Raw genomic sequence first — 56,720 nt, 5'->3', positions numbered from 1 at the left:
CGGGAGAGGGTTGGGCAGGGCGGGGTCGGTGTGCAGTTCGTCCAGCGGGAAGGGGGCGGGGCGTACCGGCCGCTTCGCCGAGACGATCGTGAGCGGCACGATGGTCTGCCGGGCCCAGCAGCCGAAGTCGTAGATGTTGAGCGGTACCCAGGTGGGGAAGTAGATGAGTTCCGGCGGGAGCTCCGGCAGGTCGTCCCACTTCCACCAGCCGAACAGGGCGAGCCAGATCCGGGTGAAGACGCGGGAGGCCGCGATGCCGCCGCGGCCGCGGACCCACTCCGACGCCTTAGCCATGTGCGGCGCGTCGGGGGCGTCGCCGGCCAGGCGGAGGGCGACGTAGGCCTCGATGGTGGCGGACAGGTCGCCGGGGCCGCCGTAGAAGGTGGCCCACGCGCCGTCCTCGCGCTGCTCGCCGCGGACGAACAGGGCGGCGGCGCGGGTGGTCTCCTCGTCCTGGATGCCGAGGAACTGACGCAGCAGCAGGTCCTCGGCGTCCATCGTGACGTTGGTTTCGAGGTCGCCCTTCCACCAGCCCTGGGCGTCCTGCCGGGAGAGCAGGAAGTCCGTGGCGCGCCGGACGGCGCGGGCGGCGGCTTCTGGTACCCCGGCCGCCGCGGCGGGGACGGTGATGTCGGTTTCGCTGGCCGAGGGCGCGAGGGGCTTCAGGGCCGCCCCGGTGCTTCCGTCGGTCGTCGCTGTCATGGCTTCCCCTTCGTGCAGTGTGCATACGGTGCTCTGCTTGGGTCCGCCGTCGGCCGGTGCCTGTCCGTCGAGGACACCGGCCGGCGACTACGCGAGGGCTATTCGACCGATAGTGATCATCTCTTTCGTACGACGACGAAGTCGGCGAGCGCCGCGAACCTGTCCCGCACCCGCTCGGGCATGTCGACGGCGTCGAGGGCTTCGATGGCGATGGTGTGCTGGCGGCGCGCCTCGTCGGCGGTCCACTCGCGCCCGCCCGCCTCCTCGATGAGGGCGGCGCGGGCCGCGAACTCCTCCTCGGAGAAGTTCGCGAAGTCACTGGCCTCGGCGTCGGCCGCGAGGATCTCGCCGAGCCGTTCGGAGGCCGGGCCGCCCGCGGCGAGGGCGGCGACGACCGGGAGGGACTTCTTGCGCTGGCGCAGGTCGCTCCAGGTCTGCTTGCCGGTCGCCCCCGGGTCGCCCCAGATGCCGAGCAGGTCGTCGACGGCCTGGAAGGCGAGGCCCAGGTGGTAGCCGTACTTCTCCAGGGTGTCGGCGGTGCGCTCGTCGGCGCCGCCGAGCACCGCGCCGATGGAGCTGGCGGAGGCGAGCAGGGCCCCGGTCTTGTTGCCCTCCATCTCCAGGCACTCCTCGACGCTGACGCGGTCGCGGTGCTCGTAGGAGATGTCCTGGGCCTGGCCGTCGATCAGGGCGCGGGTGGCGCTGGTGAGGCGGCGGGTGGCGCGGCCGGCCTCGACGGTGCCCAGTTCGAGCAGCACCTCGTTGGCGAGGGCGAAGAGGGCGTCGCCGACCAGGATGGCCTGGGCGGGGCCGTGCACCTTCCAGACGGTGTCGCGGTGGCGGCGCTGCTCGTCGCCGTCCATCAGGTCGTCGTGCAGCAGGGAGAAGTTGTGCACCAGCTCCACGGCCACCGCGCCCGGCACGCCGACCTCGGGCGCGGCGCCGGTGACCTCGGCGGAGAGCACGGCGAGCGCGGGGCGTACGGCCTTGCCGCCGTCGCCGTCCGCGGGGTTGCCCTGGGCGTCGATCCAGCCGAAGTGGTAGGCGGCGACGGTGTCCATGGGAGGCGCGAGGCGGTCGACGGCCGCCCGCAGGACCGGCGTGGCCAGGGTCCGGCCGCGCTCCAGCAGCGCGGTCACGTCCACCGTGGTCCTCGGAGCGGCCTTCGGGCCGGGGGGCGCGGTGGGCACAGTCTTTCCTCCAGTTGCGGTACCGGGAGTGCGGGAGTCGGCCCCGCGCGGGTCGGCTCTCATGCCGCCTCCTCGAAGAAGTCGGGAAGGAGTCCGCGGGACCGGCCCAGGGCGCCGAGAGCGGCGCCCGCCGCTCCGACACCGCTGCGAACCGCACTCTCCATGGTCGCGGGCCACCCGGTGGCGGTCCACGCTCCGGCCAGGTAGAGGCCGGGTGCCTTGGTGCGGGCGCCGGGCCGGAGGCGGCCGACGCCGGGGGCGGGGGCGAACGTGGCGGTGCGCTCCCTGGTCACGAAGAAGTCCTTCACCTCGGCACCGCGGCTGCGCGGCAGCAGCCGCTCCAGTTCGGGCAGGTACCGCCCGCGCAACGTGGCCACGGGCTCGTCGATCTCGTCCTGCGCCGTCGACTGCGACAGCGCCAGGTACTGACCCTCCTTCAGCCCGGAGGCCTCGGTACGGTCGAACACCCACTGCACCGGGGTGCCGAGCGCCGTGAGGAACGGCGTGGCGAGCACCTTGCGGTCGTAGATCACGTGGATGTTGAGGATCGGCGCGGTGCCGATCTCCAGCAGGTTCTCCGGGGCGTCGAGGGCGCCGTCCGGCAGCAGGTCGTGCGCCTCGCGCTGCGGCACGGCGAGGACGACCGCGTCGGCGTCGAGCGTCTCGTCGGGAACCTGAACGCTCCAGCCGCCGTTCTCCATCGCCCGGAGGGAGGTGACGCGGGTACGGACCTCGGTGCGCACGCCCGCGGCGTCGAGCGCCCTGCGGGCCAGCCGGTCGTGCAGTTCACCCAGCGGGACGCGGGCCCAGCCGATGTCGGCCGCGCCCGGGTCGGACAGCAGACCGGTCTTGAACACCATCGCGGCGAGCCCCAGCGAGGCGTCGCCCGCGACCGCGTTGAGGGTGGCGACCCCGACCAGGTCCCACAGGGCCTCGACGGCCCGCGCCGACTGACCGTGCGCGGCCAGCCAGCTGCCGAAGTCCTGGGCGTCCAGGGCAGGATCGGCGAGGTCGAGCCCCTTGAGCGCGAGCGCGGCCCGCCCGACCGCGGCGCGCTCGGCGAGCGAGAGATGGGGGTACGTGGCGAGGCTGCGCCCCAGGTGCAGGGGGACGGGCAGCCCGTCGCGGCGCAGTCTGCCGAGCCGGCGCCCCTCCGGCCGCGCCACGTCGAGGACGGGCACGTCGAGGCGGTCCTGCACCGGAGCGAGCGCGGAGCCGCCGATGCGGTCGAGGAACCAGCGGTAGGCGGTGCAGCAGCGCAGGTAGACGTGCTGGCCGTTGTCGACGGTGAGGTCGCCGCGCCGGAAGGAGAAGGCGAGCCCGCCCAGGCGGGGCCGGCCTTCGAGCAGGGTGACGCGCACGCCGGCGTCGGCGAGAGCGAGCGCGGAGGTCACCCCGGCGAGGCCGCCGCCGACCACCACGGCGTGCGCGCCGGGACGGAGGGCGGTGACGTCCGCGACCTGCCCCCCGTCACGCGTGCCGTTGGCGTGCGTCATCGTGCGCCCTTCCGTGTCCGGTCGCCGTGGTGTTTGAACGGCGTACGGCCGACCGTCTCAGTCAGGGACGCCGACCGCCACCGGAGGGTTGCCCACCGGTACGCCGCGGTGGTCCGGTCCGGGGCCGGCGTGTCGCGTGTGCCGGGTGTGTCCATCAGGCGCGCCTCCTGACGGTCCGGCGGGTGACGTGCCGGGTGTCCAGTCCGGACAGGCCGCGCACGGCGACGTACGCCTTCTCGCGGCCGGGCAGCGAGACGCGTCCGCGCAGCACGGCCTCCGGGTCGCGCTCGATGCGGTCGAGGAGCCGGCGGTAGATGCCGGCCATGGCGGCCACGCAGGCCCCGCTGCGCCGGTCGAGCATGGGGAGCAGCCGGTAGCCCTCGGCGAACAGGGCGCGGGCCCGGCGCACCTCGAAGTGCACGAGGCCCGTGAAGTCGGAGCCCGCGGGGGGCGTCGGCCCGTTGAACCCGGCCGAGCAGCCGAACTTGGCGAGGTCGTCGGCGGGCAGGTAGGTGCGTCCGCCCTCGGCGTCCTCGCGGACGTCCCGCAGGATGTTGGTGAGCTGGAGCGCGAGGCCGAGCGTGTCGGCGTACTCGGGCGCGCGGTCGGCTCCGTGCGCCCCCGGTTCGGTGCCGAACACGCCCAGGGAGAGGCGTCCGATGGCGCCCGCGACACAGCGGCAGTAGGTCCGCAGGTCGTCCCAGGTCTCGTAGGTCTCGCCGCGTACGTCCATCTGGACGCCGTCGATCAGTTCGTCGAGGCCGCCGAGCGGGATCGGGAAGTCCCGCGCGGCGTGGGCGAGGGCGACGGCGACCGGGTCGGTGTCGTCCTCGTCGACCGCGCCGTCGTGGATCCGGGCGAGCACCGACCGGGTCTCGTCCAGCCGGGCGACCTTGACGTCGTCCGCCAGCGCGCCGTCGCCGATGTCGTCGACGCGGCGCGAGAACGCGTACAGCGCCGACATGGCCCGTCGCTTCGGCGTGGGCAGCAGCCGGATGCCGTAGGCGAAGTTGCGTGCCTGCTGACCGGTGACGGCCTCGCAGTAGCTGTAGGCGGCGAGCACCGGCGCCGGCATGTTCGGTGACGGGTCCACGGTCCCGATCACCCCTCTCCTCGCAGGGCCAGGCCCGCCTCGCGCAGCAACCGGAGCTTGCCGGGCTTGGGCGGGCCGGGAAGTACGTCGTGATCCGCGTCGGCGATCGCCCGCAGGGCGGCCCTGCCCCCCGCCACGAATCCCGCGAGCAGCAGACGCAGCCTGCCGTGGACGCTGCCGACCAGGGGGGCGCCCTCGTCCAGCAGGTCGTGGGCGCGCCGGGCCTCGTACGCGAGCAGGGCGCGCACCGACGCGTTGGCGGTGGGCGCGGCGAGGTCCGCCTCCTGGACGCGGAAGCGCTTCATGTCCTCGGCGGGCAGGTAGATCCGGTCCCGGCCGAGGTCCTCGGCGACGTCCTGGAGGTGCTCGACGATCTGCAGGGCGGTGCAGACGGCGTCGGAGCGGCGGATCCGCTCGGGCGTGGCGGTGCCGGTGACGGCGAGGACGAGGTGGCCGACCGGGTTGGCGGACAGCTCGCAGTAGGCGAGGAGGTCGTCGTAGGTCTCGTACCGCCGTACGAGCTGGTCCTGACGGTTGGCGGCGATCAGGCCGAGGAAGGGCGCGGGGGTCAGCGAGCGGCGGCGGACGGTGGGCCGCAGGCGGCGCAGCAGCGGGTGGCGGGGGGTGCCGTCGAAGACCCGGTGCAGGTCCTCCTCGAAGGCGTCCAGCATCAGCACGCGGTCGTCGGCGCGGTCGTCGGGGACGCCGAGGAGACGGGCGTCGGCGCCGCCCGGCGCGAGGTCGCCGTCGCCGATGTCGTCGACGAGGCGGGCGAAGCCGTACACGGCCATGAGGTCGGTGCGCCAGTCGCGCGGCAGGAAGAAGGGGGCCACGGGGAAGTTCTCGCCGGCGGCCTTGGCCAGGGTGCCGCGCTCCGCGTCGACGGCGCACGCTTCGGGGAGCCGGGGAGTTTCCGTAGCCATTGCCGTCACATCTCCCGTTCTACACTGCCGACCCAATACACACTATTTCGGACACGCCGCCCGGCCGCCCGCGGGCAGGCCCGGTGGAGGGTGTCGGGCATTATCGCCCCATGTGCCGCGATTCAGGACCGGTCCAGCTTACGTTGTACAACTCACGGACTCCCCCCGGGGTGCTCGGCGCATCACAACAACACACCGATTCACTTCAAGATTCCCGAGAACACCAGGAGTTGACGGTTCCTTTGCACGCGCGCGGGCCCCGCCGGAACACGGCGGGGCCCGGCGTGTCGGCCTACTTGCCCGTGAACTTCTCGTACTCCTTGAGCACCTCGTCCGTCGGGCCGTCCATGCGCAGTTCGCCGCGCTCCAGCCACAGGACACGGTTGCAGGTGTCCCGGATGGACTTGTTGTTGTGGCTGACGAGGAAGACGGTGCCCGCCTCCTTCTTCAGCTCCCGGATCCGCTCCTCGGAGCGGGTCTGGAACTTGCGGTCCCCGGTCGCCAGCGCCTCGTCGATCATCAGGACGTCGTGGTCCTTGGCGGCGGCGATGGAGAAGCGCAGCCGGGCGGACATGCCGGACGAGTAGGTGCGCATCGGCAGGGTGATGAAATCGCCCTTCTCGTTGATCCCGGAGAAGTCGACGATGTCCTGGTAGCGCTCCTTGATCTGCTCGCGGGTCATGCCCATGGCCAGGCCGCCCAGGATGACGTTCCGCTCGCCGGTCAGGTCGTTCATCAGGGCCGCGTTCACGCCGAGCAGCGAGGGCTGGCCGTCGGTGTAGACCTTGCCGCGCTCGGCGGGCAGCAGGCCGGCGATGGCCCGCAGCAGCGTCGACTTGCCGGAGCCGTTGGAACCGATGAGACCGATGGCCTCGCCCCGGTAGGCGGTGAAGGAGACGCCCCGCACGGCGTGCACCTTGCGCACACCCCGCGCCGCGTCGTCGGAGCCCCGCTTGATGATCCTGCTCAGGGCGGCCGTGGCGCTGCCCTTGCCGGTCTTGGCGCCGTTGACCCGGTAGACGATGTGCAGCTCGTCCGCGATGACCGTCGGCACCCGCTCGCCCTGCTGCTGCTCAGCCACGGCCGTACCTCTCCTCCGCCTTCCAGAAGTACACGAAGCCGCCCACGGCGAGGATCACGGCCCAGCCGAGCCCGACCGCCCAGACGTGCGACGGCAGGTTCTCGGAGCCGTACCCGTCGATGAGCGCGAAGCGCATCAGGTCCATGTAGATCGCGGCCGGATTCCACTGGAGGACGTCCGAGATCCAGGCCGGGTGCTCCTCCAGCATGATCGGGATGGAGAACATGACGCCCGAGGCGTACATCCAGGTCCGCATGATGAACGGCATCAGCTGGGCGAGGTCCGGGGTCTTGGCCCCCATGCGCGCCACGATCAGCGCCAGGCCCACGTTGAAGAGGAACTGCAGGACGAGCGTCGGCACCACCAGCAGCCAGGACAGCTTCGGGTAGCTGCCGAACCCGATCACCACGGCGAACAGCACGATCATCGAGGCAAGCAGCTGCTGGAGCTGCTGGAGCGCGAACGAGATCGGCAGCGAGGCGCGCGGGAAGTGCAGCGCGCGCACCAGGCCGAGGTTGCCGGAGATCGCGCGGACGCCCGCCATGGCCGAGGACTGGGTGAAGGTGAAGACGAACACACCCGTCACCAGGAACGGGATGTACACGTCCTTCGGCATGCCCCTGCCCGCGTCCAGGATCAGGCCGAAGATCAGGAAGTAGACGAGCGCGTTGAGCAGCGGAGTGGCCACCTGCCACAGCTGGCCGAGCTTGGCCTGGCTGTACTGGGCGGTCAGCTTCGCCTGGGAGAAGGCGAGGATGAAGTGCCGCCGGCCCCAGAGCTGACGGACGTACTCCACGAGGGACGGCCGGGCACCGCTCACGGACAGCCCGTACTTGGCGGCGAGCCGGGCCGGTGGGAGGCCCTCGTCGGGCGCCACGGGCTTGGTCATGGCGACCGTGCCGTCGTGCGTTGTCTCACTCACTGGTGGATACTTTCGTCTTCGGAATGCTCGGCCGCGCGGGCCTGGCACGGACCTGTTGGCCCCGGTCGGAGCCGGAACGCTCTCGGGTACGAGCTTGTCAGATCACCGGAGGGCGGCCCAGCCGGGTCAGGCGCCACACCGTACGCCACCGCATGGGCCGACGGGGACCGCACGGGGTCGCCCAGCCCTCCCGGAAACCGCCGAACCAGGCCTTCAGCGCAGGTCGCGAGGGGCGGCGCAGCAGCGTGAGCAGCATCCAGACGCCCAGGTAGACCGGGACCAGGAGCGCGGGCAGGTTGCGGCGGGCGAGCCACACGCGATTGCGGGCGACCATGCGGTGGTAGACCGCGTGCCGGGAGGGGGCGGTCGTGGGGTGGTTGAGCACCATGTCGGACCGGTAGTCGATCATCCAGCCCGCGTCGAGCGCCCGCCAGGCCAGGTCGGTCTCCTCGTGGGCGTAGAAGAACGCGTCCGGGAGGCCGCCGACCTGGGTGAGGACACGGGTGCGCACGGCGTTGGCGCCGCCGAGGAAGGTGGTCACCCGGGAGGAGCGCATCGGGTCGGAGGCGCGCAGCCGGGGGACGTGCCGCCGCTGGGTCTCACCGGTGTCCGGGTCGGCGATGCGGAAGCTGATGATGCCCAGCTTGTCGTCGGCCGCGAAGGCCTCACGGCACAGCTCGGCGGTGTCGGTGCGGGCGAGCAGGCCGTCGTCGTCGAGGAAGAGCAGGACGTCGACATCGCTCCCGCCCGGTCCGAAGGCCTCGATGCCGACGTTGCGGCCGCCGGGGATGCCCAGGTTCTCGGGCAGCTCGACGGTGCGCACGCCGTCCGGCACCTCCGGGACGGGCGAGCCGTTGCCGACGACGACGACCTGGACCGGGTCGCCGTCCTGCTTGGCGACCGAGTCGATCAGGGCCCGCAGTTCCTCGGGACGGTTGCCCATCGTGATGATCACGGCACCGACCTTCATGGGCGCGCTCACTTCAGCCTGCTGGAGGCGAGGATGGACACCAGGTGCAGCAGGGTCTGCAGCAGCGCGATGCCGGCGAGTACGGCGGTGCCGAGGCGGGTGAAGAAGAGGTCGCCGCGGCTCTGGTCGACGATCGCGAGGACGAGGATCAGCAGGGACGCCTCGATGCCGAGGATCAGCCGGTGGAACTTGAGCGCCCCGGCGGCCCGTCGGGCCAGCGCCATGCCGGATGAGCGCGGCTCGGAGGCGGCCTCCGCCACCGGCGCCTTGCCGGTCTGGTGCCGTGCCACGCCGACGAGGTCGGTCTCTGCCTTGATCAGGATGGCGCCGAGCGCGGCCAGGGTGCCGAGGAAGGCCCACAGCCAGTCGATCCGCCCGGTGCCGAAGACGTCGGCGGCGCGCAGGCCGAGGCCGACCAGGACCGCGGCGTCGGTCAGGTAGGCGCCGACCCGGTCCAGGTAGACGCCGGCGAGCGAGTACTGCTTGCGCCAGCGGGCGATCTCGCCGTCGACGCAGTCCAGCAGCAGGTAGAGCTGGACCGCGACGACGCCGAGCACGGCGCCCGTGATCCCCGGCACCAGCAGGGCCGGGGCCGCGAGCACGCCGCAGACGGTCATCAGGTACGTGAGCTGGTTGGGCGTGATCCTGGTGTTCACCAGGTAGCGGTCGATCCGCAGCGAGACCTCGCGCATGTAGAGGCGTCCCGCCCAGTGCTCACCGCTGCGCCGGTCCTTGACCCCCGCGGGATGGACGACCGGACGTAGTTCAGCTACCGATGGCCTTGACATAGTCGGCGTACAGGTCCTTGATCTGGTCGGTTTTCAGGTCGAGGTGCTCGAGGATCGTGTAGCGGCCGGGCCGGGTATGGGGTGCGTACTCCACGGCCCGGAAGAACTCCTGGGGTGTGAAGCCGATCTCCTCCGGGAGCACCGGCAGCCCGTGCCGGCGCAGCACCTCGGCCATGTGGGCGGACTCCTCGTGGGCCCCGCGCAGGTACATCGCGAAGGCCGCGCCCAGTCCGCACTGCTCGCCGTGGGCGGCCGCGCGGGTGGGGAAGAGCAGGTCGAGGGCGTGGTTGATCTCGTGGCAGGCGCCCGAGGACGGCCGCGAGTCGCCCGACACCGACATGGCGATGCCGCTGAGCACCAGCGCCTCGGCCAGCACCTGGAGGAACTCGTTGTCCCCGATGCCGCCCGGGTGCCGGAGCACGGCCTCGCCCGCCTGGCGGGCCATGGCGGCGGCCAGGCCGTCGATCCGCTCGCCCTTGACCCGGTTCGCCAGCTCCCAGTCCGCGATCGCGGAGACGTTGGAGACGGCGTCACCGATGCCGGCGCGCACGAAGCGGGCCGGCGCCGCGCGGATGACGTCCAGGTCGATGACGACCGCGATCGGGTTCGGCACGCCGTAGGAGCCGCGGCCGGCGTCGTTGTCCAGGGTGGCGACCGGCGAGCACAGACCGTCGTGCGCGAGGTTCGTGGGCACGGCGACCAGCGGGAGGCCGATGCGCGCCGCGGCGAACTTGGCACAGTCGATGATCTTGCCGCCGCCGAGGCCCACGACCGCGTCGTAGTGGCCGCCCTTCATGGCGCCGGCCAGGTTGATCGCGTCGTCCAGGGTGCCGCCGCCGACCTCGAACCAGTCGGCGCCGGGCAGGGAGGGAGTGACGCGCTCACGCAGCCGGGCGCCGGAACCGCCGCTGACGGCGACGGCGAGCTTGCCCGAGTGGGAGATGCGCTCGTCGGCGAGCACGGCTCCCAGGTCGTCGAGGGCACCCGCGCGGATGTCCACGACGACCGGCGACGGGATGAGCCTCGTCAGTACTGGCACGCGATCTCCCGACCCTTGGCGAGGTCGTCGTGATTGTCGATCTCGACCCACTTGAGGTCGCCGATCGGCGCCACGTCGATCTTGAAACCGCGGTTGACCAGCTCCTGGTAGCCGTCCTCGTAGTACAGCTGCGGGTCGCGCTCGAAGGTGGTCTTCAGCGCGTCGGCCAGGTCGCCGGCGGCATCGCCCTCGATGAGGGTGACGCCGATGTACTCGCCGGTCGCCTCGGCCGGGTCCATCAGCTTGGTGATGCGCTGGACGCCCTTGTCGGGGTCGACGACGACCTTCATCTCCTCCTCGGCGAGGTTCTTCACCGTGTCGAGGGCGAGGATGATCTTCTTGCCGTCGCCGCGGGCGGCGAGCAGCGTCTTCTCGACGGAGACCGGGTGCACGGTGTCGCCGTTGGCGAGGATCACGCCGTCCTTGAGGGCGTCACGGCCGCACCACAGGGAGTAGGCGTTGTTCCACTCCTCGGCCTTGTCGTTGTCGATGAGGGTGAGCTTGACGCCGTACTTCTGCTCCAGCGCCTCCTTGCGGTCGTACACGGCTTCCTTGCGGTAGCCGACGATGATCCCGACCTCGGTCAGGCCGACCTCGGCGAAGTTCGCCAGCGTCAGGTCCAGCACCGTGATGCTGTCCTCCGCACCCTCGGGGCCGACCGGGACCAGTGCCTTGGGCAGGGTGTCGGTGTAGGGGCGCAGACGGCGTCCGGCGCCGGCCGCCAGCACGAGGCCGATCATGCGGGTTCTCCTTCGTCGTGTACGGCGGGTGCGCCGACCTTGTGGGCGGCGACCCAGAAGCGGATGCTCTCCACGAGCACCACGAGTGCCACGGCCACGGCGAGGGCCGTGAGCGCGACCTTGAACTGTGTGGCGGTGAGCAGCACGGCCAGCGCGGTGATCACCAGCGTGCGGCCCTCGTGCCCCCCGACCGTCCGCACCAGCCACTGCGGCGGCGCACCCGCGTCGCCACGGATGCGGTAGACCGTGTCGTAGTGATGGTAGGCGACCGCGGCCACCAGCCCGAAAGCCGCCGGAAGCGCCCCGTTCACGCCGGCTTTCGCCGCCAGTGCCAGGACGGTGCCGTACTCGGCGGCCCTGAAGAACGGCGGGACGAGCCAGTCGAGGGCGCCCTTGAGGGGGCGGGCGACGGCCACGGCGGAGGTCAGCACGTAGACGATCGCGCCGAGGAGCGGCCAGGGGCCGCCGAAGTCGGTGAAGGCGGCCGTCGCGACGACGGCGAGGCCGCCGAGCAGGGCGAGCGCGGGGGCGGCGAAGCCGGGGAGTCGGCGGGCGGTCCTCGCGAGGCCCTTGGCGCCGGCCTCGGCCAGCGGGCCGGAGTCGGCGAGGTCGGACAGCGCCTTGGCGGCCCGGTCGGTCCGCGTCGCCTTCCTGGTCAGCGAGCGCAGGACCCGGCCCGCCGTGGTGTACGTCGCGGCGAAGGCGCAGCCGATCAGCAGTACGTAGAAGGTGATCCGGGGGGTGGTGACCGCGGTCAGGACGGCGATCATGGCCCAGCGCTCGCCGATGGGCAGGACGATCATGCGGCGGAGCCAGACCGTCCAGCCGACGCTGTCGAGCCGGTCGGAGAGGGCGGCGGTGGGGCTGGTGTTGGCGGCCGCGTCGTGGTTGGCCTCGTTGAACGAGAAGTCGACGACGTGCCGGCAGGTCTGGAGGACCATCGCGCCGAGCGCGAGGGCCCACACGTCGTCGCCGCCGCGGGCGGCTCCGAGGGCGAGGCCCGCGTAGTAGGCGTACTCCTTGGCGCGGTCGAAAGTGGCGTCCAGCCAGGCGCCGAGCGTGGAGTACTGCAGGGAGTAGCGGGCCAGCTGCCCGTCGGTGCAGTCGAGGACGAAGGACGCGATCAGCAGGACGCCTGCGGCGACGAAGCCGCCGCGGGTGCCGGTGGCCGCGCAGCCGGCCGCTATCAGCGCGGTGAGCAGTGAGGCGGTGGTGACCTGGTTGGGGGTCAGTCCGCGCCGGGCGCACCAGCGGGCGATGTAGCGGGAGTAGGGGCTGATGGCGAAGGTGGTGACGAAGCCGTCGCGGGCCTTGACCGCCGACTTCAGGCGTACGGCCTCGTCGTCGACGGCGGCGACCGCCTGCCGGGCCTCGTTGCGGGCCTGCGGGTCGGCGGGGACGGCGGCGACGAGGCTGCCCAGTTCGGGGCGGTGCACGGCGGCGCCGTCGGCGTCGAGGGCGGCGGTGATCCGGTCGGCGAGGCTGTCGACGGCGAGGGCCGTACCGCCGCCCGCGGAGTTCTCGCGGGCCATCGCCCGGGTCAGCGCCTGGCGTCCGTCGGCGCGGGCGGTCACCGCGCCCGGGACGGCGGCCAGCGGGAAGCGCGGGTCGGTGAGGCCGAGGCGCAGGGCATGCGGGTGGCCCACGAAGCGGGCGTCGACGACGGCGACCCGTTCCGCGGCCGGGACGCCGGCCAGCAGCGTCTCGGTGTCGGCGGCGCCGGAGGCGTGCTGCACGTCGAAGCCCAGGGACCGCAGTTCGCTCTCGATCGACGAACCGGGGACCGGCTGACCGGTGAGGATGGCGGTCGGCAACCGAACTCACTCCCTGGTGCCCGTGCCTGGAACGCCGGGCCTGTGCATGGTGGGACGCCCGTGCCGGTGGCACCCGGGCGGCGTGTCGGCAGAGGCTATCGGATGCCGGGAACGCCGTGTTCACCGCCCGTTTCACAGTCGGTCGGCGCCGCTTGCACCCGCCTTTGCCGCGATCATCATCGTGGATCCGGGGGCCCGCCCACAAACCGCGCCCCCAGACCGGGCATCACGGACATCGCTCAGTGTCCGCGGATGTTCGCGCAGGGTCAGACCGGCCCGCGCGCCGACCGTTCGGCCAACTGGCGCAGACGGGACTCCCGGGCGTCGCCCACCCTCTGACCTGCGCAACGTTTACGCAGGTCAGAGCACATGACAACGGTGTTCAGTGCCGCGTTGCCGGATACCCCCTACCCGTAGTTGACTGTGATCCGGAGGCCGGGCGCCGGACGACGGACAGACAGGGAGGCGGCTTTCTCATGGGGGCTGGGCACGATCACGGGCACGCGCACGGGGCGCCGGCCGGCGGGACGGCGACGGCCGCGTACCGCGGCAGGCTGCGGGTGGCGCTGGGGATCACCCTGACCGTCATGGTCGTCGAGATCGCGGGCGGGGTGCTGGCCGACTCGCTGGCCCTGATCGCCGACGCGGCGCACATGGCGACGGACGCCCTGGGCCTGGGCATGGCGCTGCTGGCCGTGCACTTCGCGAGCCGGCCGGCCAGCGACCGGCGTACCTTCGGCTACGCCCGTGCCGAGATCCTCGCCGCCCTGGCCAACTGCGTGCTGCTGCTCGGCGTGGGCGGGTACGTGCTGTACGAGGCGATCGAGCGGTTCGTCACACCCGCCGGCACCCAGGGCGGGCTGACCGTCGTCTTCGGTGCGATCGGCCTGGTGGCGAACGTGGTGTCGCTGTCGCTGCTGATGCGCGGCCAGAAGGACAGCCTCAACGTGCGCGGCGCCTTCCTGGAGGTGGCGGCCGACGCGCTGGGGTCCCTCGCGGTGATCGTCTCGGCGCTGGTGATCCTTGCCACGGGCTGGCAGCCGGCCGACCCGATCGCGTCGCTCGTCATCGGTCTGATGATCGTGCCGCGCACGCTGCGGCTGCTGCGCGAGACCCTGGACGTGCTCCTGGAGGCGGCCCCCAAGGGCGTGGACATCGGCGAGGTGCGCGCCCACATACTGGCGCTGGACGGCGTCGAGGACGTGCACGACCTGCACGCCTGGACGATCACCTCGGGCCTGCCGGTGCTGTCGGCGCACGTGGTGGTGAGCGGTGAGACGCTGAGCGCGATCGGCCACGAGAAGATGCTGCACGAGTTGCAGGGCTGCCTCGGCGACCACTTCGACGTGGAGCACTGCACCTTCCAGCTGGAGCCCGGCGGGCACGCCGAGCACGAGGCGCGCCTGTGCCACTGAGGACGCGGCGCCGAGGGCCCGGGGGCGCGTACGCGCGCAAACGCGCCGTCGAGGGCCCCGGTCCGCCGTGCGGTCGCTCCCGGTGCCACCGTGCCACCCGCGTGGTCACGCCGCGGAGGTTCTCGAACGCCGCCGCCGGGCACGATCATCCATCGGGCCCCTCCCGCGGCGGCGCGTGGGACATGCGGGTGCGCCGGCAAGTCCCGGGAGTGCCGGATTCGTACGGCACACTTGGGACGCGAGGACCGATGTGAAGGATGGGTATGCCGATCACTCCTGCCACCGCGACGCACAGTTCGTCGAACGGCACCGCAGACGCGATTTTGCTGGAACTGGTCGACGAGAACGGCGTGACGATCGGTACGGCGGAGAAGCTCTCCGCGCACCAGCCACCTGGGCAGCTGCACCGCGCCTTCTCCGTGTTCCTCTTCGACGAGCGGGGCCGGCTGCTGATCCAGCAGCGAGCGCTCGGCAAGTACCACTCCCCCGGTGTGTGGTCCAACACGTGCTGCGGTCATCCCTATCCCGGAGAGGCGCCGTTCGCGGCGGCGGCCCGGCGGACGTACGAGGAGCTGGGCGTCTCGCCTTCCCTGCTCGCGGAGGCCGGCACGGTGCGCTACAACCACCCCGACCCGGCCTCCGGGCTGGTCGAGCAGGAGTACAACCACCTCTTCGTCGGCCTGGTCCAGGCGGAGCCGCGGCCCGACCCCGAGGAGGTCGCGGGTACGGCCTTCGTCTCGCCGGCCGAGCTGTCCGAGCGGCACGGGCGGGACACCTTCTCGGCGTGGTTCATGACCGTGCTGGACGCCGCCCGTCCGGCCGTCCGCGAGCTGACAGGCCCGTCGGCCGGCTGGTGAGCCCTACGGCAGGGCGTGCTTGAGCGGCAGCGCGGCCCAGATCACCTTGCCGCCGGTCGCCGTGTGAACCACGTCGCAGGCTCCGCCCGACTCCCGGGTCAGCTCGCGGACCAGCAGCAGCCCGCGCCCGCCCGTCCGCCCGTAGTCGTTCTCCAGGGCGGTCGGGCGGTAGGGGTGGTCGTCCTCCACCGCCACCCGCACCCACTCGGGCCCGACGGCGACCTCGACGGCGAGCACCGGGGACAGCACCGCCGCGTGCCGGACCGCGTTCGTGACCAGTTCCGAGACGATCAGCAGCAGCGCCTGGGTCACGTCGTCGGAGACCGGTACGCCCTGGCGCACCAGAAGGTCCCGCACGGCGTGCCGGGCCTGCGGCACGGAGGCGTCCACCGCGGGGGCGGTGAAGCGCCAGACCCCTTCGTACGGCAGCGGCCCGGCGGGCCCGGTCTCGTCCATCGTCCGGTCGCCACCCTTGGGCTCGATAGTCACCACACCCCTGAGTGTTGGCAACGCGTCGCTCCGCACCGGAGGACTGAACACAAGTCAGCAGGTATCGAGCGGTTCTGACCGCCTGCGGAAGACACGGTCGCTCCTTGGACCGTTCCTGTCCCCGCTTGGCCGCCCGCTCGGACCGGGAGGGTCGCCGGATAGCATCCGGCCCATGGAGCCGCAGCTGCTGCACGGGGTCGCCGACTCGGTCGCCACCGTCGTCGTCCACCACCCGGCCAAACGCAACGCCATGACGGCCGCGATGTGGCGCGCGCTGCCGCCGCTGCTGGACGGCTTGGCCGCGGACCCGGCGGTACGGGTGCTGGTGCTCACCGGTGAGGGCGGGACGTTCTGCGCGGGCGCCGACATCTCGACGCTGCGGGAGTCGCCGGAGCGGGCGCAGCAGCTGGCGGTGCTCGCCGAGGAGGCGCTCGCCGCGTTCCCCAAGCCGACGCTCGCGGCGGTCCGCGGTCACTGCGTCGGCGGCGGGGCCCAGTTGGCGGCCGCCTGCGACCTGCGCTTCGCCGAGGAGTCGGCACTGTTCGGCGTGACCCCGGCCAAGCTCGGCGTGGTGTATCCGGCGTCGGCGACCCGGCGGCTGGTCGCGCTGACGGGTCCGGCGGCCGCGAAGTACCTGCTGTTCAGCGGGGAGTTGATCGACGCGGCGCGGGCCCTGCGCACCGGCCTGGTCGACGAGGTGCTGCCGGAGGGCGAGCTGGACAAGCGGGTCGCGGAGTTCACCCGCGTTCTGGCGTCCCGCTCGCCGCTGACGCAGGCCGCGGCGAAGGAGTTCGCGAACGGGCGCACGGACCGGGACGCCCACTGGGCCGAGCAGGCACGCGGCAGCGGCGACACCGCCGAGGGGGTCGCCGCCTTCCTGGAGCGCAGGCAGCCGCGGTTCGGCCGGCGCGGGCCTACGTCAGGATGAACCGGCTCCGGCCCCGGAACTCCTCGACGAGGTGCGCGGGCGCCTTCTCCGGGGACCCGGCGTCGTAGGGCGGCTGCGGGTCGTACTCGGTCAGCAGCTGGACCGCACGGGCGTGCTCGTCGCCGGCGATCCGGCCGAGCAGCGTCAGGCCCATGTCGATGCCGGAGGACACGCCGGCCGCGGTGACGTACTTGCCGTCGGTGACCACCCGCTCGCCGGTCGGTTCGGCGCCGAAGTGCGTGAGGTGGTCCAGGGCCAACCAGTGCGAGGTGGCGCGGCGCCCGCGCAGCAGGCCGGCGGCGGCCAGCAGCAGGGAGCCGGTGCACACGGACGTGGTCCAGGTGCTGGTGGCGTCGGCGGTGCGCAGCCAGTCCAGGAGGGTCTCGTTCTCCATCTGCGGGGTCTGTCCGGGGCCGCCGGGGACGACGACGATGTCGGGGCTTGGTACGTCGGCGAGGGTGCGGTCGGCGGTGAGCGCGAGGTTGCCGCTCTCGTTGCGCACGGGGCCGGTCCGTTCGGCGACGAAGACGGTCTCCGCGTCGGGGAGGCGGCCCAGGGTCTCGTACGGGCCCACGGCGTCCAGGGCGGTGAAGCGGTCGAAGAGGACGATGGCGATCTGCACGGGGTTCCTTTCGGGGTCGGTCGGCGGGTGCCGGTGTGCGCGCGGGTGGGCCTCAGTGGGCCGGCGCGGGACGGAAGCGGCGGCGGTACTCCGCCGGTGAGGTGCCGAGAGCCTTGACGAAGGCGCGGCGCATGCCCTCCGGGGTGCCGTAGCCGCTGGCCCGGGAGACCTGCTCGACTCCGTCGCCGGTGTCCTCCAGCAGCCGGCGGGCGTGTTCCAGCCGGATGCGGTCGACGTAGCGGCCGGGCGTCGTGCCGGTCTCCGCCCGGAAGGCGCGGGCGAAGTGGCGCGGCGAGAGGCCGGCCCGGGCGGCGAGGGTCTCCACGCCCAGATCGGCGCCGGGGTGCTCGGTGATCCACCGCTGGAGTTCCCGCAGCGGCTCCCGGCGCGCGGTCTGGGCGGCGAGCTGGGCGCTGAACTGGGCCTGGTTGCCGGGGCGGCGCAGGAACACCACCAGGTGGCGGGCGATGGTCAGGGCGGTGTCCCGGCCCAGGTCCTCCTCCACCAGGGCGAGGGCGAGGTCGATGCCGGAGGTGACGCCGGCGGACGTGGCGACGTGGCCGTCGCGGACGTAGATCGGGTCGGGATCGACGTCCACCGCCGGGTACTCGCGGGCGAGCCGGTCGCAGTAGGCCCAGTGGGTGGTGGCGCGGCGGCCGTCCAGGAGGCCCGCCCCGGCGAGCAGAGCCGCCCCGGTGCAGACGGAGACCAGGCGCCGGACGTGCGGTCCGTGTGCGCGCAGCCAGTCGGTCAGACGGGGGTCGGGACTCCGGGTGCCCTGTCCGCCCGGCACGACCAGGGTGTCCGGGTCCGGCACGTCGGCGAGCGACCGGTCCGGTACGACGGTCAGACCGCTGGACGTGCGCACGGGAGCGCCGTCCAGTGAGGCGGTGCCGATGCGGTACGTCCCCGGGGTGTGCCGCTCGGCGCCCGCGAAGACCTCCACGGGGCCGGTGACATCGAGGCTCTGGACCTGGTCGAAGAGGACGAAGAGGACGGTTCGCTGCGCCATGGCCCCGATTCTTCGCCCACCCCGGCGATGGCCGCAATGACGTGTATCCCACCTTTCCTGCCATGCGCGCTCACCCGTGGAGAACGTACTGAGCGGTTGGTAACGTGCGTGGCATGACAACCGCCGCCATCGACACCCGCGCCGCACGCCGCTGCCACAACACGCTCAACTCGCTGCACTCGACGCTCTACTTCTCGCCCGACACCGGCCGGGAACTGGCCGCCCTCGGGGTCACCGACCCCCGGGCCGTCAACTTCGCTGTGCGCGCCGCCGCGCTGGGCGCGGCCGGGGCCGGCGCGGTGACGGCCGCCTTCTACAACTACAAGTACGAGATGGTCGCCCGGCACGTGCCCGCCGTCTGGGAGACGGTCACGCCGGAGCAGGCCCTGGCGGCACGCTCGCGTGCCGTCGACGCGACGCTGCGCCGCCTGCTGGGCGAGCCGGTCCTGGCCTCGGCGGAGATGGCGGAGGCGGCCGAGCTGGCCCTGCGTGCCGCCGAGGGCTGCACGCGCGGCGGCCGCCCGCTCTACTCGGCGCACGCGGACCTGCCGGTGCCCGACGCGCCGCACCTGGCGTTCTGGCACGCGGCGACCCTGCTGCGCGAGTACCGGGGCGACGGCCACCTCGCCGCGCTGCTGGCCGCGGATCTGGACGGCCTGGAGGCGCTGGTGACGCACACCGCGACCGGCCGCGGCATGGCCCCGAAGTGGGTCCTGTCCACCCGCGGCTGGACCCAGGACGAGTGGGAGGCGGCGAGGGAACGGCTGCGCGGGCGTGGGCTGATCGACGACGCCGGCGAGCTGACCGGGCGCGGGGCGGAGCTGCGCGACGAGATCGAGCGTGAGACGGACCGGCTCGACACCGCGCCCTACGCGCACCTCGGCGCGGGGGGCGTGGCACGTCTGACGGAACTCGCAACGCCCTTCGCGCGCGCGGCACTCGGCGCGGGTGCCTATCCCGCGGACCTCTTCGGCAAGGGCTGAGGACACGCCCGGGCGCGCGCACAGGCATGGCGGGCCGGTCCGGAGGTACCCGTACCTCCCGGCCGCAGGGGCCGGGAGACGAAAGGGGCTTCTCGTGCTCCGTGCCATCGCAGACGTGCTGCGCCAGATCGGTGGCGCCATCGCCACCGTGGTGACGCTTCCCTTCCGGGCCCTGGCCCGGCTCTTCGGCGGGGCGTCGTCCTCGGCCCGCGGCCACAAGGCCTGATCCCCGGCCCGGCGCGGGGGCGGTTCCGACCGGCCGGGACGACGCCCTGATCCCCGATGGTCGGTGTCACCTGCCACAATTGCCGCGCAACCTCAGTGAGAAGGCGGTACGGGATCGTGACGACACCCGGGTCCAGCGGGTCCATGGCAGTAGGGTCCATCGAGAGCAGGATCGCCGAGGAGCTCGGCGTGCGGGAGCGGCAGGTGAAGGCCGCGGTGGAGCTGCTCGACGGCGGCTCGACGGTGCCCTTCATCGCCCGCTACCGCAAGGAAGCGACCGAGATGCTCGACGACGCGCAGCTGCGCACGCTCGAGGAGCGGCTGCGCTACCTGCGGGAGCTGGAGGAGCGGCGGACCGCGATCCTCGACTCGGTGCGCGAGCAGGGCAAGCTCACCGAGGAGCTGGAGGCCCGCATCCGCACGGCGGAGACCAAGGCCCGCCTGGAGGACGTCTACCTGCCGTTCAAGCCGAAGCGGCGCACCAAGGCGCAGATCGCGCGGGAGGCGGGACTGGAGCCGCTGGCCGAGGGCCTGCTGGGTGACCCGACCGTCGACCCGCACGCCGCGGCGGGCGCGTTCGTCGACGCCGGCAAGGGCGTGGCGGACACCCAGGCCGCGCTCGACGGCGCCCGGTCGATCCTCACCGAGAAGTTCTCGGAGGACGCCGACCTGATCGGTGAGCTGCGCGAGCGGATGTGGGGGCGCGGACGGCTCGCCGCCAAGGTCAAGGAGGGCAAGGAGGAGGCCGGCGCCAAGTTCGCCGACTACTTCGACTTCGCCGAGCCGTTCACCGCGCTGCCCTCGCACCGCGTCCTCGCCATGCTGCGCGGCGAGAAGGAGGACGTGCTCGACCTCGTCCTGGAACCCGAGGAGGCCTCCGACGGGCCGTCCTCGTACGAGGGCATCGTGGCGAGCCGGTTCGGGATCGCCGACCGCGGCAGGCCCGCCGACAAGTGGCTCTCCGACACCGTCCGCTGGGCCTGGCGCACCCGCATCCTGGTGCACCTCGGCATCGACCTCAGGCTGCGGCTGCGCACGGCCGCCGAGGACGAGGCGGTGAACGTCTTCGCGGCGAACCTGCGCGACCTGCTGCTGGCCGCCCCGGCGGGCACCCGCGCGACGCTGGGCCTGGACCCCGGCTTCCGTACGGGCGTGAAGGTCGCCGTGGTCGACGCCACCGGCAAGGTCGTGGCCACCGACGTGATCCACCCGCACGTCCCCGCCAACCGGTGGGACGAGGCGATCGCCAAGCTGGCCCGGCTCGCCAAGGAGCACTCCGTCGACCTGGTCGCCATCGGCAACGGCACGGCGTCCCGCGAGACCGACAAGCTCGCCGGGGAGCTGATCACCAGGCACCCCGAGCTGAAGCTCACCAAGGTGATGGTCTCCGAGGCCGGCGCCTCCGTGTACTCGGCCTCCGCCTTCGCCTCGCAGGAGCTGCCGGACATGGACGTCTCGCTGCGCGGCGCCGTCTCGATCGCCCGGCGGCTCCAGGACCCGCTGGCCGAGCTGGTGAAGATCGACCCGAAGTCCATCGGCGTCGGCCAGTACCAGCACGACCTGTCCGAGGTGAAGTTGTCGCGTTCCCTGGACGCGGTGGTCGAGGACTGCGTGAACGGCGTGGGCGTGGACGTGAACACGGCGTCCGCCCCGCTGCTCTCCCGCGTCTCCGGCATCACCTCGGGCCTCGCCGAGAACATCGTCTCGCACCGGGACGCGAACGGACCGTTCACCTCCCGGACCGAGCTGAAGAAGGTCTCCCGGCTCGGGCCCAAGGCGTACGAGCAGTGCGCGGGCTTCCTGCGGATCCGCGGCGGCAGCGACCCCCTGGACGCGTCCAGCGTGCACCCCGAGGCGTACCCGGTGGTGCGCCGGATGGTGAAGACCGCCGGGCAGGAGGTGGCCGGCCTGGTCGGCAACACGTCGGTGCTGCGGTCGCTGCGGCCGGCGGACTTCGTGGACGAGACGTTCGGTCTGCCGACGGTCACCGACATCCTGCGGGAGCTGGAGAAGCCCGGGCGCGACCCGCGGCCCGCCTTCAAGACGGCCACCTTCAGGGAGGGCGTGGAGAAGCTGTCCGACCTGTCGTCCGGGATGGTGCTGGAGGGCGTCGTCACCAACGTCGCCGCGTTCGGGGCGTTCGTGGACGTCGGTGTGCACCAGGACGGCCTGGTCCACGTGTCCGCGATGTCGAAGACGTTCGTGAAGGACCCGCGGGACGTGGCCAAGCCCGGCGACATCGTCAAGGTCAAGGTGCTGGACGTCGACATTCCGCGCAAGCGGATCTCGTTGACGATGCGGCTCGACGACGAGGCCGCCCCGCAGGGCGAGCAGAAGAAGGAGCGCGGGGGCGGCAGGCCGCCCAGGCAGCGGCAGCAGCGGCAGGGCTCCGGCGGCGGCGGAAAGGGCCGGTCCTCGGCCGCGCCCGCTCCGTCCAACGGGGCGATGGCCGACGCGCTGCGGCGGGCCGGACTGGCGTAGGCCCCCGGCGCGGTGGCGGGGGCGGGCCGCTCAGGCCGACGTCTCCGTCACCTTGCCGTCCGCCACCTCCAGGCGGCGCGTCACCCGTACCGCGTCCAGCATGCGGCGGTCGTGGGTGATCAGCAGGAGCGTGCCCTCGTAGGCGTCGAGGGCCGACTCCAGCTGCTCGATGGCCGGCAGGTCGAGGTGGTTGGTCGGCTCGTCCAGGACCAGGAGGTTGACGCCCCGGCCCTGGAGCAGGGCGAGGGCCGCCCTGGTGCGCTCGCCGGGTGACAGGGTCGACGCGGCGCGCATGACGTGGTCCGCCTTGAGGCCGAACTTGGCCAGGAGGGTGCGGATGTCCGCCGGTTCGGTCTCGGGGACGCCGGCGCGGAAGGCGTCCAGCAGGGTCTCGGGCCCGTGGAACAGCTCGCGGGCCTGGTCGACCTCGCCCAGCAGGACGCCGGAGCCGAGCGCCGCGTGTCCGGCGTCGAGCGGGACCCGGCCCAGGAGGGCACCGAGCAGCGTGGACTTGCCCGCGCCGTTCGCCCCGGTCACCGCCACCCGGTCCGCCCAGTCGACCTGGAGGGAGACCGGGCCGAGGACGAAGTCGCCGCGCCGCACCTCGGCGTCGCGCAGGGTGGCCACGACCGCGCCCGAGCGGGGCGCCGAGGCGATCTCCATGCGCAGGTCCCACTCCTTGCGCGGCTCCTCCACGGCCTCCAGGCGTTCGATCATGCGCTGGGTCTGGCGGGCCTTGGCGGCCTGCTTCTCGCTGGCCTCGCTGCGGAACTTGCGGCCGATCTTGTCGTTGTCGTTGCCCGCCTTGCGCCGGGCGTTCTTGACGCCCTTGTCCATCCAGGACCGCTGCGTCTGGGCCCGGTCCTGGAGGGCGGCCCGCTTGTCGGCGTACTCCTCGTACTCGTCGCGGGCGTGCCGCCGGGCCACGTCCCGCTCCTCCAGGTAGGCCTCGTAGCCGCCGCCGTAGAGGTTGATCTGCCGCTGGGCCAGGTTGAGTTCGAGCACCTTGGTAACGGTGCGGGTGAGGAACTCGCGGTCGTGGCTGACGACGACGGTGCCCGCGCGCAGGCCGGTGACGAAGCGTTCGAGGCGCTCCAGGCCGTCCAGGTCGAGGTCGTTGGTCGGCTCGTCGAGCAGGAAGACGTCGTAGCGGGACAGGAGGAGGGAGGCGAGGCCGGCCCGCGCCGCCTGGCCGCCGGACAACGAGGTCATCGGCTGGTCGAGGCCGACCGTGAGGCCCAGTGCGCCGGCGGTTTCCTCGGCGCGCTCGTCGAGGTCGGCGCCGCCGAGGGAGAGCCAGCGCTCCAGGCCGGTCGCGTAGGCGTCGTCGGCGCCGGGGGCTCCGTCGACCAGGGCCTGGGTGGCCTCGTCCATGGCGCGCTGGGCCTCGGTGACGCCGGTACGGCGGGAGAGGAAGCCCCGGACGGTCTCGCCGGGGCGGCGCTCCGGCTCCTGCGGGAGGTGGCCGACGGTGGCGGCCGGCGGGGACAGGCGCAGTTCGCCCTGTTCCGGCGCGGTCAGCCCGGCGAGCATCCGCAGGAGGGTGGATTTGCCCGCGCCGTTGGCCCCGACGAGGCCGATCACGTCGCCGGGTGCGACGACGAGGTCGAGCCCGGTGAACAGGGAGCGGTCGCCGTGGCCGGCGGCGAGGTTCTTGGCGACGAGGGTGGCAGTCATCAGGCCCACGATCCTAGGGCCTGTCCGGGGTTGCCCGTCGTCGCCCGGAGGGCGGCCTCGCGGCGTCCGGTGCGGTGCCTCGGCGTGCGGCTGGATCGTCCTCGTACTGGATGTACTCGGATGATTCAGTCGTGCGGCGAGGTGCCGTGCCGGGCGTCGCGAGGCAGGCGGGCAACTCCGGACAGGCCCTGACGGCGTCGCGGGAACGGATTAGCCCGGTTCGGGGTGCGCCACCGCCGTCACCAACACGTTTCCCGAGGCCCGCGCCACCACGAAGGCCTCCCCCTTCACCGCCTTCGCGTCCAGCGCCAGCCGGTGGCCGCCCGGCTCGAGGACACCGTCGAAGACCTCGTGGACGTGGGTGCGGTGGAGCCGGTCGAGGCGGTACGCGGTGAGCCGGACCCGGCAGGCCGAGGTGACCTCGACGTCCGCGGCGGTGCGGGTGGCGGTCAGGCGGGTCAGCCGGCGCCGCTCGGCCGGCCCGCGGTCCAGGGCGTGTTCGACCTGCGCGACGAGCAGCGGGACGATCGGGGCGAGCCCGGCGACCTCGGCCACGTCCGCGCCGGCGTCCGCGAAGGCCCGGCGCACGGCATCCCGCGCCTCCTCGGTGACCGCGCGTCCGAAGGCGACGGCGCCGTAGGTGCGCAGCTCGTCGGCCGGGACGGCAGCGGCGTCCTGGGTGATGTCGGCGCCGATGCCGACGGCGCGCAGCGCGGCGGCCGGCCTGGCCAGGAGGGCGGTGCGGGCGTCGATCAGCAGGACCCGGCGGCGGGACCGCGCGGGGCCGTCGAGCAGGGCGGCGAGAGCGGCGCGGTACTCGGCGCCCGCGAAGCGGTAGGGGCCGATGCCCCGGTAGGAGTTGCGTTCCAGGTCGGCGTGGTCGCCGGTCTGCCAGGCGAAGTCCCGCCAGACGAAGTCGTCGCCGTCCCGCAGGATGACGGCGGTCACCGCGCCGCAGCCCAGGTCCTCGCACTCGGGGCAGCCGTAGATCACGTAGCGGCCGCCGGGCAGCGGCGCCTCGGTCTCCAGGAGCAGGCCGCGCACCTGGGCGGCGAAGATCGCGGGCGGCACGTCGGAGGCGAGCGGGGAGACGGCGTCCAGGTCGGAGAGCCGGAACAGCAGGGGCCGTCCGTCGACGACGAAGTCCACGAAGTCGCGGTGGACCTGGACGTCGCCGTCGGCGCGGACGGCACCGGCGCGCGTCGCCGGGGCCAGACCGAAGGGCGTGTACTCGGCAGCCATGCGGTGAGTATTCCCGGGCCTGGACCGTTCCGAGCCCGGCATCGGGCATTCCGCTACCGTCCCCGTGTGGAGACCGAACTGGATGACGAAGTCGTCGTGGTCGGCGGCGGGGTGACCGGGCTGACGACGGCCGTCGTGCTCGCCGAGCGCGGCAGGCGGGTGCGGCTGTGGACACGGGATCCCGTCGAGCGGACCACCTCGGTGGTCGCGGGCGGGCTGTGGTGGCCGTACCGGATCGAACCGGTCGCGCTGGCGCGGGCGTGGGCGCTGAGTTCCCTGGACGTGTACGAGGAGCTGGCGGCGCGGCCCGCGGAGACCGGCGTACGCATGGTGGAGGGGGTGCTCGGCGAGACCCGCCCCGAGGAGGTGGGCGCGTGGGCGGCGGCCCGGCTGCCCGGGCTGCGCGCGGCGCGGGCCGAGGAGTACGCGGGGCCCGGGCTGTGGGCGCGGCTGCCGCTCATCGACATGTCGACTCATCTGCCGTGGCTGCGGGAGCGGCTGGTGGCGGCGGGCGGTGTGGTGGAGCGGCGCCCGGTGGCCTCACTGGCCGAGGCCGACGCCCCGGTCGTGGTGAACTGCACGGGCCTCGGCGCCCGGGAGCTCGTGCCGGACCCGGCCGTGCGTCCGGTGCGCGGGCAACTGGTCGTCGTGGAGAATCCGGGCATCCACAGCTGGCTGGTCTCGGCCGACGCGGACTCCGGGGAGACGACGTACTTCATGCCGCAGCCCGGCCGGCTCCTGCTGGGCGGGACGGCCGAGGAGGACGCGTGGTCCACCGAGCCGGATCCGCGGATTGCGGAGGCGATCGTGCGGCGGTGCGCTGCGCTGCGGCCCGAGATCGCCGGGGCGCGGGTGCTCGGGCACCTGGTGGGGCTGCGGCCGGCCCGGGACGCGGTGCGGCTGGAACGCGAGACGCTGCCGGACGGGCGGCTGCTGGTGCACAACTACGGCCACGGCGGCGCCGGTGTGACGGTGGCCTGGGGCTGCGCCCAGGAGGCCGCCGGGCTGGCCACCCCCTGACACGGGCGGGGGCGGGCCCCGTGCGGGGCCCGCCCTCGGTCTCGCCCTCGGTCAGTGGTGGTGGTGCTCGCCGATCGGGTCGCCCTCCACGTCCGTACCGGCGCCGGGTCCGATGCGGATCTCGTACTCGCCCTCGTACCGCTTGTGCCCCTCGATGACGGCCAGTTCGACTGCCTCGGCGGCCATCTCGCCGCGCACGATGAGGGGGTCGCGGCGCAGGTCGCGCATGAGAGCCACGCACATGAAGATCATCACGATGACGAAGGGTGCCGCCGCGAGGATCGTGAGGTTCTGGAGACCGGTGAGCGCGTCTCCCTCGCCGCTGCCGACCAGGAGCATGATGGCGGCGACCGCACCGGTCACGACACCCCAGAACACGACCGTCCAGCGGCTGGGTTCGAGTGCGCCCTTCTGCGAAAGGGTGCCCATCACGATCGAGGCCGCGTCGGCGCCCGAGACGAAGAAGATGGCGACCAGGATCATCACCAGCAGGCTGGTGGCCGTGGCGATGGGGTACTCCTGGAGCACGGCGAAGAGCCTGCCCTCCGGGGTCGTCTCGTCGCCGAGCCGGTTCTGCTCCTGGAGCCTCATCGCCGAGCCGCCGAAGATCGCGAACCAGATCAGGCTGACCGTGCTGGGGACGAGGATGACACCGCCGATGAACTGGCGGATGGTCCGGCCCCGGCTGATGCGGGCGATGAACATGCCGACGAAGGGCGTCCAGGAGATCCACCACGCCCAGTAGAAGACCGTCCAGCTGCCCAGCCAGTCCGCGACGCCCTCGCCACCGCTGATCTCCGTGCGGCCCGCCATCGCGGGCAGGTCGCCGAGGTAGCCGAAGATCGAGGTCGGCAGCAGGTCGAGGATGAGGATGGTCGGGCCCGCCACGAAGACGAACACGGCGAGGAGCAGTGCCAGCACCATGTTGGTGTTGGACAACCACTGGATGCCCTTCTCGACGCCGGAGATGGCGGAGGCCACGAACGCCACCGTCAGCACCGCGATGATGCCGACCAGCAGTCCGGTGCTGACCTTGTCCATCCAGTCGAGCTGCTCCACGCCCGAGCCGATCTGGAGCGCGCCGAGACCGAGCGAGGCCGCGGAGCCGAAGATCGTCGCGATGATGGCGAGGATGTCGATGACCCGGCCGCTCACGCCGTTGGCGTGCTTCTCCCCGATGAGCGGCGTGAAGACGGCGCTTATGGTCTGCCGGCGACGCCTGCGGAACGTGCTGTAGGCGATGCCGAGACCGACCACCGCGTAGATCGCCCACGGATGGAGCGTCCAGTGGAACAGGGTGGTGGCCATGGCCGTCGTCATGCGGTCGCCGGTGTCGGCGGGGTCGGTGCCGGGCGGGGCCGTGTCGAAGTGCGCCAGCGGCTCACTCACACCCCAGAACATCAGGCCGATGCCCATGCCCGCGCTGAACATCATGGCGATCCACGACACGGTCCGGAACTCGGGTTCCTCGCCCTCGGCGCCGAGGTGGATGCGGCCGTACCGGCTGGCCGCGAGCCAGAGGGCGAAGACGACGAACCCGGAGGCCGCCAGCACGAACGCCCAGCCCCCGTTATGGATCAGACCGCTGAGCATGGTGCCGGAGGCGTCCTCCAGCGAATCGGTGCCGGCGGCGCCCCAGACGACGAAGGCCAGGGTCAGGGCCGCGGTGACGCCGAAGACGACGCGGTCCGTCTGCGGCTTGCGCTCGTGCCCCGGCAGGCCCGCCTCGGACCCCGGTAGTGTCCCTCTTTCGTGCTTTTCCTTGTCACTCGGGTCCTGCGTCACAGACGGCACCTTTCAAGTCGGTGAGGCTGAGAATAGTCCTCCGCTACGCCCTTACCACGTGCGACGCGGAAGTCACCTCCTCAGCAGTGGGCGTCGGGGACACCCGCCGTCAGGTGGTACGCCGCCCGCTCGTCGAGGAGCAACGGCACCAGGGCGCGCAGCGGCTGGCGCAGCGGTACGTAGGCGCCCTTCTCCCCGGCCGAACGCACTTGTACACCGTGCAGGGCCAGCTCGTCCCGAATGTCCTTGTACTGGGCAAGTGTCAGCCGGTAGCCGCAGGGCGGGTCCTGGATCACCTCGGCGGGTTCGGCGGGGTCGTTGTCCGCGCCACCGACGTACACGGGCCCGGTGTCGGTGCGGCCGGCCCGGCGGGCGGCGTCGGTGGCCTCCTCGACCTGTCCGCGCCGCCGCTCCGCGAAGCGGAACATGCCGTCGAGCGCCGCGAGCTGGGAGTGCACCCGGCGCCTCTTGTTCAGGGCGGGGTCCGCCTGTTCGGCGTCGGTGAGCGCGTCCACGCGGCTCTCGATGAGCAGGCCGACCGAGTGCTTCACGCCGGACATGTTGCGCAGGATGCGTTCCTGGCCGTCCCCGGCGGTCTGCTTGACCGGGTCGCCGGTGACCGGGTCGGTCCAGATGCCGTAGGTGCCGGTCGAGTAACCGGCTTCCCCGGCGGCCGGACGGACGTACGCCCCGGACAGGGCGCGGGCCTCGTCGTGGACCCGTGGGTGGGTGTTGAGGTTGCGGGGCCAGAGGTCGAAGAGGTCCTTGTCGTAGTACGGGGGTGTGGCGCCGTACTCGTGCAGGTCGTAGAGGACGTCGGGGCGCCGGTCGCGGACGACGGCGGCCAGGGCGCGGGCCTCGGCGGTCTGCAGGGCGAGGTGGTCGCGGTTGATGTCGACACCGTCGCTGTTGCCGCGGGTGTCGGCGGCCCGGCCGTCGGGGTTGGCGGTGGGCAGGACGAGCACGGTGGTGCGGTCCAGGAAGTGCCGGGTCCGGCGGTCGGTGGCGTAGGCCAGGTCGCGGACCGTGGACAGGCACGCCTCGCGGCCGGAGGGCTCGTCGCCGTGCTGGCTGCACACGAGGAGCACCGTGTTCGGCGCGGCGGGCCTGCCGAGGGTGACGAGGCGCAGCGGCCGGTCCTGCTTCGTGGTGCCGATGCGGTCGACGTCGACCCGTCCGCTCGCGCGGTCGGCGGCGGCCAGCAGTTCCCCCTCCTCCGCCTGGGTGGTCCAGCGGGCGCCGTTGCTCCGCTCGAAGCCGGTGCGGGGCGGGTGGTGCGCGGCGCCGGTGGCGTGGGCCGGTGCGGTGAGGAGGGACGCGGCGAGGGCCGCGGTGGTCACGGTGAGGGTGCGCAGCCGGTTCATCGGGCTCCCTTCGGGACGCGGTGGGTCGTGGGCGGCGGCGCGTCGACTCCGTCGAGGGGAGCGGGGGCCACGGTGGCGCCGGCCGTGCCGGCGGTCGCCCGGGCGAAGGCGTCGGGGCCGCCGACGAACGGTACGCGGGCGGATGTCCGGGAGAGGTCCAGGGTGAGGGTCGGCGTGTCGGCGGGCGGGTCGATGAGGCCCTTGTCGGTGCCCGCGACGATCAGGGCGAGACGGTGACCGGCCGGGACGACGTGGTCGGTGGCCGCCAGGCCGAGGGTCATGGTGTAGGCCTTGCCCGGGGTGAGCGGGCGGCCGTGCCATGCGGAGGCGTGGTTGCCGAGGTCGGCCCAGCCGCGGCTGACGACGGTGTGGTCCACGTCGGTGGTCTTCGCGGCCGTCTCCAGGTAGCAGGAGCTGTCGCCCGTGGTCCGCGGTCCCCAGCAGGTGCGGTCGGTGAGGGTGGTGATTCCCTCGCCCTCGCCGGTGTAGTCGCGGATGGTGTCGGGGCCGAGGTCGACGAGTACGGCGGACAGGTGGGCGGTCGGGGTGCTGGACCGTGCGGTGACGGTGACCTCGGACGCGCCGGACAGGCGCAGGTCTCGGGTGAGCGGTCCGGTGACGAAGCCGGCCTTGGCCGGTGTGGACGCGTCGATGTGCGTGGCCCAGTCGGTCTCGCTCAGCGCGGGGTCGTCGGTGAAGGTCTCGGTGCCGCGGTCGCGGTGCAGGCCGAGGGTGCCGACGCCCGGTCGCGCGCCGTCGGCCGGGCGCAGGGTCGTGGTGGCCGTGGTGCGCGGCGGCCAGGTCCGCGACGTCTCCCACCGGTCGGGCCCGCGTTCGATGTCGGCCATGGGCTCCCGGTCGATGCCGTTGTCGTAGCCGAGGAGTTCGTGGTCGAACCAGCGGTGCAGGGTGTCGACCCACTCCGCGCGGCGGAAGTCGAAGGGGTCGACGTGACCGGTCTGGGAGAGCCAGATCTTGCGGTCGACGCCGTTCTTCGCGAGGGCGTCCCACCACGGGCCGACGTGCTGCGTGCGGACGTTGAGGTCCTGCATGCCGTGGACGAGGAAGACGCTGGCCTTCACCTCGCCCGCGGCCTTCACGTAGTCGCGTTCGCTCCACAGCCGGGTCAGGTCTCCGCTGCGCGGGGCGCCGTCGGCGAGCCGCTGCTGCACGGCCTCGCAGCGGGCACGGGCGTCGGGGCTGTTGACGTAGTCGGAGAGCCAGTCGGGACCGGAGTCGTAGAGCGGGGCGCCCTGGCTGAAGTAGTAGTCGTACCAGGAGGAGATGGCGGCGATCGGGACGATGGTCTCCAGGCCCTCGACGCCGGTCGCTGCCACGCCGTTGGCGATGGTGCCGTCCCAGCTCTTGCCGATCATGCCGGTCTTCCCGTTGGTCCACGTCGCCTCGGCGCGCTCGCCCCCGGTGCGGCTGGTGTACCCCTTCGCGCGGCCGTTCAGCCAGTCGACGACGGCCTTCGCGGACCGGATGTCGGAGGGTCCGCCGACGTCGACGCAGCCGTCGGAGCGGTTGGTGCCGGCCAGGTCGACGCCGACGAAGGCGTAGCCGCGGGGCACGAAGTAGTTGTCGTAGTACAGCGGCATCCCGACGACGTCGCCGTCCGCGTCGTACGTCTTCTTCTGGCTCTCGTTGCCCCGCCCGCAGCAGGAGTAGTACGGGCTGGCGTCCATGATGACGGGGATCTTCCGGCCCCGCTGGGCGGGTTCGCGCGGGCGGACGATGTCGACGGCGACGCGGTCGTCCTCGCCGTCGGCGTCCCCGTCGTAGCCGGTGTCCACCCAGACGGCCTCGCGAACGGCGTTCGCGTAGGAGTAGACGGGTTCGCTCTGCCGCGGCGCGGGGTGCGCCGTCGCGGCGGGCGTGAGGAAGGTTGCCAGGAGTGCGGCGGTGGCCGCCGTCGCGAGCGGTCTCCAGATCGTGAAGCGCGTGCGTATCGGCATGCGCGGACGGTACATCGGTCAACTCCCGCGCAGAAGAGGGCAACGGGTGACTCATGTCGGCCGGATGGCGATCGTGTGACAGGGGTGGCCGTGGACATGACGGTGTCCACAGGGGCTGAATAGGCTGCGAACAGACTTCGTGCCCCTACGACTTGGAGCTTTCGTGCACCGCAGAATCATCGTGCCGGGCGCACTGGGCGCCGCCTCCCTCATGCTGGCGATCCCGGCGTCGGCGGCGGCCCACTCCCCCGGCGCTCCGGGCATCGGCGACCCCTACTACCCGGCCTACGGCAACGGCGGATACGACGTCTCCCACTACGACCTGCGCCTGAAGTACCAGCCGGCCACGGACCGGCTGGAGGGGACGGCCACGATCCTGGCCCGCACCACCGAGGACCTGTCGCGGTTCAACCTGGACTTCCTTCTGGACGTCGGCGAGGTACGGGTGAACGGCGCGAAGGCGTCGTTCACGACCTCCGGCGAGCAGGAGCTGGAGATCACCCCGGCGAAGCCGCTGGCCAAGGGGTCGGCGCTCACGGTCGTCGTCCGCTACAGCGGTGTGCCGTCCTCGAAGGAGGCCTTCGGCTTCACCAGCTGGCACCGCACCCCGGACGGCGGCGTCGCCGCGAACGAGCCCGAGGCCGCGGCCTGGTGGTTCCCCGGCAACGACCACCCGCGGGACAAGGCCACCTACGACGTGTCCGTGCAGGTGCCGGACGGCACCCAGGCGATCTCCAACGGGACGCTGCAGTCCACGAGTTCACGGCTCGGCTGGACCCGCTGGAACTGGCGCTCCGACAAGCCGCAGGCCACGTATCTCGCCACACTGGCGGTCGGGAGGTTCGACCTCACCACCGGCACGACCGAGAGCGGCGTCCCGGTCGTCAACGCCTACAGCGAGGACCTCGGCGCCGACGACGGCGCGGCGCGGGCCAGTGTGGAGCGGACCGGGGAGATCGCGGACTGGCTGACCGGCTACTTCGGGCCGTACCCCTACAACGCGCTCGGCGGGTACGTGCCGAACACGGACACCGGGTACGCGCTGGAGACGCAGACCCGGCCGTTCTACAGCCCGCGGCAGTTCGCGAACGGGTCGAACGTGTCCGTGGTCGTGCACGAGCTGGCCCACCAGTGGTACGGCGACCTGGTGTCCGTGCGCGGCTGGAAGGACATCTGGATCAACGAGGGCTTCGCGCGGTACGCCCAGTGGCTGTGGTCCGAGCACGAGGGCGAGGGCACGGCGCAGGAACTGGCCGACTACACGTACGCCTCGCACCCGGCCGACGACCCGTTCTGGACGGTGCGGCCCGGTGACCCCGGGCCGGAGAACCAGTTCGACCTCGCCGTCTACGACCGGGGCGCGCTCGCCGTCCAGGCACTGCGGAACGAGATCGGGGACGAGGACTTCTTCGCCGTCCTCAAGGGGTGGCCCGCGCGGTACGCCCACGGCAACGCGTCGGTCGCCGACTTCCAGCGGTACGCCGAGGAGGTCTCCGGCAAGCCGCTGGCCGCGCTGTTCGACACGTGGCTGTTCCAGCCGTCGAGGCCGGACGCCCCGGCGGCCCGCGCGGCGTCCCTCGCGCCGGCCTCGGACACGCCGGCGCAGCCCCGGTCGTGGCGGAAGATCGCCGCGACGAACGACGTGCACGGGCACTGACCGCCCGAGCGCGGTCGGCGGGCGGGCCTCAGGCGCCGTCCCCGTGGTCGTAGACGGTCACGGGTATGCCGCGCCGGGCCAGACGGCCGGTGACGAGTGGTTCGACCCGGGACCACTTGCCGCCGGCCAGACCGCAGCCGATGCGCGGCATGTGCACGGACGCGTCCAGCTCGGCCGCCTTGTCGGCGAGGCGGCCGAGCGCCGTGTCGATCGCCTCGTAGCGCACGGGGACGCCCTTGCTGCCCGTCCTCGTGCCGCGCTGACCGACCAGGTTGGCCACCCAGACGTACCGCTCGACCTGGACGAACTGGGCCGCGCCCAGCCCGAAGTCGTTGGACGCGCGGTCACGGTGCCAGGCGCGGTAGGCCGCCTCCGGCTCCGGCCAGCGGCGGGACAGGGCCAGGACGAACCCTCTGCCCCAGCCCCCGAGGTCGTTGCAGACATGGGCGATCACCTTGACGCCCTTGACCGACGGAACGGTGGCGTCACCCCGGACATACCTGATCTCCGACATGACGCCACCGTAGAGGCCACCACTGACAGCGGCGGTGGCCCGGAGTTCCCGCTACCCGGTGGGCCCGCCCCGCTTCTGCAGTCCGGCGTTCTGCGCCACCCGGCGCCGGACGCCGAACCAGCCCGCCACCAGCATCACCGCGATCACGGGGACCAGCAGGACGGTCTTGCGGCCGACCTCCTCGTCGTTCCACATCAGGCCGATCACGGCCAGCAGGAACGCGATCGTCACGATCTCCGTCACCGGGCTGCCCGGCAGGCGGAAGTGCGGTCGTTCGACCAGGCCCGCGCGCGCCCGGCGGACGAAGACCAGGTGACAGATCATGATGATCACCCAGGTGCTGATGATGCCCAGCGAGGCGACGTTCAGCACGATCTCGAAGGCCTTGCTCGGCACCAGGAAGTTCAGGCCGACACCGAGGACGCAGACCGCGCAGGTCAGCAGGATGCCGCCGTAGGGCACCTGGCTGCGGCTCATCACGCCGGTGAACCTGGGCGCGGAGCCGGACATCGCCATGGAGCGCAGGATGCGGCCGGTGGAGTACAGGCCGGAGTTCAGGGACGACATCGCCGCGGTGAGGACGACGAGGTTCATCACGTCGCCGGCGGCGGGGACGCCGATCTTCGACAGGACGGTGACGAAGGGGCTCTGGTCGCCCGAGTAGACCGAGCTGGGGAGCAGCAGCGCGAGCAGGACGACCGAGCCGACGTAGAACAGGGCGACGCGCCACATGATCGAGTTCACCGCGCGGGGGACGATCTTCTCCGGCTCGGCGGTCTCGCCGGCCGCGACGCCGACCAGTTCCAGGGCCGCGTAGGAGAAGATCACGCCCTGCATGACGAGGACCACGGGCATCACGCCGTGCGGGAGGATGCCGCCGTGGTCGGTGATCATGCCGACGCCCGGGGTCTGGCCGCCCACGTCGTGCTGGGTGGCCAGCAGGAAGATGCCGATCAGCATGAAGCCGACGAGGGTGGCGACCTTGATGATCGCGAACCAGAACTCCATCTCGCCGAAGATCCGGACCGAGATGAGGTTGACGGCCAGGACCACCGCGAGGGCGATCAGGGCGAGCACCCATTGCGGGATGCTCGTGAACATACTCCAGTAGTGCGTGTACAGCGCGATCGCGGTGATGTCGGCGATGCCGGTGGTCGACCAGTTCAGGAAGTACATCCAGCCGGCGACGTAGGCGCCCTTCTCACCGAGGAACTCGCGCGCGTACGACACGAAGGACCCGGAGGAGGGCCGGTAGAGCACCAGCTCGCCGAGGGCCTTGACGACGAAGAAGGCGAAGACGCCCGCGACGAGGTAGGCGATCGCGAGCGCCGGGCCCGCGTCGCGCAGGCGGCCGCCGGCGCCGAGGAAGAGGCCGGTGCCGATCGCGCCGCCGATCGCGATCATGTTCACGTGACGGGCCTTGAGGCCCTTGCTGTATCCGGCGTCGCCCGCGTCCGCGGGGATGGTCCCGGTCGCCTGGGGATGGGCGGCGACCTGTGCCGTGTCGACGGCGTCCTTGCTCACGGGTGGTTCCACTCTCTGGTGCGCCCGGGCGGGATACGCCCAGGTCGTCCGTACAGTGACGAGGCCCGCACCACCCTTCGCGGCACAGACCAAGGCAGCACCTTCCCACGACGCTGCGTCGCCATGCGGTGGCTCATGTCACACAGCGTGACTTCTCACAAGATCCGCCGGCGGTCTCCACCCGGTGCCCAAGAGGTTTCACAGCACTGGTGAGACAGCGATACTGCTGCACATGACGACGACCGACGCCGGGGAGCCGACCCTCACGATCGACGAGCTGGCCGCCCGGGCCGGCGTCACCGTGCGCACGGTCCGCTTCTACGGCACCAAGGGGCTGCTGCCGCCGCCGGTGATCGGGGCGCGCCGGGTGGGGCACTACGGCCGGGAGCACCTGGCCCGGCTGGCGCTGATCGAGGAGTTGCAGCACCGGGGGATGACCCTGGCCGCGATCGAGCGGTACCTGGCGCAGCTGCCGCCCGACCTGAGCGAGCACGACCTGGCGCTGCACCGCGCGGTGGTGGCCTCGTGGGCGCCGGAGACGGTGGAGAGCGTCACGCGCGGGGAACTGGACCGGCGCGCGGGCCGGCCGCTGGCCGACGAGGAGGTGGACCGGCTGGCGGCGATGGACGTGGTCGTCCGGGACGCGGACGTCACGGACGACCCGGACGGCGGCCTGTACCGGGTCGACGCCGGGCTGCTCCGGCTCGGTGTCGAGCTGCTCGACGTGCCCTTCTCCCCGGAGACGGTGCTCGCGGCCCGCACCGCTCTCCTGGAGCACTCCCGCGCCGCCGCGCGCGACCTGTCGCGGCTGCTGCGCGACGCGGTGGCCGAAAGCGGGGCGCGGGACGTGCGCTCCCTGTCCGCGCACATGCACCCGCTCGTCGTGCAGGCGCTGCTGACCACCTTCCAGCGGTCGCTGCGGGAGGAGATCCGGGAGTGGATCGACGGGGGCGGCGAGGAGGACCGCGCCGCCCCGGGCTGAGGCGCGCGCTCCTCAGCGGCCGTCGGTGAAGACCTCCCCCTTGTCCGCCTTCTCCACCAGCAGCGCGGGCGGCGTGAAGCGCTCGCCGTAGCGGTCGGCCAGCTCACGGGCGCGTGCCACGAAGCCGGGCAGACCGCCCTCGTAACCGTTGACGTACTGCAGGACGCCGCCGGTCCAGCCGGGGAAGCCGATGCCGAGGATCGAGCCGATGTTGGCGTCGGCGACCGAGGTCAGGACGCCCTCCTCCAGCAGCCGGACGGTGTCGAGGGCCTCCGCGAAGAGCATGCGCTCCTGCATGTCCCGGAACGGGATCTCGTACCCGGGCTTGGTGCTGTGCTTGCCCGGGGGGCGACCCCCGGAACCCCCGAAATGCTCCCGCAGGCCCGGCCACAGGCCCGCGCGCTTCCCGTCCTCGCCGTACTCGTAGAACCCGGCGCCGCCGCTGCGGCCGGGGCGCTCGAACTCGTCGACCATGCGGTCGATGACGGCCTCGGCGGGGTGCGGGGTCCAGGTGCCGCCGGCCTCCTCCACGGCCCGCCTGGTCTCCTTGCGGATCTTCCGCGGGAGGGTGAGCGTCAGCTCGTCCATCAGGGAGAGCACCTTGGCGGGGTAGCCCGCCTGGGCCGCCGCCTGCTCGACGGAGGCGGGCTCGACGCCCTCGCCGACCATCGCGACGCCCTCGTTGATGAAGTGGCCGATGACCCGGGAGGTGAAGAAGCCGCGCGAGTCGTTGACGACGATCGGCGTCTTGTTGATCTGCCGGACCAGGTCGAAGGCGCGCGCGAGTGCCTCGTCGCCGGTCCGCTCGCCCTTGATGATCTCGACGAGCGGCATCTTGTCGACCGGCGAGAAGAAGTGCAGCCCGATGAAGTCCACCTGGCGCTCGACGCCCTCGGCCAGCGCGGTGATGGGCAGCGTGGAGGTGTTGGAGCAGAGCAGGGCGTCGGGGGCGACGACGCTCTCGATCTCCTGGAACACCTTGTGCTTGAGCGAGGTGTCCTCGAAGACGGCCTCGATGACCGCGTCGCACCCGGCGAGGTCGGCGGCCTCGGCGGTCGGCGTGATGCGGGCGAGGAGCGCGTCGGCCTTCTCCTGGGTGGTGCGCCCCTTGGCGACGGCCTTGGCGCACAGCTTCTCGGAGTAGCCCTTGCCCTTGACGGCGGCCTCCAGCGCGACGTCCTTGAGGACGACGTCGATGCCCGCGCGTGCGCACGAGTAGGCGATGCCGGCGCCCATCATGCCGGCCCCGAGGACGGCCACCTTGGTGACCTTCCGGGGCTCGATGCCCCGGGGGCGGTTGGCGCCGGAGTTGACGGCCTGGAGGTCGAAGAAGAACGCCTGGATCATGTTCTTCGAGGTCTGCCCGGCGGCCAGCTCGACGAAGTAGCGGGCCTCGATGACCTGGGCGGTCTCGAAGTCGACCTGGGAGCCCTCGACGGCGGCGGCCATGATGTTGCGCGGCGCCGGGTAGGGGGCACCGGCCGTCTGCTTGCGCAGGTTGGCGGGGAAGGCGGGCAGGTTGGCCGCGAACTTCGGGTGCGAGGGGGTGCCGCCGGGGATGCGGTAGCCGGGCCTGTCCCAGGGCTGCGCGGACTCCGGGTTGGCGTCGATGAAGGCGCGGGCCTTGGCGAGCATGTCGTCGCGGCTGTCGGCGACCTCGTCGACCAGGCCGTTCTCCCGGGCGCGGCGCGGGTTGTACTGGGTGCCCTGGAGGAGCACCTTGAGCAGCGCGTCGGTGATGCCGAGCATGCGGACGGTGCGCACGACTCCGCCGCCGCCGGGGAGCAGGCCGAGGGTGACCTCGGGGCAGCCGATCTTGGAGCCGGGGGCGTCCAGGGCGACGCGGTGGTGGCAGGCGAGGGCGATCTCGTAACCGCCGCCGAGGGCCGCGCCGTTCATGGCGGCGACGACGGGCTTGCCGAGGGTCTCGATGCGGCGCAGGTCGCGCTTGATGGCCATGCCGCCGTCGAAGAGGTCCTGGGCCGTCTCCGGGGTGACGCGGATCAGGTCGCGCAGGTCGCCGCCGGCGAAGAAGGTCTTCTTGGCCGAGGTGACGATGACGCCGCGGATCGAGTCCTTCTCGGCCTCCAGGCGGTCGGTGACCGCCGCGAGGGAGCGGCGGAACGCCTGGTTCATGGTGTTGGCGGACTGGCCGGGGTCGTCGAGGACGAGGGTGACGACGCCGGTGTCGTCCTGTTCCCAGCGGATGGTGGTGGGCTCGGTGCTCATGAGGGTGTGCTCCAGGTGATCCGTCGTATCCGTCGGGAGGGGGTCAGACGCGCTCGACGACGGTGGCGATGCCCATGCCGCCGCCCACGCACAGGGTGGCGAGGCCGTACCGCTTGTCCTGGCGCTCCAGTTCGTCCACGAGCGTGCCGAGGATCATCGCGCCGGTGGCGCCGAGGGGGTGGCCGAGCGCGATGGCGCCGCCGTTGACGTTGACCTTGTCGAGGGAGAGGCCCATGTCCTTGACGAAGCGCAGGACGACCGCGGCGAACGCCTCGTTGATCTCGACCAGGTCGATGTCGTCGATGGTGAGCCCGGCCTTGGCGAGCGCCTTGCGGGTGGCCGGGGCGGGGCCGGTGAGCATGATGGTGGGCTCGGAGCCGGACACGGCGGCCGAGACGATCCGGGCGCGCGGGCGGAGGCCGTAGCGGTCGCCGACCTCCCGGGAGCCGATGGCGACCAGGGAGGCGCCGTCCACGATGCCGGAGGAGTTGCCCGCGTGGTGGACGTGGTCGATCTTCTCGACCCAGTGGTACTTCTGCAGCGCGACGGCGTCGAAACCGCCGAGTTCGCCGATGTCGGCGAAGGACGGCTTGAGGCCCGCGAGGGAGTCGGCGGTGGTGCCGGGGCGCAGGTGCTCGTCGTGGTCGAGAACGGTGAGGCCGGCGCGGTCGCGCACGGGGACGACGGAGCGCTCGAAGCGGCCGTCCTTCCAGGCGGCGGCCGCGCGCTCCTGGGAGAGGGCCGCGTACTCGTCCACGTCGCGGCGGGAGAAGCCCTCGATGGTGGCGATCAGGTCGGCGCCGATGCCCTGCGGCACGAAGTTGGTGGCGAGGTTGGTCATCGGGTCGTTGAACCAGGCGCCGCCGTCCGAGGCCATCGGCACCCGGGACATGGACTCGACGCCGCCCGCGAGGACCAGGTCCTCCCAGCCGGAACGCACCTTGGCGGCGGCCAGGTTGACGGCCTCCAGGCCCGAGGCGCAGAAGCGGTTCTCCTGGACGCCGGCCACGGTGTCCGGCAGTCCCGCGGCGATGGCGGCGATGCGGGCGATGTCGGAGCCCTGGTCACCGACGGGACCGACGACGCCGAGGACGACGTCGTCGACCGCGGCGGGGTCCAGGTCCGGGAAGCGGGCGCGGATCTCGTGGATGAGGCCGACGACCAGGTCGACGGGCTTCGTGCCGTGCAGGGCGCCGCTCGCCTTGCCGCGTCCGCGCGGGGTGCGGATCGCGTCGTACACGTACGCTTCGGTGGTCACTGGCAGGCCTTTCACTGAGGGTTCTTCACAGGGCTGTTCGGGTGAGGGACACGAGTCGGTCCGCCCTCGCGGGGCAGGTCCCAGTCGCGGGCCACGGCGTCGGTGTCGGCGCCGGGCAGCACGGGCCCGGTGCGGACGGCGGTGGGAGTCGCGGAGAAGCGGGGTGCGGGGGCCGGCTGGGTGAGGCCGTCGTGGTCGGTGAAGGTGGAGCGGGCGGCGAGGTGGGGGTGGTGCGGTGCCTCGCGCAGCGTGAGGACGGGGGCCACGCAGGCGTCGGAGCCGGCGAACACGGACGTCCACTCGTCGCGGGTGCGGGACGCGAACCGGTCGGCGACGGCCGCGCGCAGCTCGGGCCAGCGGGCCGGGTCGTCGCGGGCGGGCGCCAGGCCGGGGATGCCGAGCAGCTCCATGAACTCGGTGTAGAAGCGCTGCTCCAGGGCGCCGACCGCCATGTACCGGCCGTCGGCGGTCTCGTAGGTGCCGTAGAAGGGGCAGCCGCCGTCGAGGAGGTTGGCGCCGCGCCGGTCCTGCCAGGCGCCGGCGGCGAGCATGCCGTGGATCATCGAGGAGAGGTGTGCGGTGCCGTCCACGATCGCGGCGTCCACGACCTGGCCGGTACCCGTCGCGCGCGCGTGGTGCAGGGCGGCGAGGACTCCGACGACCAGGTAGAGGGAGCCGCCCGCGTAGTCGCCGAGGAGGTTGGCGGGGACGGCGGGCGGGCGGCCGGGGTCGCCGATCATGCCGAGGGTGCCGGTGAGCGCGATGTACCCGATGTCGTGACCGGCGCGTTCGGCGAGCGGGCCCTCCTGGCCCCAGCCGGTCATCCTGCCGTACACGAGGCGCGGGTTGCGGGCGTGGCAGGGCTCGGGGCCCACGCCGAGCCGTTCGGCGACGCCCGGGCGGTAGCCCTCGATCAGGACGTCGGCGCGTTCGGCGAGGGCGAGGACGCGCTCGGGGCCGTCCGGCGCCTTGAGGTCGACGAGCACGGAACGCTTGTTGCGGTTGGTGACGTCGTGGGCCGGGTCGACGCCCAGTCCCGGGCCGCCGGGGCGGTCGACGCGTACGACGTCGGCGCCGAGGTCGGCGAGGAGCATGGCCGCGAAGGGCCCCGGGCCGATGCCGGCCAGTTCGACCACACGCACACCGGAGAGCGGGCCCTCACCCGTGGTCCGGGCCGGTGTCCTGGCTTTCGGCATCGCATCCCCGCTCTGTGACACAACCGATGTAACACCAGTGATGCTAAGAACGTGTTCCACTGGGCACAAGACCCGTACGAGCAAGCGCTTAGCCCATTATGCGCCGCGGGCGTCCAGCCGCACCGCCAGCCGACGGGGAGCCACGGTGCGGTAGCTCTCCTCCACCCAGTCGCGGAGCAGCCCGGCGTCGGGGGCACCCCGATCCTCCAGCGGGACGCTCACCCAGCCCGACCTGCCCAGGCCGTACCCCGCGGGTTCGGCGCCGGGACACGACAGGGCATGGGCGTGCGCCTCCTCGCCCGTGAGCTTGAGGGTGATGCCCAGGGGGCGGCTGCCGTCGGTCACACCCAGGAAGACGAACACCTTCTTGTTGACCTTCGCGACGGACTCGCCCCACGGGAACTCCTCCACGGCGTCCGGCATGCCGAGGGCGAACTCACGGACTTTCTCCCATTTTTTCAGGGCACTCCTGGGCACGGCCACGCGATGCCTCCGGGGTCGTCGACGGACTCCACCCTCCTCACGCTAGCCTCGGCCACCGGCAACGGCGCGTGCTGCGGACCCGGGGATTGCCGACGGGTGACGAAGGGATGTCATGAGCAGGCTGAAAAGGGCCGACCGGCCGTACGACATCGTGCTCTTCGGAGCGACGGGGTTCGTCGGAGAACTGACCGCGCGGTATCTCGCCGCGCACGCCCCCGAGGGGCTGCGCTGGGCGATCGCCGGCCGCGGCGAGGAGAAGCTGCGCCGGCTGCGCGACCGGCTGCCGGGCGCGCCGGACGCCGGCGTGCTGCGGGCGGACGTGTGCGATCCGGACTCGCTGCGCGAACTCGCCGGACAGGCGCGCGTGGTGGCCACGACGGTCGGCCCCTACGTCCAGTACGGCGACGCCCTGGCCGCCGCCTGCGCGGACAGCGGCACGGACTACCTCGACCTCACCGGCGAGCCGGAGTTCGTGGACCAGACCTACGTGCGCCACGACGCCCGCGCGCGGGAGACCGGCGCCCGTCTGGTGCACGCCTGCGGTTTCGACTCGATCCCGCACGACCTGGGCGTGTACTTCACCGTGCGGCAGCTGCCGGAGGGCGTGCCGCTCACCGTGGACGGCTTCGTGAGCGTCGACGCGACCTTCTCCGGCGGCACCTTCGCCTCGGCGCTCGGCCAGTTCGCGCGCGGGCGGCAGCTGCGGGCCGCGGCCGTGGAACGCCGGCGGCACGAACCGCGCCTGGTGGGCCGCCGCGCCGTCACGCCGACGGGCGCGCCGCGCTTCGCGGGTGAGGTGGGGGCCTGGGCGCTGCCGCTGCCGACCATCGACGCGCAGGTCGTCCGGCGCTCCGCTAAGGCCCTGGACCGCTACGGCCCCGACTTCCGCTACCGCCACTACGCGGCCGTCCGGCGTCTGCCGGTGGCGGTGGGCGGAGTGGCGGCCGTGGGCGCGCTGCTGGCGGCGGCTCAGGTCCCGCCCGCGCGGCGCTGGCTGTCGGAGCGGCTCAAGCCCGGTGAGGGCCCGAGCGCCGAGAAGCGCGCCAGGAGCTGGTTCTCGGTCCGCTTCGTCGGCGAGGGGGGTGGGCGCAAGGTGTTCACGGAGGTCGCGGGCGGCGACCCGGGTTACGACGAGACGGCGAAGATGTTCGCCGAGGCGGCGCTCTGCCTCGCCCTCGACCCACTGCCGCCGACGTCCGGCCAGGTCACCACGGCCGTCGCGATGGGCGACGCGCTGACCGAGCGGCTGGTGGCGGCGGGCATCCGCTTCCGGGTGGCCGCGACCCGCTGAGGGACCCCTCGTTCGGCCGGGGCGGGGATCATCCCGTCCAGCCGGCGATCGTGTAGATCATTCCGCCGACCCAGGCCAGCCCCGCCACCACCGCCAGCGCCAGCGCCAGCCCCGCGAGGGCGGTCCGGCCGACGGGGCGGCCGGGGCGGGCGGAGTACTCGGGTGTCCGGCGTGTCGTCATGCGGTCCAGCCTGCCGGGGCGGCGGGTGACGGCACATCCGTACGGATACTCAGGCGGTCTGGGTGGTCCCGCGCAGCTGCCCTGCCCGCGCTTTGAGACTTTCGCACCCGTCTCGACCGGCACGACCGGTGCGACGCGGCCGAAGTCTCCATGGGAAGTTCAATGAAACCCTTGAGGGTATGAAGTTCCTTCTCGAAGTCACCATGGACGAGGGCGCGGTCGCCGAGGACCCCACCGGCGAGCTGCAGCGCATCCTGCGCTACTGGGGCGGCAACCTGCACCACTACGCGCTGCGGCCCGGCGACGGTTCGGCGGTCCACGACTCGGCGTACCGGGAGGTGGGCCGCTGGAGCGTCGAGGGTCAGGCCGGGTAGGCGGCGGCCCGCAGCGCCGCGCGGCACAGGGCGTCGGCCCTGCGAGTGGTCTCCGGCAGACGGAAGGCGGGCGCCAGGGCCAGCGTGTGCGCGCAGGCGTTGTCGAGGCCCATCCGGTGACCGACGGAGACGAAGACCGGCTTCACGCCGTCGCGCGTGCGCACCGCGCGTCCGACCTCCTCGGCGCCGGCGAGCAGCGGGGACGTACTGCCGCGCGGGGCGGCCGGCTCGTCGTACGTGAAGGTGAAGGGGTTCTTGGCCACGCCGATGGTGGGCAGGCCAGTGAGCACGCCCAAGTGGCCGGCGAGACCGAAGCGGCGCGGGTGGGCCAGGCCGTACCCGTCGCAGACGACCAGGCCGGGCGGGCACGGCAGGGCGTCCAGCGCGGCGCGGACGGTGGGGATCTCCCGGAAGGCGAGCAGGCCCGGGACGTAGGGGAAGGAGATCCGCCCGACGGCGGTGGCCTCGGCGACGACGGCGAGGGTCGCGGCGTCCAGCACGACGGCCGCCGCCGCGACCACGTCCCGTTCGTCGTCGTAGGCCACGTCGACGCCGGTCACCGTGCCCGTACCGGGCGGCGGGCCGGTTTCGTCGAGGACGACCCGCGCGCGCAGCGCGTCCTGGACGGCGCGCGCCCGCTCCTCGGTCGCGGGCCAGTCGGCGGGGATCTGTGCGGTCACGGGCGTCATGGTGGGGCCAGCCTAGGCGAGCCCGCAGTAGGCTCGCGATCATGTTCGTACTGGAGCTGTCCTACACCGCCCCGCTCGAAGCCGTCGACGCCGTCCTGCCGGACCACGTGGCCTGGCTGGACGAGCTGTACGGGCAGGGTGTGTTCCTGGCGTCCGGGCGCAAGGAGCCACGCGACGGCGGGGTGATCATCGCCGTCGCGGAGGACCGTGCGCGGGTCGAGGAGATCACCGCGGGCGACCCCTTCGTCCGGGCCGGCGTGTGCGCGTACCGCGTCACGGAGTTCGTCGCCACGAAGACGGCCCCGGCGCTGGAGCCGTACCGGGAGACGCTCGCCTAGGCCGAAAGGACCTGGAGGGCGGTACGGCTCACTTGCCGAGGGCGCGTCGCAGATCGCTCTTGTTCATGCTCGAACGGCCGTGCACGTTGCGGCGCTTGGCCTCTTCGTAGAGCTGGTCGTACGTGGGCCCCTGCGGTCCCTCGCCCCGACCGGACCGCCGGCCGCCCCGCTCGCCCGGCGACATGTCGCGGGTGGACGTGCGGCTGGCGGTCTTCGACTCGCCCGACCGGGCGCGCTCCTTGTTGACCGTCCGGGCCGCGATCTCCTTGGCGCGGCCGGTGCTCTCGCCGCGGTCCTCGGCGCTGTCCTTGATGTGCTCGTACTGACGTTCGCGTTTGGTGCTGGAACCGCGCGGCATGTCCGCTCACTTCCTCTCACGTTCGGCGAGCGGGTACCCGCATCGCGGACCGGCACCCCTCCCCGTCCGGCGTCACCACTCCAGGCGGGCGGCCCTGCCCTGCTCGCCCGCGGCCCAACAGCCCAGGTCGGGCGTGCAGTCCACGGTGTCGTAGGAGCCGGAGTCGACGGTGCGCCAGGTCCGGCCGGCGTCCGTGGTGAGGTCGGTGCCGGTGGGGCCGACCGCGAGGGCGGCGGTGCGGCTGTGCGGGAGCCAGGCGACGCCGGAACGGTAGGCCGGCGGCGGTCCGTCGGCGGGCCGCCAGGTGCGGCCGGCGTCCGCGGTCCGTGCCGCCGCCCGCGGCGGACTCTGGTCGGGGCGGTAGTCGCCGCCGACCGCGAGGCCGTGGGCCCGGTCGCGGAAGGCGAGGGCGAAGACGCCCCGCGCCGGGTCGCCCGCCGGGATCGGCGCGTCGGTGGCCGTCCAGGTCAGTCCCCGGTCGGCGGAGTGCAGCACACGCGCGCGTGCGGCCCCGCCGGTGGCCAGCCACACGTCCCGCGGGCCGGCGGAGACCAGGCACTGGCCACTGGCCGCGAACCCGGCCTCGCCGTCCTGCGCGGCCGGCATGCCCCGGTCCGGGAGCACCTTCCAGGAGCGGCCTCCGTCGCGGGTGGACAGGATGCGGAACCTCCCGTCCACCGGGTCGCTCATGGCGAGTCCGTGCCGGGAGTCGAAGAAGGTGAGGCAGTCGTAGAAGGCCTGCGCGTCGGTGTTGCGGAAGGACTCCGTCCAGGTGGCTCCGCCGTCGGCGGTGCGGTAGACCCGGGACGCCTCGCCCTCGCCGATGGCGAGGACCACGGCCCGGCGGGCGTCGAAGGCCTCGACGTCCCGGAACTCCAGGTCGCCGGCGCCCGGCGGGGAGACGTCCCGCCAGGTGTCACCCCCGTCGGTGGTGCGCAGGACGGTGCCCCCGGAGCCGGCCAGCCACGCGGTGTGCCGGCTGACGGCGGCGAGCCCACGGAACCGGGCGTCGGGCGCCCCGGTGTCCTTGAGTTCCCAGTGCGGCCGGGTCCGCTCCCCGTGCGACGGCTGACCGGCCTGCGCCGGTACGGTCGTCAGCGCGGCCAGCGCCGCCGCGCAGACCGCCACCGCGAGCGCCCCGCGCCCCGGGCGTCCGCGAGCGGTTCGAATCGGCCGTACCGTGCGTCGCGTGGTTCCCAAGCGCCTCATGGCGGGCGAAGCTAGCCCACCGGGGGTGAGCCGTCCAGAGGACCTGCCCGGCACGCGCGTGGCGCAAGTGCCGTACGGGGCGGGCGAGGAGAGCCGTGTCACGCCGGGGCATGAACGCGGTGACAGAGGTCACTCGATGCTCGTGTGCACGGATCGGCTGTTTCCAACGTCTCTTCAAGTGCCCGGCCCGCACCACCCCGAGAGCCCGTCCAGCCGTCACGAGGGAGCAAGGCGTTGTCCACCGTCATCGAGCAGCCGGTCGAGGCGCGTCTCGTCGCCGCCGCACCGCGCATGCCGAGCATTCCCGCCACCCTGCACTACGACCGCGGCGACCCCTTCGCCGTCCGCATGACCTTCCCGGCTCCGGCCACCCTGGAGGGCGTGGAGGTCTGCTGGACCTTCTCCCGCGAGCTGCTGATCGCGGGGATGCGGGAGCCGGACGGCCACGGCGACGTGCGGGTGCGCCCGTACGGGTACGACCGGACCGTCCTGGAGTTCCACGCGCCCGAGGGCACCGCCGTGATCCACGTGCGTTCCGGCGAGCTGCGCCGGTTCCTGGCGGCCACGGGCGAGCTGGTGCCCGTCGGCATGGAGCATCTCCACCTGGACCTGGAGCACGACCTGGCGGAGCTGCTGCGCGGCAGCCGCTGACCGGCCGTCGCCCCCCGGCGCGCCTCCGCGCCCCGCCCTCAGCGCCCCGACGACGCCACGGCCCGGGCGCTCTCCGCGCTCAACGCGCCCCAGACCTCTTCCACGATCTTCCGCAGCCCGGGTGCCGCCGTCCCGCCCCGCTCGGTCAGTTCGGCGATGCGCTCCTCGCCGCACCCACCGCCGGCCGCGCGGTGTCCGACGCCTGCCGGGAGGCCGGGTGCCGCGGCGGCGACGAGCACGGCCGCGGCCGCGTCGCGCTCGGACACCTCCCCGGCCGGGATCCTGCCCGCCAGGACCTCCCGCGTCTCCTCGCGGAGCGCCTTCGCCACGGCCGGGCGCGCCAGGACGTGCTCCACGGACGGGAACACTCCGAGCACCCGCTTCTTCTCGGCCCGCAGGTAGCCCTCGGCCACCAGTTGCTCCCGGACGGCGTCGAAGGTGACGCGCGCGTGCAGCGCGACCCACGTCCGCCACCGGTGCGGCAAGGACTCGCGGACCAGCTCGAGCAGCCCGTCGAGGACGGCGTCCCCGGTGCGGGAGTCCAGGTCGACGGGGGTGGCGATGCCGTCGTCGTCCGTGAGCAGGCCGCGCCGGGCCAGTTCGGTGAGCGCGCCGGCGCGCACCAGGTGGTGGACCCGGGCGGTGTCCGCGGCCCCGGACCTCGTGGGGTCCCAGGCCAGCAGGCAGAGCCGGGCGGGCAGTGAGAGCGGGCCGTTGGGCACGGGGCCTCCTCGGGGCCGTGGGAGCGGGTCCGCGGAAATGCGTTGACAGCGCATCCGGTCCCTCGTACGGTGTATATCGCTTCTGTTGCCGCCGATTGGAGAAGGACGTTGCTCGTCTGAGGTCCTGAGACACCGCGATACACCTCACGTGTGTGTACGCAGCGTGCGACCTCGGCGTTCGAGCCGTCCCTTCGCGGAGCAGGGCTTTTTTCATGCCCGGCACTCCCCCGGGGCTCCTCCTTCTCTCGTCCGACGGCGGTCGCCGCCCTCCCGGTGTCTCGATACGCGTTTGCCCCTGACGGCTTCAAGCAACCGCGGAGACCCGTATGTCTACATCCATCACTTGTACGTCCCTGTCCTTCGCCTGGCCCGACGGCACGCCCGTCTTCGAGGGACTCGACACCGCCTTCGGCCCCGGCAGGACCGGGCTCGTCGGCGTCAACGGGGCGGGCAAGTCCACCCTGTTGAAGCTGATCGCCGGGCAGCTCACGCCCGCCGACGGCCTCGTCCGCGTCACCGGCGAGGTCGGCCACCTGCCGCAGAACGTCACCCTCGACACCGCGCTGCGGGTCGACGAGGCGCTCGGCATCGCCGCGCGCCGGGCCGCGCTGCACGCCATCGAGGCCGGTGACGTGGCCGAGGAGCACTTCGAGACGGTCGGCGACGACTGGGACGTCGAGGAGCGCGCCCTCGCCACCCTCGGCGAACTCGGGCTGGGCCACGTGGGGCTCGACCGCACCGTCGGCGAGGTCTCGGGCGGCGAGTCGGTACTGCTGCGGCTGGCCGCGCTGCTGCTGCGCCGGCCCGACGTCCTGCTCCTGGACGAGCCCACCAACAACCTCGACCTGTACGCCCGCAGGCGCCTGTACGCGGCCGTCACCTCCTGGCCGGGCGTGCTGGTCGTGGTCAGCCACGACCGGGAACTGCTGGAACTGGTCGACCAGATCGCCGACCTGCGCTCCGGCGGCATCACCTGGTACGGCGGGAACCTCTCGGCGTACGAGGAGGCGCTGGCCGTGGAGCAGGACGCGGCCGAGCGCATGGTGCGGGTCGCCGAGTCCGATCTGCGCAAGCAGAAGAGGGAACTGGCCGACGCCCAGGTCAAACTGGCCCGCCGCAAGCGGTACGGCCAGAAGATGTGGGACCAGAAGCGCGAACCGAAGATCGTCATGGGGGCGCGCAAGCGCGCGGCGCAGGAGTCCGCGGGCAAGCACCGCATCATGCACGAGGAGAAGCTCGCCGAGGCCAGGGAGCGCCTCGACGACGCCGTGGAGGCCGTGCGGGACGACGACGAGATCCGCGTCGACCTGCCGTACACGGCCGTACCGCCGGGCCGGTCCGTGCTCACCCTGCGCGACCTGGAACTCCGGTACGGCGCGCGGGTGGAGGGCGGCTTCGATCTGCACGGCCCCGAGCGGATCGCGCTGATCGGGCGCAACGGCGCGGGCAAGACCACGCTGCTGCGGACGGTCGCCGGGGAACTGGCGCCGGTCGCGGGCGAGGCGACGGCGCACGTACCGCTGCGGTTCCTGCCCCAGCGCCTCGACGTGCTCGACGGGGAGCTGACCGTCGCCGAGAACGTGGCCCGGTTCGCACCGGGGGCCACCAACAACCGCATCCGGGCGCGACTGGCCCGCTTCCTGTTCCGGGGCGCCCGCGCCGACCAGAAGGCGGCGACGCTCTCCGGCGGTGAACGCTTCCGGGCGGCGCTGGCCGCGCTGATGCTGGCCGAGCCCGCGCCGCAGCTCTTGATGCTGGACGAGCCGACGAACAACCTGGACATGGCGAGCGTGCGCCAGCTCACCACCGCCCTGGAGTCCTACGAGGGGGCGCTGATCGTGGCCAGCCACGACATGCCGTTCCTGGAGTCGCTGGGCATCACCCGCTGGCTGCTGTTCGAGGAGGGAGAACTGCGGGAAATCCAGCCAGAAGCTGTCGGGTATCCCGCCTAGCGTCCCTCGCATGAGCGAGTTCATCACCATCACCGGAGCCAGGGAGAACAACCTCCAGGACGTCACCCTCCGCATCCCGAAGGGCCGGCTGACCGTGTTCACCGGCGTTTCGGGGTCGGGGAAGTCGTCGGTCGTCTTCGACACCATCGCGGTCGAGTCGCGGCGCCAGCTGAACGAGACGTTCACCTGGTTCGTGCGCAACCGGCTGCCCAAGTACGAGCGGCCGCACGCGGACGCCCTGGAGGACCTCTCCCCCGCGATCGTCGTCGACCAGCGGCCGGTGGGCGGCCACTCGCGGTCCACGGTCGGCACGATGACCGACATCCACTCGGTGCTGCGGGTGCTGTTCTCCCGGCACGGCACCCCCAGCGCCGGCGGGGCGACGGCGTACTCGTTCAACGACCCGTCGGGCATGTGCCCCGGCTGCGACGGCCTGGGCCGCACGGTGCGGCCCGACTGGGACCGGATCCTGGACCCCGCCAGGTCGCTGGCCGGCGGGGCGGTCCGCTTCCCGCCGTTCGCGGCCGGGACCTGGCAGGGGCAGGCGTACACCAACTCCGACGAGCTGGACCCGGACCGCCCGGTCGGCGACTTCACGGACGCCGAGCGGGCCTTCCTGATGCGGGGGCGGCCCGGCAGCGAGGTCACCGTCAACGGTTCGGGCGGCACCTGGACCACCGAGTACGAGGGGCTCGCCGACCGCTTCGAGCGGCTTTACCTCAAGCGGGACCTGTCGGGCATGAGCGAGAAGACCAGGGACCTCGTACGGGGGTTCCTGGTGGAGGGCGTCTGCCCCGAGTGCGGCGGGGCCCGGCTGAACGCGGCGGCGCTGGAGGCCCGGATCGACGGGCACTCCATCGCCGACTGCTCCGCCATGCAGGTCACCGACCTGATCGCCGTACTGAAGCGGATCGACGACCCCGTGGCACTGCCGGTCGCCGGTGCCGCCGTCGCGGCGCTGGAGCGGGTCGAGGCGATCGGCCTCGGCTATCTCAGCCTCGGCCGGGAGACCTCCACGCTGTCCGGCGGCGAGGGGCAGCGGCTGAAGACCGTGCGGCACCTCGGCTCCAGCCTGACCGGGATGACGTACATCTTCGACGAGCCCAGCGTCGGACTGCACCCGCGCGACGTCGGACGCCTGGGCGACCTGCTGCTGCGGCTGCGCGACAAGGGCAACACCGTGCTGGTCGTCGAGCACGACCCGGACGTCATCGCGCTGGCGGACCACGTGGTCGACATGGGGCCGGGGGCCGGCGCCGACGGCGGCCGGGTGGTGTTCGAGGGCACGCCGGACGCGCTGGCCGCGTCGGACACGCTCACCGGGCGGTGCCTGGGCCGCCGTACGGCGGTGAAGGCGGAGCCGCGGGAGGCGGACGGGCGGCTGTGGGTGAAGGGCGCCGGGCGGCACAACCTGCGGGACGTGACGGTGGCCTTCCCGACCGGGGTGCTCACCGCGGTCACCGGGGTGGCCGGTTCGGGCAAGAGCACGCTGGTCGCGGAGCTGACCGCCGCCCACCCGGACGCCGTGGCCGTCGACCAGTCGGCCATCGGCGTCTCCGCGCGGTCCACCCCGGCGACCTACCTCGGGATCATGGACACGGTACGGAAGCTCTTCGCGCGGGAGACGGGCACCGAGCCGGGCTTCTTCAGCTTCAACTCGGCGGGCGCGTGCGGCACCTGCGAGGGCCGCGGGGTCATCCACACCGACCTCGCGTTCATGGACCCGGTGACGACCGCCTGCCACGACTGCGAGGGGCGGCGCTTCCGGGAGGAGGTGCTGCGGCTGACGGTCGACGGGAGGTCGGTCGCCGACGTGCTGGCGATGACCGCGGGCCAGGCGCTGGACTTCTTCGCCGACCCGGGCCTGCGGCGGCGGCTGCGCGCCCTGCACGACGTCGGTCTCACCTACCTCACCCTCGGACAGCCGCTGTCCACGCTCTCCGGCGGCGAGCGGCAGCGCATCAAGCTGGCCACCCGCCTGCACCGCACCGGCGCGGTCTACGTCCTGGACGAGCCGACCACCGGACTGCACATGTCGGACGTCCAGGGGCTGCTCGCGCTGCTGGACCGGCTGGTCGACACCGGCAACACGGTGGTGGTCGTGGAGCACAACCTGGACGTGGTCGCGCACGCCGACTGGGTCGTGGACCTCGGCCCCGGCGGCGGCCGGGACGGTGGCCGGGTGCTCTTCGAGGGCACCCCGCGGGACCTGCTCGCCGCCCGCGGCTCCAGCACGGCGGAGCATCTCAGGAGGGCTACGAGCGGCTGACGGGGGTTCCGTCCGCACGCGTCCCCGCTGCATGATGGCGAACCGGCGCCGGACCACGGGCGCCGGAACCGACAGCGCCGATACGGAAGGCCCCGCGTGCCCAGCAAGAAGGCCCTCGTCCGCCGCCCAAGCTCCAGGCTCGCCGAAGGCCTGGTGACCCACGTCGAGCGGGAGCCGGTCGACCACGCCCTGGCGGTCGAGCAGTGGGACGCCTACGTCGAGGCCCTGGGGGCCAACGGCTGGGAGACGCTGGAGGTGGACCCCGCCGACGACTGCCCCGACTCGGTGTTCGTCGAGGACACGGTCGTCATGTACCGCAACGTCGCCCTGATCACGCGGCCCGGCGCGGAGTCCCGGCGGGCGGAGACGGCCGGCGTCGAGGAGGCCGTGGCCCGGCTCGGCTGCTCGGTCAACTGGGTCTGGGAGCCCGGCACCCTGGACGGCGGCGACGTCCTGAAGGTCGGCGACACGATCTACGTCGGGCGCGGCGGGCGCACCAACGCGGCCGGGGTGCAGCAGGTGCGGGCCGCGTTCGAGCCGCTGGGCGCCCGGGTCGTCGCCGTGCCGGTGAGCAAAGTGCTGCACCTGAAGTCGGCGGTGACCGCGCTGCCGGATGGCACGGTGATCGGGCACATCCCGCAGACCGACGTGCCGTCGCTCTACCCGCGCTTCCTGCCGGTGCCGGAGGAGTCGGGGGCGCACGTGGTGCTGCTCGGCGGGGACAGGCTGCTGATGGCGGCGAGCGCGCCGAAGACGGCGGAGCTGCTGGCCGACCTCGGCCACGAACCCGTACTCGTCGACATCGGCGAGTTCGAGAAGCTCGAAGGCTGTGTGACATGCCTCTCGGTCCGGATACGGGAGCTGTACGCCTGAACTCGCCGGCACGTCACCCGTCCGGCCCCGGGACCTGCGTGTCTCGGTGCCTTTCCGGGCCCTGCGGGACAGTGGCTGATCAGCGGCCTTTACAGTGCGTTTAACCTACGCCCTCGTAACCTACGGTTTCGTAGCCTACGATCCCGTAGGTTCCCGGCACCGCTCGCCGGTCGCTCCGCACTGTCGCACGTCCCCTGGAGTTCTCCGTGACGATCGTCTCCCCGCACCTCGGCTCCTCCGCCGACTGGACCGACGCCCGGCTGCTGTACGCGCTGGAGGAAGTGGTCGAGACCGAACTCAACCGGCATCTGAAGGTCGCCAAGGACTGGATGCCGCACGAGTACGTGCCGTGGACCGACGGACGGAACTTCCCGGGGATCTTCGAGGACGGCGAAGCCTGGGAGAAGGAGCAGTCGAAGGTCACCGAGATCGGCCGGATCGCGCTCGTGGTGAACCTGCTGACGGAGGACAACCTCCCCAGCTACCACCACGAGATCGCCAGCCTCTTCGGCCGTGACGGCGCCTGGGGCACCTGGGTGCACCGCTGGACCGCCGAGGAGGGGCGGCACGGCATCGTCATGCGCGACTACCTGCTCACCTCCCGCGCGGTCGACCCGGACAAGCTGGAGCAGTTCCGGATGGCCCACATGAGCGAGGGCTTCGAGTCGGACAACCGGCACTCGATGCTGCACTCGGTGGCCTACGTCGCCTTCCAGGAGCTGGCCACCCGCATCTCGCACCGCAACACCGGCCACCAGTCCGGCGACCCGGTCTGCGACCGCATGCTGGCCCGCATCGCGACCGACGAGAACCTGCACATGGTCTTCTACCGGAACCTGCTCAAGGCCGCCTTCGAGATCGCGCCCGACCTCACCATGCAGGCCGTGCGGGACGTGGTCGTCAACTTCCGGATGCCCGGTCACGGCATGCCCGGCTTCGAGCGGGCCGCCGCGCAGATGGCGATCGGCGAGGTCTACAACCTGCGCATCCACCACGACGACGTGATCCAGCCCGTGCTGCGCTTCCTGAAGGTCCTGGAGATCGACGGACTCGGCCCGGAGGGTGTGCGGGCCCAGGAGGAACTGGGTCTCTACATGGGCGGGCTCGACGCCGAGGCAGCCAAGTTCGACGAGAAGCTGGCGGCGCGCAAGGCCCGGATGGCGGCCCGAGCGGCGGGCTGACCGGCCGACGGAGTCGATGGCGACAACGCCGACCGCGACCGGATCCGTCACTCGTAGGCCGTCGTCTCCTCCAGCGCCGCGTCGCGCACGTCGGGCACGGGGTGGCGGCGCAGGGTGCGCAGCGTGGCGCGCCAGGGGGCGGGCCAGTCCTCGCGGTCGCCGAGGGCGCCGGTGACGGCCACGGCCATCAGCCCTCTGGCGTGACCGCCGTGCTCGGCCAGCGTCCGGGCCTCGGCGAGCAGCACCGCGGAGTCGCCGGGCTGTTCCCGGGCCTCCAGTCGCTCGCGCACGGCGCCGGCGACCCGCGCCGCCAGCGCCGGGCGGTCGGGTCCCGCCAGGTCGGCCACCCGGTCCAGCCGCGGCGGTACGGCGCTCAGGTCCACGTGGTGCGCGGCGAGCACGGCGGCCCGGGCCATGTGGGCGTCGTACGCGGACAGCAGCTCGGCGGCGGCCAGGGCGGCCGGGCGGACCGCCTCGGGGCGCCGGCCTCCCGTTTCGAGCCCGGCGACGAGGGCCTCGATCCGGCGGCGGGACGGCCGGTCCCGGGTCTCCCCCGCGTCACTGCCCTCGCCGTCCTCCGTCCCGGCCAGCGTGGTCAGGGCGTCCAGCAGTCCGGTGAGGCCGTGCGGGGCGCTCGACGCCGCGCCGATCAGGGCGTTGGCGGCCGAGGCCCAGGTTCCGCGGTTGCCGAGGTCCGTGACGGCCCCGGCGAGCACGCCGGGCGCCTCGGCCGACCAGGGGGCCCAGCGGGCCAGCGCCTGGAAGGCGAGGATCGCGGTGGCCGGGTCGGCGGCGGGATCGGCCGCCACGTCACGCACCAGGGCCGCGTAGCGGGCGCGGTGGGCCTCGGGCAGGTTCATCGGCAGGGCCCGCAGCAGTGCGGCCCGCAGGACCGGCGCACCGGCCGCCGCGTCGTGCAGCAGCTCCCAGACCTCCTCGTGCCCCAGCAGCCCGCCGGTGAAGGCGACGCAGGCGGCGCGGACGTCCCGGTGGGTGCCCGGGCGGGCGTACACCTCGGCGACGAGGGCCGCGGCGTCCGGCACGGGGAGCCGGACCGCGGCGAGGCGGACGGCCTCCTTGCGGCCGGTCACCTTGGCGTCCGGCGCCCGCAGCACGTCCCGCAGGTGGCCGGCGAGGACCGACGGCCGCACCTGCCGGGACGCCCGGGTGACCGCGTACACGGCGACGCGGGCCCGGTCGCCGCCCGCGTGGGCCAGCAGCTCGGGCAGTGACTCGGCGGCCCGGTCGGTGCCGGCCAGGGCGGCGAGCGCGGCCTCCGCGAGGACGACCTCCGCCGATCCGGTCCAGCGGCGCAGGAGGTCGGCTCCCCCGTCGGGCACGGCGGCGGCCCGGGTCAGGGCCGTCGCCCGCGCGTGCAGCGGCAGGCCGGTGTCGGCCGCCCGCGCGGCGCACCGGCGCAGCAGGGCGAGCTGCTGGCGCGGCACCCACCGGCTCACCTCGTGCGCGCCCACCGGGAGCGACCAGCGGGTGCCCTTGGTCAGGAACCTGCCGTACGGCGGCGTCTCGGCGAGCAGCGGGTCGAGCAGATCGGTACGGCGCCGCACGAGCACGTCGCGCACCGGCGCGAGCACGGCCGCCGACGGCTCGTGGGCGAGGACGCGGGCCGCGCGTTCGTCGCGGGTGGCGGGCGGTTCGAGCCACAGGCCGACCGCGGTGCGCGCGGTCGTGTCGTCGCCGTACCGGACGGCCTGCCAGAGCAGGTCCTGGAGTTCCGGCATCCCGGCGGCGCGGGGGCCCACCGCGCGGGCGAGCGCGAAGACGAGGCCGTAGTCGGACTTCTCGGCCCCGGCCTCGATCCACGGGCGAAGCGCCTCGAACACCTGGTGCTCCTGGCCGCGCCGCAGGGTGCGGTCGAGGCGGCCGAGGTCCGCGCCGCCGGTGGTGCCGGATATCCGGACGAGGGTGCGCAGCGCCCAGTTGACCAGCGCGCGCGTGCCGCCGGCCGCGTGCTCGCGCAGGATGCCGAGGGCGAGGGTGCTGAGCAGGCGGCGGGTCTCGGGCGAGGAGTCGCGGGCCGCGACGGCGTCGGTGGCGACGCGGTCCAGGAGGTCGGCGACCTCCTCGGTGAACAGGGAGGCCGGGACGGTGACCGCCGCCCGCAGCGCGGCGGACCGTACGGGGTCCTGTTCGTTGGCCAGCCGGGCCATGTCCCGGAGCACGGCGGTGACGGCGGCCGGGTCGCCGGAGCGGGCGGCGTTGCGGACCAGCAGGCGCCAGGCGCGGGCGCGGTCGTCGGCGTCTTGGTGCCCGGTGGCCGCCAGCAGCCGGTCGTGCACCTCGGCCACCGGGAGGAAGGACTCGGCGGCCAGGATCGTGAACGGGCCGGCGCCGTCGGCACGCGCGCGTGCGGCGGCCTCCCGGGCCTCCCGGGCGGCGTGCGGACGCGGCAGCACCTCCAGGAACGGCTCGTCGACCAGGACGGCGCCGCCGGCTCCCCGCCCCTCGCGGACGGCCTCGCACAGGGCGGGGCGCCGGGCGGGCGGGAGCGCCCTGAGCAGCCGCGGCAGGTCGCCGTAGGGCAGCAGGATCCGGGCGTAGGCGACGAGTTCGGGCGAGTCGTGCCGGGTCAGCCGGTACAGGACCGTGCGTCCCAGCCGGTGCACGCCGGTGACGGCGGTCCAGGCGGGCGTGGGGAGCAGGCGCAGCGTCCGCCGGGGGTCCGCCGCGGCGAACGCGGGGAGCGCGCCGAGCAGTTCGTGCGGCAGGCGGCTCGGCCCGTACTCCTCCAGCAGTCGCAGCACGCGCGCGGGTTCGGCGGGCGCGAGGAGAGCCACCGGGTGCGCGTACCGGCGCCACCAGGTGTCGCGCGGGGCCTCGGGCAGCGCGGTCAGCTCCCGCTCCAGGGCATCGAAGAGGGCCGCGCGGTGCCGCTTGGCCAGCGGCGACCAGGCCCGCACCGCGTAGAGCAGTCCGGGCAGCAGCCGGGCGACCGTCGGCGGGGTGCAGCCCGGCAGCAGGCGGGTGGCCTCGGTGTCGCCCCGGTCGCGGCGCACCCCGTCCACCAGCCGGTCGGCGAGGGCGGTGCGCCCGCCGGCCACGACGGCGCGCAGCAGGGCGCGGCGGGTGGTCTCGGGGGCGTCGGCGAGGGCCGTCTCGAACGCCGCGTCCGGCACGCCCAGGCTGCCGGCCACGCGCAGGGCGTGACCGCGCACGTAGGGGTCGGGGTCGGCGATCCGGTCCGCGATCCACCCGGTGTCGCCCGCGGCCGACGCGGCGACGACGGCGAGCCGGCGTCCGTGGGCGCCGCGCGTCTCCAGCTCGGCGAGCAGGGACCGCGGGTCGTCCGAATCGCCCGCGCGCACGACGAGTTCGCGCGTGCGGGCCGGGTGGGCGAGCGGGTCGAGGGCGTGCAGCAGACTGTCGGCCTCGTACTGGACCGCGGTTCGTGCCATGCCGGGATTCTGCCTGCCGGAGCGGGCGCGGCACAGCGAATTACCGGTGCGGGCGGCCGGACCGGGGGCCGCGCTCAGTGGGTGGCGCGGCGCAGTTCCAGGCGTTCCTTCTCCGACAGTCCGCCCCAGACGCCGAAGCGCTCGTCATTGCTCAGCGCGAAGTCCAGGCAGGCCGAGCGGATCGGGCAGAGGGCGCAGATCCGCTTCGCGTCCCGCACGGAACTGCCGGGCTCGGGGAAGAAGAACTCGGCTCCGGTCTGTGCGCACAGCGCCTCCTCCTGCCAGTCGAGGTCCGGCGTGGCGATCGTCTCGATGTGCATGGACAGGAGCGTGCCGGGAGGCGAAAAACATTTCATCAACGCCGGATCAACGACGTCGGCGGGACCGCGCCCGCTCCGATGGTCCTCCGCCGCGTGCGGCGGCGCACGGCGGCGCGCGGAAGCGGGGGCCGGTGGTCGGTGGAAGACTCGGCCGTACAGGCAACGGGACCCTTCCGAGGAGGGCGATCATGCTCACCACCCGTTTCGTCACCGGCGCCCCGAACTGGGTCGACGTCGGCA

At 73.1% G+C, this 56,720-nt stretch carries 52 protein-coding genes (1 of these 52 running past the window's edge); 18 read left to right on the top strand and 34 right to left on the bottom strand.

Annotated elements, in window-relative coordinates; all coding sequences use genetic code 11:
* From DMH12_RS02700 to DMH12_RS02645, 13 genes are all read right to left on the bottom strand, one after another.
* On the bottom strand, positions 1-702 hold a 702-nt coding region (locus tag DMH12_RS02700; RefSeq protein WP_312023894.1), incomplete at its 3' end, for a prenyltransferase/squalene oxidase repeat-containing protein.
* A gap of 116 nt (positions 703-818) precedes the next feature.
* Positions 819-1,955 (bottom strand): polyprenyl synthetase family protein, encoded by a 1,137-nt coding sequence (locus DMH12_RS02695; protein WP_125489898.1) that lies wholly within the window; start codon positions 1,953-1,955, stop codon positions 819-821.
* A complete protein-coding gene (hpnE, locus tag DMH12_RS02690; protein ID WP_125489897.1) occupies positions 1,952-3,388 on the bottom strand; it encodes a hydroxysqualene dehydroxylase HpnE in 1,437 nt (478 codons plus the stop codon). The genes DMH12_RS02695 and hpnE overlap by 4 nt, the downstream gene beginning before the upstream one ends.
* A complete protein-coding gene (locus tag DMH12_RS39430) occupies positions 3,385-3,543 on the bottom strand; it encodes a DUF6380 family protein (protein WP_221763102.1) in 159 nt (52 codons plus the stop codon). Before DMH12_RS39430 ends, hpnE begins: the two co-directional genes overlap by 4 nt.
* Positions 3,543-4,493, bottom strand: a complete 951-nt coding sequence (gene hpnD / locus DMH12_RS02685) for a presqualene diphosphate synthase HpnD (protein ID WP_399186481.1) — start codon at positions 4,491-4,493, stop codon at positions 3,543-3,545. The genes DMH12_RS39430 and hpnD overlap by 1 nt, the downstream gene beginning before the upstream one ends.
* Positions 4,490-5,404 carry a squalene synthase HpnC gene (hpnC, locus tag DMH12_RS02680; RefSeq protein WP_125489896.1) on the bottom strand — a complete coding sequence of 305 codons (915 nt, stop codon included), beginning with the start codon at positions 5,402-5,404 and terminating at the stop codon, positions 4,490-4,492. Before hpnC ends, hpnD begins: the two co-directional genes overlap by 4 nt.
* A gap of 292 nt (positions 5,405-5,696) precedes the next feature.
* The gene (locus DMH12_RS02675; RefSeq protein ID WP_185832114.1) at positions 5,697-6,485 is read right to left on the bottom strand and encodes an ABC transporter ATP-binding protein; all 789 of its coding nucleotides are present in this window, start codon (positions 6,483-6,485) and stop codon (positions 5,697-5,699) included.
* Complete coding sequence (locus DMH12_RS02670; protein WP_125489895.1) at positions 6,478-7,407, bottom strand: ABC transporter permease; 930 nt, start codon at positions 7,405-7,407, stop codon at positions 6,478-6,480. Before DMH12_RS02670 ends, DMH12_RS02675 begins: the two co-directional genes overlap by 8 nt.
* A gap of 97 nt (positions 7,408-7,504) precedes the next feature.
* Complete coding sequence (locus DMH12_RS02665) at positions 7,505-8,377, bottom strand: glycosyltransferase family 2 protein (RefSeq protein WP_125489906.1); 873 nt, start codon at positions 8,375-8,377, stop codon at positions 7,505-7,507.
* 8 nt (positions 8,378-8,385) lie between these two features.
* On the bottom strand, positions 8,386-9,165 hold the full coding sequence (locus DMH12_RS02660; RefSeq protein ID WP_185832113.1) for a CDP-alcohol phosphatidyltransferase family protein: 780 nt from the start codon (positions 9,163-9,165) through the stop codon (positions 8,386-8,388).
* Positions 9,143-10,204 (bottom strand): iron-containing alcohol dehydrogenase family protein, encoded by a 1,062-nt coding sequence (locus tag DMH12_RS02655; protein WP_125489894.1) that lies wholly within the window; start codon positions 10,202-10,204, stop codon positions 9,143-9,145. The genes DMH12_RS02660 and DMH12_RS02655 overlap by 23 nt, the downstream gene beginning before the upstream one ends.
* On the bottom strand, positions 10,192-10,944 hold the full coding sequence (locus tag DMH12_RS02650) for a sugar phosphate nucleotidyltransferase (protein WP_125489893.1): 753 nt from the start codon (positions 10,942-10,944) through the stop codon (positions 10,192-10,194). Before DMH12_RS02650 ends, DMH12_RS02655 begins: the two co-directional genes overlap by 13 nt.
* Positions 10,941-12,758: a DUF5941 domain-containing protein gene (locus DMH12_RS02645; RefSeq protein WP_125489892.1), complete on the bottom strand. Its 1,818-nt coding sequence runs from the start codon at positions 12,756-12,758 to the stop codon at positions 10,941-10,943. Before DMH12_RS02645 ends, DMH12_RS02650 begins: the two co-directional genes overlap by 4 nt.
* A 476-nt stretch (positions 12,759-13,234) precedes the next feature.
* Here DMH12_RS02645 and DMH12_RS02635 point away from each other — a divergent pair, with 476 nt between their 5' ends.
* Together DMH12_RS02635 and idi are read left to right on the top strand one after the other, a co-directional pair.
* A complete protein-coding gene (locus DMH12_RS02635) occupies positions 13,235-14,173 on the top strand; it encodes a cation diffusion facilitator family transporter (RefSeq protein ID WP_125489891.1) in 939 nt (312 codons plus the stop codon).
* A 263-nt stretch (positions 14,174-14,436) separates the two neighbouring features.
* The gene (gene idi / locus DMH12_RS02630; protein WP_125489890.1) at positions 14,437-15,030 is read left to right on the top strand and encodes an isopentenyl-diphosphate Delta-isomerase; all 594 of its coding nucleotides are present in this window, start codon (positions 14,437-14,439) and stop codon (positions 15,028-15,030) included.
* A 3-nt stretch (positions 15,031-15,033) separates the two neighbouring features.
* On the opposite strand, the gene DMH12_RS02625 is transcribed toward idi, so the two are convergent.
* A complete protein-coding gene (locus DMH12_RS02625; protein ID WP_185832115.1) occupies positions 15,034-15,486 on the bottom strand; it encodes an ATP-binding protein in 453 nt (150 codons plus the stop codon).
* A gap of 205 nt (positions 15,487-15,691) precedes the next feature.
* Between DMH12_RS02625 and DMH12_RS02620 the strand changes: the two genes are divergently transcribed.
* The gene (locus DMH12_RS02620; protein WP_125489889.1) at positions 15,692-16,447 is read left to right on the top strand and encodes an enoyl-CoA hydratase/isomerase family protein; all 756 of its coding nucleotides are present in this window, start codon (positions 15,692-15,694) and stop codon (positions 16,445-16,447) included.
* Here the strand turns inward: DMH12_RS02620 and DMH12_RS02615 are convergent.
* Positions 16,434-17,069, bottom strand: a complete 636-nt coding sequence (locus DMH12_RS02615; RefSeq protein WP_125489888.1) for a DJ-1/PfpI family protein — start codon at positions 17,067-17,069, stop codon at positions 16,434-16,436. The genes DMH12_RS02620 and DMH12_RS02615 overlap by 14 nt on opposite strands.
* 52 nt (positions 17,070-17,121) lie before the next feature.
* Positions 17,122-18,081, bottom strand: coding sequence for a GlxA family transcriptional regulator (locus DMH12_RS02610; RefSeq protein WP_125489887.1), 960 nt, complete (start codon positions 18,079-18,081; stop codon positions 17,122-17,124).
* A 113-nt stretch (positions 18,082-18,194) separates the two neighbouring features.
* Here DMH12_RS02610 and DMH12_RS02605 point away from each other — a divergent pair, with 113 nt between their 5' ends.
* The 3 genes from DMH12_RS02605 to DMH12_RS02600 all read left to right on the top strand — a co-directional run bounded on the left by DMH12_RS02605 (position 18,195) and on the right by DMH12_RS02600 (position 21,770).
* On the top strand, positions 18,195-19,064 hold the full coding sequence (locus DMH12_RS02605) for an SCO6745 family protein (protein ID WP_185832112.1): 870 nt from the start codon (positions 18,195-18,197) through the stop codon (positions 19,062-19,064).
* 94 nt (positions 19,065-19,158) lie between these two features.
* Positions 19,159-19,290 (top strand): LPFR motif small protein, encoded by a 132-nt coding sequence (locus DMH12_RS39575; RefSeq protein WP_260473990.1) that lies wholly within the window; start codon positions 19,159-19,161, stop codon positions 19,288-19,290.
* Between the two features lie 143 nt (positions 19,291-19,433).
* Positions 19,434-21,770, top strand: coding sequence for a Tex family protein (locus DMH12_RS02600; protein WP_125489885.1), 2,337 nt, complete (start codon positions 19,434-19,436; stop codon positions 21,768-21,770).
* 30 nt (positions 21,771-21,800) lie between these two features.
* Here the strand turns inward: DMH12_RS02600 and DMH12_RS02595 are convergent, their stop codons facing one another.
* Positions 21,801-23,447, bottom strand: coding sequence for an ABC-F family ATP-binding cassette domain-containing protein (locus tag DMH12_RS02595; protein WP_125489884.1), 1,647 nt, complete (start codon positions 23,445-23,447; stop codon positions 21,801-21,803).
* A gap of 210 nt (positions 23,448-23,657) precedes the next feature.
* On the bottom strand, positions 23,658-24,689 hold the full coding sequence (locus DMH12_RS02590; protein WP_125489883.1) for an oxidoreductase: 1,032 nt from the start codon (positions 24,687-24,689) through the stop codon (positions 23,658-23,660).
* A 66-nt stretch (positions 24,690-24,755) separates the two neighbouring features.
* On the opposite strand from DMH12_RS02590, the gene DMH12_RS02585 reads away from it, so the two are divergent.
* Positions 24,756-25,709 carry an FAD-dependent oxidoreductase gene (locus DMH12_RS02585; protein WP_125489882.1) on the top strand — a complete coding sequence of 318 codons (954 nt, stop codon included), beginning with the start codon at positions 24,756-24,758 and terminating at the stop codon, positions 25,707-25,709.
* A 51-nt stretch (positions 25,710-25,760) separates the two neighbouring features.
* Here the strand turns inward: DMH12_RS02585 and DMH12_RS02580 are convergent, their stop codons facing one another.
* From DMH12_RS02580 to DMH12_RS02570, 3 genes are all read right to left on the bottom strand, one after another.
* Positions 25,761-27,494 carry a BCCT family transporter gene (locus DMH12_RS02580; RefSeq protein ID WP_125489881.1) on the bottom strand — a complete coding sequence of 578 codons (1,734 nt, stop codon included), beginning with the start codon at positions 27,492-27,494 and terminating at the stop codon, positions 25,761-25,763.
* A gap of 80 nt (positions 27,495-27,574) precedes the next feature.
* Positions 27,575-28,858, bottom strand: coding sequence for a M14 family metallocarboxypeptidase (locus tag DMH12_RS02575; RefSeq protein ID WP_125489880.1), 1,284 nt, complete (start codon positions 28,856-28,858; stop codon positions 27,575-27,577).
* The gene (locus tag DMH12_RS02570) at positions 28,855-30,816 is read right to left on the bottom strand and encodes a Xaa-Pro dipeptidyl-peptidase (RefSeq protein ID WP_125489879.1); all 1,962 of its coding nucleotides are present in this window, start codon (positions 30,814-30,816) and stop codon (positions 28,855-28,857) included. Before DMH12_RS02570 ends, DMH12_RS02575 begins: the two co-directional genes overlap by 4 nt.
* 163 nt (positions 30,817-30,979) lie before the next feature.
* On the opposite strand from DMH12_RS02570, the gene DMH12_RS02565 reads away from it, so the two are divergent.
* A complete protein-coding gene (locus DMH12_RS02565) occupies positions 30,980-32,473 on the top strand; it encodes a M1 family metallopeptidase (protein ID WP_185832111.1) in 1,494 nt (497 codons plus the stop codon).
* A 28-nt stretch (positions 32,474-32,501) separates the two neighbouring features.
* On the opposite strand, the gene DMH12_RS02560 is transcribed toward DMH12_RS02565, so the two are convergent.
* Complete coding sequence (locus DMH12_RS02560) at positions 32,502-32,987, bottom strand: macro domain-containing protein (protein ID WP_125489877.1); 486 nt, start codon at positions 32,985-32,987, stop codon at positions 32,502-32,504.
* A 51-nt stretch (positions 32,988-33,038) separates the two neighbouring features.
* Positions 33,039-34,511: an amino acid permease gene (locus DMH12_RS02555; protein WP_125489876.1), complete on the bottom strand. Its 1,473-nt coding sequence runs from the start codon at positions 34,509-34,511 to the stop codon at positions 33,039-33,041.
* 232 nt (positions 34,512-34,743) lie between these two features.
* Between DMH12_RS02555 and DMH12_RS02550 the strand changes: the two genes are divergently transcribed.
* Complete coding sequence (locus DMH12_RS02550) at positions 34,744-35,493, top strand: MerR family transcriptional regulator (RefSeq protein WP_185832110.1); 750 nt, start codon at positions 34,744-34,746, stop codon at positions 35,491-35,493.
* 12 nt (positions 35,494-35,505) lie between these two features.
* Here DMH12_RS02550 and DMH12_RS02545 read toward each other — a convergent pair whose 3' ends face one another.
* The 4 genes from DMH12_RS02545 to DMH12_RS02530 form a co-directional block, all read right to left on the bottom strand.
* A complete protein-coding gene (locus DMH12_RS02545; RefSeq protein WP_125489874.1) occupies positions 35,506-37,722 on the bottom strand; it encodes a 3-hydroxyacyl-CoA dehydrogenase NAD-binding domain-containing protein in 2,217 nt (738 codons plus the stop codon).
* A gap of 43 nt (positions 37,723-37,765) precedes the next feature.
* Positions 37,766-38,980 (bottom strand): acetyl-CoA C-acetyltransferase, encoded by a 1,215-nt coding sequence (locus DMH12_RS02540; protein ID WP_125489873.1) that lies wholly within the window; start codon positions 38,978-38,980, stop codon positions 37,766-37,768.
* 11 nt (positions 38,981-38,991) lie between these two features.
* Positions 38,992-40,176 carry a CaiB/BaiF CoA-transferase family protein gene (locus DMH12_RS02535; protein WP_125489872.1) on the bottom strand — a complete coding sequence of 395 codons (1,185 nt, stop codon included), beginning with the start codon at positions 40,174-40,176 and terminating at the stop codon, positions 38,992-38,994.
* A gap of 96 nt (positions 40,177-40,272) precedes the next feature.
* On the bottom strand, positions 40,273-40,659 hold the full coding sequence (locus tag DMH12_RS02530; protein ID WP_185832109.1) for an MmcQ/YjbR family DNA-binding protein: 387 nt from the start codon (positions 40,657-40,659) through the stop codon (positions 40,273-40,275).
* Positions 40,660-40,771: 112 nt separating this feature from the next.
* Between DMH12_RS02530 and DMH12_RS02525 the strand changes: the two genes are divergently transcribed.
* Positions 40,772-41,950, top strand: coding sequence for a trans-acting enoyl reductase family protein (locus DMH12_RS02525; RefSeq protein WP_125489871.1), 1,179 nt, complete (start codon positions 40,772-40,774; stop codon positions 41,948-41,950).
* 28 nt (positions 41,951-41,978) lie between these two features.
* On the opposite strand, the gene mmpA is transcribed toward DMH12_RS02525, so the two are convergent.
* Positions 41,979-42,131 (bottom strand): morphogenic membrane protein MmpA, encoded by a 153-nt coding sequence (gene mmpA / locus DMH12_RS38905; protein WP_185832108.1) that lies wholly within the window; start codon positions 42,129-42,131, stop codon positions 41,979-41,981.
* A 179-nt stretch (positions 42,132-42,310) separates the two neighbouring features.
* Here mmpA and DMH12_RS02520 point away from each other — a divergent pair, with 179 nt between their 5' ends.
* Positions 42,311-42,505, top strand: a complete 195-nt coding sequence (locus DMH12_RS02520) for a hypothetical protein (RefSeq protein ID WP_125489870.1) — start codon at positions 42,311-42,313, stop codon at positions 42,503-42,505.
* Here DMH12_RS02520 and DMH12_RS02515 read toward each other — a convergent pair.
* Positions 42,493-43,194 carry an endonuclease V gene (locus DMH12_RS02515; RefSeq protein ID WP_125489869.1) on the bottom strand — a complete coding sequence of 234 codons (702 nt, stop codon included), beginning with the start codon at positions 43,192-43,194 and terminating at the stop codon, positions 42,493-42,495. The genes DMH12_RS02520 and DMH12_RS02515 overlap by 13 nt on opposite strands.
* Before the next feature lie 41 nt (positions 43,195-43,235).
* On the opposite strand from DMH12_RS02515, the gene DMH12_RS02510 reads away from it, so the two are divergent.
* Positions 43,236-43,532, top strand: coding sequence for a YciI family protein (locus DMH12_RS02510; protein ID WP_125489868.1), 297 nt, complete (start codon positions 43,236-43,238; stop codon positions 43,530-43,532).
* A gap of 28 nt (positions 43,533-43,560) precedes the next feature.
* On the opposite strand, the gene DMH12_RS02505 is transcribed toward DMH12_RS02510, so the two are convergent.
* Both DMH12_RS02505 and DMH12_RS02500 read right to left on the bottom strand, forming a co-directional pair.
* Positions 43,561-43,890: a plasmid stabilization protein gene (locus tag DMH12_RS02505; RefSeq protein ID WP_125489867.1), complete on the bottom strand. Its 330-nt coding sequence runs from the start codon at positions 43,888-43,890 to the stop codon at positions 43,561-43,563.
* 72 nt (positions 43,891-43,962) lie between these two features.
* Complete coding sequence (locus DMH12_RS02500; protein WP_399186468.1) at positions 43,963-45,099, bottom strand: WD40/YVTN/BNR-like repeat-containing protein; 1,137 nt, start codon at positions 45,097-45,099, stop codon at positions 43,963-43,965.
* A 234-nt stretch (positions 45,100-45,333) separates the two neighbouring features.
* On the opposite strand from DMH12_RS02500, the gene DMH12_RS02495 reads away from it, so the two are divergent.
* Entirely contained in the window at positions 45,334-45,750 is a 417-nt protein-coding gene (locus DMH12_RS02495; protein WP_125489866.1) for an SsgA family sporulation/cell division regulator, read from the top strand.
* Positions 45,751-45,788: 38 nt separating this feature from the next.
* Here DMH12_RS02495 and DMH12_RS02490 read toward each other — a convergent pair whose 3' ends face one another.
* A complete protein-coding gene (locus DMH12_RS02490; RefSeq protein WP_125489865.1) occupies positions 45,789-46,472 on the bottom strand; it encodes a GPP34 family phosphoprotein in 684 nt (227 codons plus the stop codon).
* Positions 46,473-46,798: 326 nt separating this feature from the next.
* On the opposite strand from DMH12_RS02490, the gene DMH12_RS02485 reads away from it, so the two are divergent.
* The 4 genes from DMH12_RS02485 to DMH12_RS02470 all read left to right on the top strand — a co-directional run bounded on the left by DMH12_RS02485 (position 46,799) and on the right by DMH12_RS02470 (position 52,747).
* Complete coding sequence (locus DMH12_RS02485) at positions 46,799-48,424, top strand: ABC-F family ATP-binding cassette domain-containing protein (RefSeq protein WP_125489864.1); 1,626 nt, start codon at positions 46,799-46,801, stop codon at positions 48,422-48,424.
* Between the two features lie 10 nt (positions 48,425-48,434).
* Positions 48,435-50,693, top strand: a complete 2,259-nt coding sequence (locus DMH12_RS02480) for an excinuclease ABC subunit UvrA (RefSeq protein WP_125489863.1) — start codon at positions 48,435-48,437, stop codon at positions 50,691-50,693.
* 96 nt (positions 50,694-50,789) lie between these two features.
* Positions 50,790-51,566, top strand: a complete 777-nt coding sequence (gene ddaH / locus DMH12_RS02475; protein ID WP_125489862.1) for a dimethylargininase — start codon at positions 50,790-50,792, stop codon at positions 51,564-51,566.
* 206 nt (positions 51,567-51,772) lie between these two features.
* Positions 51,773-52,747 carry an acyl-ACP desaturase gene (locus DMH12_RS02470; RefSeq protein ID WP_125489861.1) on the top strand — a complete coding sequence of 325 codons (975 nt, stop codon included), beginning with the start codon at positions 51,773-51,775 and terminating at the stop codon, positions 52,745-52,747.
* Positions 52,748-52,794: 47 nt separating this feature from the next.
* On the opposite strand, the gene DMH12_RS02465 is transcribed toward DMH12_RS02470, so the two are convergent.
* Positions 52,795-56,160 (bottom strand): hypothetical protein, encoded by a 3,366-nt coding sequence (locus DMH12_RS02465; RefSeq protein ID WP_125489860.1) that lies wholly within the window; start codon positions 56,158-56,160, stop codon positions 52,795-52,797.
* A 74-nt stretch (positions 56,161-56,234) separates the two neighbouring features.
* Entirely contained in the window at positions 56,235-56,480 is a 246-nt protein-coding gene (locus tag DMH12_RS02460) for a WhiB family transcriptional regulator (protein WP_122620628.1), read from the bottom strand.
* Positions 56,481-56,668: 188 nt separating this feature from the next.
* On the opposite strand from DMH12_RS02460, the gene DMH12_RS02455 reads away from it, so the two are divergent.
* Positions 56,669-56,720 carry the 5' end (the start) of a VOC family protein gene (locus tag DMH12_RS02455; RefSeq protein ID WP_125489859.1) on the top strand. It continues 734 nt past the right edge of the window, so 52 of the gene's 786 nt are visible here — the first part of the coding sequence; its start codon is at positions 56,669-56,671; its stop codon lies off the right edge, out of view.

This window comes from Streptomyces sp. WAC 04229, from assembly GCF_003947455.1.
Lineage (GTDB): Bacteria > Actinomycetota > Actinomycetes > Streptomycetales > Streptomycetaceae > Streptomyces.
This window is presented reverse-complemented; position numbering and strand designations above follow the sequence as displayed.

Coding starts and splice junctions, on each gene's coding strand:
- DMH12_RS02695 (WP_125489898.1), bottom strand. CDS start 1,955: ATGAGAGCCGACCCGCGCGGGGCCGACTCCCGCACTCCCGGTACCGCA.
- hpnE (WP_125489897.1), bottom strand. CDS start 3,388: ATGACGCACGCCAACGGCACGCGTGACGGGGGGCAGGTCGCGGACGTC.
- DMH12_RS39430 (WP_221763102.1), bottom strand. CDS start 3,543: ATGGACACACCCGGCACACGCGACACGCCGGCCCCGGACCGGACCACC.
- hpnC (WP_125489896.1), bottom strand. CDS start 5,404: ATGGCTACGGAAACTCCCCGGCTCCCCGAAGCGTGCGCCGTCGACGCG.
- DMH12_RS02665 (WP_125489906.1), bottom strand. CDS start 8,377: ATGAAGGTCGGTGCCGTGATCATCACGATGGGCAACCGTCCCGAGGAA.
- DMH12_RS02660 (WP_185832113.1), bottom strand. CDS start 9,165: ATGTCAAGGCCATCGGTAGCTGAACTACGTCCGGTCGTCCATCCCGCG.
- DMH12_RS02650 (WP_125489893.1), bottom strand. CDS start 10,944: ATGATCGGCCTCGTGCTGGCGGCCGGCGCCGGACGCCGTCTGCGCCCC.
- DMH12_RS02635 (WP_125489891.1), top strand. CDS start 13,235: ATGGGGGCTGGGCACGATCACGGGCACGCGCACGGGGCGCCGGCCGGC.
- idi (WP_125489890.1), top strand. CDS start 14,437: ATGCCGATCACTCCTGCCACCGCGACGCACAGTTCGTCGAACGGCACC.
- DMH12_RS02625 (WP_185832115.1), bottom strand. CDS start 15,486: ATGGACGAGACCGGGCCCGCCGGGCCGCTGCCGTACGAAGGGGTCTGG.
- DMH12_RS02620 (WP_125489889.1), top strand. CDS start 15,692: ATGGAGCCGCAGCTGCTGCACGGGGTCGCCGACTCGGTCGCCACCGTC.
- DMH12_RS02610 (WP_125489887.1), bottom strand. CDS start 18,081: ATGGCGCAGCGAACCGTCCTCTTCGTCCTCTTCGACCAGGTCCAGAGC.
- DMH12_RS02605 (WP_185832112.1), top strand. CDS start 18,195: ATGACAACCGCCGCCATCGACACCCGCGCCGCACGCCGCTGCCACAAC.
- DMH12_RS02600 (WP_125489885.1), top strand. CDS start 19,434: ATGGCAGTAGGGTCCATCGAGAGCAGGATCGCCGAGGAGCTCGGCGTG.
- DMH12_RS02595 (WP_125489884.1), bottom strand. CDS start 23,447: ATGACTGCCACCCTCGTCGCCAAGAACCTCGCCGCCGGCCACGGCGAC.
- DMH12_RS02590 (WP_125489883.1), bottom strand. CDS start 24,689: ATGGCTGCCGAGTACACGCCCTTCGGTCTGGCCCCGGCGACGCGCGCC.
- DMH12_RS02575 (WP_125489880.1), bottom strand. CDS start 28,858: ATGAACCGGCTGCGCACCCTCACCGTGACCACCGCGGCCCTCGCCGCG.
- DMH12_RS02570 (WP_125489879.1), bottom strand. CDS start 30,816: ATGCCGATACGCACGCGCTTCACGATCTGGAGACCGCTCGCGACGGCG.
- DMH12_RS02560 (WP_125489877.1), bottom strand. CDS start 32,987: ATGTCGGAGATCAGGTATGTCCGGGGTGACGCCACCGTTCCGTCGGTC.
- DMH12_RS02550 (WP_185832110.1), top strand. CDS start 34,744: ATGACGACGACCGACGCCGGGGAGCCGACCCTCACGATCGACGAGCTG.
- DMH12_RS02545 (WP_125489874.1), bottom strand. CDS start 37,722: ATGAGCACCGAGCCCACCACCATCCGCTGGGAACAGGACGACACCGGC.
- DMH12_RS02535 (WP_125489872.1), bottom strand. CDS start 40,176: ATGCCGAAAGCCAGGACACCGGCCCGGACCACGGGTGAGGGCCCGCTC.
- DMH12_RS02525 (WP_125489871.1), top strand. CDS start 40,772: ATGAGCAGGCTGAAAAGGGCCGACCGGCCGTACGACATCGTGCTCTTC.
- mmpA (WP_185832108.1), bottom strand. CDS start 42,131: ATGACGACACGCCGGACACCCGAGTACTCCGCCCGCCCCGGCCGCCCC.
- DMH12_RS02520 (WP_125489870.1), top strand. CDS start 42,311: ATGAAGTTCCTTCTCGAAGTCACCATGGACGAGGGCGCGGTCGCCGAG.
- DMH12_RS02515 (WP_125489869.1), bottom strand. CDS start 43,194: ATGACGCCCGTGACCGCACAGATCCCCGCCGACTGGCCCGCGACCGAG.
- DMH12_RS02510 (WP_125489868.1), top strand. CDS start 43,236: ATGTTCGTACTGGAGCTGTCCTACACCGCCCCGCTCGAAGCCGTCGAC.
- DMH12_RS02505 (WP_125489867.1), bottom strand. CDS start 43,890: ATGCCGCGCGGTTCCAGCACCAAACGCGAACGTCAGTACGAGCACATC.
- DMH12_RS02500 (WP_399186468.1), bottom strand. CDS start 45,099: ATGAGGCGCTTGGGAACCACGCGACGCACGGTACGGCCGATTCGAACC.
- DMH12_RS02485 (WP_125489864.1), top strand. CDS start 46,799: ATGTCTACATCCATCACTTGTACGTCCCTGTCCTTCGCCTGGCCCGAC.
- DMH12_RS02480 (WP_125489863.1), top strand. CDS start 48,435: ATGAGCGAGTTCATCACCATCACCGGAGCCAGGGAGAACAACCTCCAG.
- DMH12_RS02465 (WP_125489860.1), bottom strand. CDS start 56,160: ATGGCACGAACCGCGGTCCAGTACGAGGCCGACAGTCTGCTGCACGCC.
- DMH12_RS02460 (WP_122620628.1), bottom strand. CDS start 56,480: ATGCACATCGAGACGATCGCCACGCCGGACCTCGACTGGCAGGAGGAG.